This window comes from Tateyamaria sp. (genome assembly GCF_039940735.1).
GTDB lineage: Bacteria > Pseudomonadota > Alphaproteobacteria > Rhodobacterales > Rhodobacteraceae > Tateyamaria.
On the sequence record NZ_JBDVGB010000084.1, the window covers coordinates 55,437 to 110,607 of the forward strand.

General features: G+C 56.1%; 62 protein-coding genes (2 of these 62 only partly in view). 36 read left to right on the forward strand and 26 right to left on the reverse strand.

Annotated features, from left to right (window positions below; translation table 11 throughout):
* Window positions 1-41, forward strand: partial view of an acetyl-CoA carboxylase biotin carboxylase subunit gene (locus ABJF76_RS17225; RefSeq protein ID WP_413820938.1) — the 3' end only. 2,005 nt of this gene lie to the left of the window's left edge; the window shows 41 of its 2,046 coding nt (coding positions 2,006-2,046); the start codon falls outside the window, past its left edge; its stop codon occupies window positions 39-41.
* Complete coding sequence (locus tag ABJF76_RS17230; protein WP_413820939.1) at window positions 38-625, forward strand: hypothetical protein; 588 nt, start codon at window positions 38-40, stop codon at window positions 623-625. Before ABJF76_RS17225 ends, ABJF76_RS17230 begins: the two co-directional genes overlap by 4 nt.
* A 160-nt stretch (window positions 626-785) precedes the next feature.
* On the opposite strand, the gene ABJF76_RS17235 is transcribed toward ABJF76_RS17230, so the two are convergent.
* On the reverse strand, window positions 786-1,238 hold the full coding sequence (locus ABJF76_RS17235) for a DUF4174 domain-containing protein (protein WP_413820940.1): 453 nt from the start codon (window positions 1,236-1,238) through the stop codon (window positions 786-788).
* Between the two features lie 157 nt (window positions 1,239-1,395).
* On the opposite strand from ABJF76_RS17235, the gene ABJF76_RS17240 reads away from it, so the two are divergent.
* The 7 genes from ABJF76_RS17240 to ABJF76_RS17270 are packed head-to-tail and all read left to right on the forward strand — an operon-like array spanning window position 1,396 to window position 7,563.
* The gene (locus ABJF76_RS17240; RefSeq protein WP_413820941.1) at window positions 1,396-2,331 is read left to right on the forward strand and encodes a hypothetical protein; all 936 of its coding nucleotides are present in this window, start codon (window positions 1,396-1,398) and stop codon (window positions 2,329-2,331) included.
* Window positions 2,294-4,423 carry a methylmalonyl-CoA mutase gene (gene scpA, locus ABJF76_RS17245; RefSeq protein ID WP_413820942.1) on the forward strand — a complete coding sequence of 710 codons (2,130 nt, stop codon included), beginning with the start codon at window positions 2,294-2,296 and terminating at the stop codon, window positions 4,421-4,423. The genes ABJF76_RS17240 and scpA overlap by 38 nt, the downstream gene beginning before the upstream one ends.
* Window positions 4,420-5,025, forward strand: a complete 606-nt coding sequence (locus ABJF76_RS17250; protein ID WP_413820943.1) for a VOC family protein — start codon at window positions 4,420-4,422, stop codon at window positions 5,023-5,025. The genes scpA and ABJF76_RS17250 overlap by 4 nt, the downstream gene beginning before the upstream one ends.
* Window positions 5,022-5,483 carry an N-acetyltransferase family protein gene (locus ABJF76_RS17255; protein ID WP_413820944.1) on the forward strand — a complete coding sequence of 154 codons (462 nt, stop codon included), beginning with the start codon at window positions 5,022-5,024 and terminating at the stop codon, window positions 5,481-5,483. Before ABJF76_RS17250 ends, ABJF76_RS17255 begins: the two co-directional genes overlap by 4 nt.
* 51 nt (window positions 5,484-5,534) lie before the next feature.
* Window positions 5,535-6,215, forward strand: coding sequence for a TerB family tellurite resistance protein (locus ABJF76_RS17260; RefSeq protein ID WP_413820945.1), 681 nt, complete (start codon window positions 5,535-5,537; stop codon window positions 6,213-6,215).
* Entirely contained in the window at window positions 6,215-7,228 is a 1,014-nt protein-coding gene (locus tag ABJF76_RS17265; protein ID WP_413820946.1) for an endonuclease/exonuclease/phosphatase family protein, read from the forward strand. Before ABJF76_RS17260 ends, ABJF76_RS17265 begins: the two co-directional genes overlap by 1 nt.
* 5 nt (window positions 7,229-7,233) lie before the next feature.
* Window positions 7,234-7,563 carry a hypothetical protein gene (locus ABJF76_RS17270; protein ID WP_413820947.1) on the forward strand — a complete coding sequence of 110 codons (330 nt, stop codon included), beginning with the start codon at window positions 7,234-7,236 and terminating at the stop codon, window positions 7,561-7,563.
* Between the two features lie 9 nt (window positions 7,564-7,572).
* Here the strand turns inward: ABJF76_RS17270 and ABJF76_RS17275 are convergent, their stop codons facing one another.
* The 4 genes from ABJF76_RS17275 to ABJF76_RS17290 form a co-directional block, all read right to left on the reverse strand.
* The gene (locus ABJF76_RS17275) at window positions 7,573-9,129 is read right to left on the reverse strand and encodes a Ppx/GppA family phosphatase (RefSeq protein ID WP_413820948.1); all 1,557 of its coding nucleotides are present in this window, start codon (window positions 9,127-9,129) and stop codon (window positions 7,573-7,575) included.
* A gap of 155 nt (window positions 9,130-9,284) precedes the next feature.
* On the reverse strand, window positions 9,285-11,453 hold the full coding sequence (locus ABJF76_RS17280; protein WP_413820949.1) for an RNA degradosome polyphosphate kinase: 2,169 nt from the start codon (window positions 11,451-11,453) through the stop codon (window positions 9,285-9,287).
* Window positions 11,454-11,493: 40 nt separating this feature from the next.
* Window positions 11,494-12,177 (reverse strand): chromosomal replication initiator DnaA, encoded by a 684-nt coding sequence (locus ABJF76_RS17285; protein ID WP_413820950.1) that lies wholly within the window; start codon window positions 12,175-12,177, stop codon window positions 11,494-11,496.
* A 2-nt stretch (window positions 12,178-12,179) separates the two neighbouring features.
* Window positions 12,180-13,259 (reverse strand): AI-2E family transporter, encoded by a 1,080-nt coding sequence (locus ABJF76_RS17290; RefSeq protein ID WP_413820951.1) that lies wholly within the window; start codon window positions 13,257-13,259, stop codon window positions 12,180-12,182.
* 236 nt (window positions 13,260-13,495) lie between these two features.
* On the opposite strand from ABJF76_RS17290, the gene proS reads away from it, so the two are divergent.
* From proS to ABJF76_RS17325, 7 genes are all read left to right on the forward strand, one after another.
* Window positions 13,496-14,833: a proline--tRNA ligase gene (gene proS / locus ABJF76_RS17295; RefSeq protein WP_413820952.1), complete on the forward strand. Its 1,338-nt coding sequence runs from the start codon at window positions 13,496-13,498 to the stop codon at window positions 14,831-14,833.
* Window positions 14,834-14,838: 5 nt separating this feature from the next.
* Window positions 14,839-15,819, forward strand: a complete 981-nt coding sequence (locus ABJF76_RS17300; RefSeq protein WP_413820953.1) for a serine hydrolase — start codon at window positions 14,839-14,841, stop codon at window positions 15,817-15,819.
* Complete coding sequence (locus ABJF76_RS17305; protein ID WP_413820954.1) at window positions 15,816-16,322, forward strand: DUF2937 family protein; 507 nt, start codon at window positions 15,816-15,818, stop codon at window positions 16,320-16,322. Before ABJF76_RS17300 ends, ABJF76_RS17305 begins: the two co-directional genes overlap by 4 nt.
* Window positions 16,323-16,375: 53 nt before the next feature.
* Complete coding sequence (locus ABJF76_RS17310; protein WP_413820955.1) at window positions 16,376-17,662, forward strand: lipoprotein-releasing ABC transporter permease subunit; 1,287 nt, start codon at window positions 16,376-16,378, stop codon at window positions 17,660-17,662.
* Window positions 17,655-18,350, forward strand: a complete 696-nt coding sequence (locus tag ABJF76_RS17315) for an ABC transporter ATP-binding protein (RefSeq protein WP_413820956.1) — start codon at window positions 17,655-17,657, stop codon at window positions 18,348-18,350. Before ABJF76_RS17310 ends, ABJF76_RS17315 begins: the two co-directional genes overlap by 8 nt.
* Window positions 18,351-18,460: 110 nt before the next feature.
* The gene (locus tag ABJF76_RS17320) at window positions 18,461-20,065 is read left to right on the forward strand and encodes a calcium-binding protein (protein ID WP_413820957.1); all 1,605 of its coding nucleotides are present in this window, start codon (window positions 18,461-18,463) and stop codon (window positions 20,063-20,065) included.
* A gap of 60 nt (window positions 20,066-20,125) precedes the next feature.
* Window positions 20,126-21,112 (forward strand): Ldh family oxidoreductase, encoded by a 987-nt coding sequence (locus tag ABJF76_RS17325; RefSeq protein ID WP_413820958.1) that lies wholly within the window; start codon window positions 20,126-20,128, stop codon window positions 21,110-21,112.
* A 24-nt stretch (window positions 21,113-21,136) separates the two neighbouring features.
* Here ABJF76_RS17325 and ABJF76_RS17330 read toward each other — a convergent pair whose 3' ends face one another.
* Entirely contained in the window at window positions 21,137-21,571 is a 435-nt protein-coding gene (locus ABJF76_RS17330; RefSeq protein ID WP_413820959.1) for a DMT family transporter, read from the reverse strand.
* 64 nt (window positions 21,572-21,635) lie between these two features.
* Window positions 21,636-22,316, reverse strand: coding sequence for a hypothetical protein (locus tag ABJF76_RS17335; RefSeq protein WP_413820960.1), 681 nt, complete (start codon window positions 22,314-22,316; stop codon window positions 21,636-21,638).
* A 920-nt stretch (window positions 22,317-23,236) separates the two neighbouring features.
* Between ABJF76_RS17335 and ABJF76_RS17340 the strand changes: the two genes are divergently transcribed.
* Complete coding sequence (locus tag ABJF76_RS17340; protein WP_413820961.1) at window positions 23,237-23,563, forward strand: hypothetical protein; 327 nt, start codon at window positions 23,237-23,239, stop codon at window positions 23,561-23,563.
* A 151-nt stretch (window positions 23,564-23,714) separates the two neighbouring features.
* Here the strand turns inward: ABJF76_RS17340 and ABJF76_RS17345 are convergent, their stop codons facing one another.
* The 4 genes from ABJF76_RS17345 to ABJF76_RS17360 all read right to left on the reverse strand — a co-directional run bounded on the left by ABJF76_RS17345 (window position 23,715) and on the right by ABJF76_RS17360 (window position 28,706).
* Window positions 23,715-25,682: a DNA gyrase/topoisomerase IV subunit B gene (locus ABJF76_RS17345; RefSeq protein WP_413820962.1), complete on the reverse strand. Its 1,968-nt coding sequence runs from the start codon at window positions 25,680-25,682 to the stop codon at window positions 23,715-23,717.
* 118 nt (window positions 25,683-25,800) lie between these two features.
* Entirely contained in the window at window positions 25,801-26,457 is a 657-nt protein-coding gene (locus tag ABJF76_RS17350) for a hypothetical protein (protein ID WP_413820963.1), read from the reverse strand.
* An 84-nt stretch (window positions 26,458-26,541) separates the two neighbouring features.
* A complete protein-coding gene (locus ABJF76_RS17355; RefSeq protein ID WP_413821052.1) occupies window positions 26,542-27,405 on the reverse strand; it encodes an alpha/beta fold hydrolase in 864 nt (287 codons plus the stop codon).
* A complete protein-coding gene (locus ABJF76_RS17360) occupies window positions 27,405-28,706 on the reverse strand; it encodes an alpha/beta hydrolase family protein (protein WP_413820964.1) in 1,302 nt (433 codons plus the stop codon). Before ABJF76_RS17360 ends, ABJF76_RS17355 begins: the two co-directional genes overlap by 1 nt.
* Window positions 28,707-28,900: 194 nt before the next feature.
* Here ABJF76_RS17360 and ABJF76_RS17365 point away from each other — a divergent pair, with 194 nt between their 5' ends.
* From ABJF76_RS17365 to ABJF76_RS17380, 4 genes are all read left to right on the forward strand, one after another.
* Window positions 28,901-29,542 carry a DUF1007 family protein gene (locus ABJF76_RS17365; protein ID WP_413820965.1) on the forward strand — a complete coding sequence of 214 codons (642 nt, stop codon included), beginning with the start codon at window positions 28,901-28,903 and terminating at the stop codon, window positions 29,540-29,542.
* Window positions 29,530-30,414, forward strand: a complete 885-nt coding sequence (locus tag ABJF76_RS17370) for a nickel/cobalt transporter (protein ID WP_413820966.1) — start codon at window positions 29,530-29,532, stop codon at window positions 30,412-30,414. The genes ABJF76_RS17365 and ABJF76_RS17370 overlap by 13 nt, the downstream gene beginning before the upstream one ends.
* Before the next feature lie 87 nt (window positions 30,415-30,501).
* Window positions 30,502-31,881 (forward strand): MATE family efflux transporter, encoded by a 1,380-nt coding sequence (locus ABJF76_RS17375; protein ID WP_413820967.1) that lies wholly within the window; start codon window positions 30,502-30,504, stop codon window positions 31,879-31,881.
* 111 nt (window positions 31,882-31,992) lie between these two features.
* Window positions 31,993-32,388, forward strand: coding sequence for an MAPEG family protein (locus ABJF76_RS17380; RefSeq protein ID WP_413820968.1), 396 nt, complete (start codon window positions 31,993-31,995; stop codon window positions 32,386-32,388).
* 168 nt (window positions 32,389-32,556) lie between these two features.
* Here the strand turns inward: ABJF76_RS17380 and ABJF76_RS17385 are convergent, their stop codons facing one another.
* A complete protein-coding gene (locus ABJF76_RS17385; RefSeq protein WP_413820969.1) occupies window positions 32,557-32,961 on the reverse strand; it encodes a hypothetical protein in 405 nt (134 codons plus the stop codon).
* Between the two features lie 10 nt (window positions 32,962-32,971).
* Entirely contained in the window at window positions 32,972-34,174 is a 1,203-nt protein-coding gene (locus ABJF76_RS17390; RefSeq protein WP_413820970.1) for a pyridoxal phosphate-dependent aminotransferase, read from the reverse strand.
* A 117-nt stretch (window positions 34,175-34,291) separates the two neighbouring features.
* Between ABJF76_RS17390 and ABJF76_RS17395 the strand changes: the two genes are divergently transcribed.
* From ABJF76_RS17395 to ABJF76_RS17405, 3 genes are all read left to right on the forward strand, one after another.
* The gene (locus tag ABJF76_RS17395; protein ID WP_413820971.1) at window positions 34,292-34,693 is read left to right on the forward strand and encodes a helix-turn-helix domain-containing protein; all 402 of its coding nucleotides are present in this window, start codon (window positions 34,292-34,294) and stop codon (window positions 34,691-34,693) included.
* Window positions 34,686-34,949 (forward strand): succinate dehydrogenase assembly factor 2, encoded by a 264-nt coding sequence (locus tag ABJF76_RS17400; RefSeq protein WP_413820972.1) that lies wholly within the window; start codon window positions 34,686-34,688, stop codon window positions 34,947-34,949. Before ABJF76_RS17395 ends, ABJF76_RS17400 begins: the two co-directional genes overlap by 8 nt.
* 84 nt (window positions 34,950-35,033) lie before the next feature.
* Window positions 35,034-35,555 (forward strand): MarR family winged helix-turn-helix transcriptional regulator, encoded by a 522-nt coding sequence (locus tag ABJF76_RS17405; protein WP_413820973.1) that lies wholly within the window; start codon window positions 35,034-35,036, stop codon window positions 35,553-35,555.
* Here ABJF76_RS17405 and ABJF76_RS17410 read toward each other — a convergent pair.
* From ABJF76_RS17410 to ABJF76_RS17430, 5 genes are all read right to left on the reverse strand, one after another.
* A complete protein-coding gene (locus ABJF76_RS17410; RefSeq protein ID WP_413820974.1) occupies window positions 35,549-36,274 on the reverse strand; it encodes a DUF1194 domain-containing protein in 726 nt (241 codons plus the stop codon). The two genes, ABJF76_RS17405 and ABJF76_RS17410, sit on opposite strands and share 7 nt — an antisense overlap.
* A 17-nt stretch (window positions 36,275-36,291) precedes the next feature.
* The gene (locus ABJF76_RS17415; RefSeq protein ID WP_413820975.1) at window positions 36,292-36,996 is read right to left on the reverse strand and encodes a DUF1194 domain-containing protein; all 705 of its coding nucleotides are present in this window, start codon (window positions 36,994-36,996) and stop codon (window positions 36,292-36,294) included.
* Entirely contained in the window at window positions 36,990-37,418 is a 429-nt protein-coding gene (locus ABJF76_RS17420) for a VOC family protein (protein WP_413820976.1), read from the reverse strand. The genes ABJF76_RS17415 and ABJF76_RS17420 overlap by 7 nt, the downstream gene beginning before the upstream one ends.
* A 62-nt stretch (window positions 37,419-37,480) precedes the next feature.
* Window positions 37,481-38,842 carry a tetratricopeptide repeat protein gene (locus ABJF76_RS17425; RefSeq protein ID WP_413820977.1) on the reverse strand — a complete coding sequence of 454 codons (1,362 nt, stop codon included), beginning with the start codon at window positions 38,840-38,842 and terminating at the stop codon, window positions 37,481-37,483.
* Between the two features lies 1 nt (window position 38,843).
* Entirely contained in the window at window positions 38,844-39,752 is a 909-nt protein-coding gene (locus tag ABJF76_RS17430) for a hypothetical protein (RefSeq protein WP_413820978.1), read from the reverse strand.
* A 210-nt stretch (window positions 39,753-39,962) separates the two neighbouring features.
* Here ABJF76_RS17430 and thyX point away from each other — a divergent pair, with 210 nt between their 5' ends.
* Window positions 39,963-40,868 carry an FAD-dependent thymidylate synthase gene (gene thyX, locus ABJF76_RS17435; protein WP_413820979.1) on the forward strand — a complete coding sequence of 302 codons (906 nt, stop codon included), beginning with the start codon at window positions 39,963-39,965 and terminating at the stop codon, window positions 40,866-40,868.
* Window positions 40,865-41,359 (forward strand): hypothetical protein, encoded by a 495-nt coding sequence (locus tag ABJF76_RS17440; protein WP_413820980.1) that lies wholly within the window; start codon window positions 40,865-40,867, stop codon window positions 41,357-41,359. Before thyX ends, ABJF76_RS17440 begins: the two co-directional genes overlap by 4 nt.
* A gap of 1,053 nt (window positions 41,360-42,412) precedes the next feature.
* Here the strand turns inward: ABJF76_RS17440 and ABJF76_RS17445 are convergent.
* Complete coding sequence (locus ABJF76_RS17445; RefSeq protein WP_413820981.1) at window positions 42,413-42,667, reverse strand: hypothetical protein; 255 nt, start codon at window positions 42,665-42,667, stop codon at window positions 42,413-42,415.
* Window positions 42,668-42,841: 174 nt separating this feature from the next.
* On the opposite strand from ABJF76_RS17445, the gene ABJF76_RS17450 reads away from it, so the two are divergent.
* Entirely contained in the window at window positions 42,842-43,135 is a 294-nt protein-coding gene (locus ABJF76_RS17450; RefSeq protein ID WP_413820982.1) for a hypothetical protein, read from the forward strand.
* Between the two features lie 54 nt (window positions 43,136-43,189).
* Here ABJF76_RS17450 and ABJF76_RS17455 read toward each other — a convergent pair whose 3' ends face one another.
* Entirely contained in the window at window positions 43,190-43,396 is a 207-nt protein-coding gene (locus tag ABJF76_RS17455; RefSeq protein ID WP_413820983.1) for a cold-shock protein, read from the reverse strand.
* Between the two features lie 187 nt (window positions 43,397-43,583).
* Between ABJF76_RS17455 and ABJF76_RS17460 the strand changes: the two genes are divergently transcribed.
* Complete coding sequence (locus tag ABJF76_RS17460; protein ID WP_413820984.1) at window positions 43,584-43,901, forward strand: arsenate reductase family protein; 318 nt, start codon at window positions 43,584-43,586, stop codon at window positions 43,899-43,901.
* Here the strand turns inward: ABJF76_RS17460 and ABJF76_RS17465 are convergent.
* The 5 genes from ABJF76_RS17465 to thrS all read right to left on the reverse strand — a co-directional run bounded on the left by ABJF76_RS17465 (window position 43,898) and on the right by thrS (window position 48,572).
* Window positions 43,898-44,458, reverse strand: a complete 561-nt coding sequence (locus ABJF76_RS17465) for a DoxX family protein (RefSeq protein ID WP_413820985.1) — start codon at window positions 44,456-44,458, stop codon at window positions 43,898-43,900. The two genes, ABJF76_RS17460 and ABJF76_RS17465, sit on opposite strands and share 4 nt — an antisense overlap.
* Entirely contained in the window at window positions 44,455-45,237 is a 783-nt protein-coding gene (locus ABJF76_RS17470; protein ID WP_413820986.1) for a putative DNA-binding domain-containing protein, read from the reverse strand. Before ABJF76_RS17470 ends, ABJF76_RS17465 begins: the two co-directional genes overlap by 4 nt.
* Window positions 45,227-46,087: a DUF692 domain-containing protein gene (locus ABJF76_RS17475; RefSeq protein ID WP_413820987.1), complete on the reverse strand. Its 861-nt coding sequence runs from the start codon at window positions 46,085-46,087 to the stop codon at window positions 45,227-45,229. Before ABJF76_RS17475 ends, ABJF76_RS17470 begins: the two co-directional genes overlap by 11 nt.
* Before the next feature lie 67 nt (window positions 46,088-46,154).
* On the reverse strand, window positions 46,155-46,460 hold the full coding sequence (locus ABJF76_RS17480; RefSeq protein ID WP_413820988.1) for a DUF2282 domain-containing protein: 306 nt from the start codon (window positions 46,458-46,460) through the stop codon (window positions 46,155-46,157).
* A gap of 159 nt (window positions 46,461-46,619) precedes the next feature.
* Entirely contained in the window at window positions 46,620-48,572 is a 1,953-nt protein-coding gene (thrS, locus tag ABJF76_RS17485; RefSeq protein ID WP_413820989.1) for a threonine--tRNA ligase, read from the reverse strand.
* Window positions 48,573-48,852: 280 nt separating this feature from the next.
* On the opposite strand from thrS, the gene ABJF76_RS17490 reads away from it, so the two are divergent.
* Window positions 48,853-49,065: a hypothetical protein gene (locus tag ABJF76_RS17490; protein WP_413820990.1), complete on the forward strand. Its 213-nt coding sequence runs from the start codon at window positions 48,853-48,855 to the stop codon at window positions 49,063-49,065.
* Here ABJF76_RS17490 and ABJF76_RS17495 read toward each other — a convergent pair.
* Entirely contained in the window at window positions 49,050-49,526 is a 477-nt protein-coding gene (locus ABJF76_RS17495) for a GNAT family N-acetyltransferase (protein ID WP_413820991.1), read from the reverse strand. The genes ABJF76_RS17490 and ABJF76_RS17495 overlap by 16 nt on opposite strands.
* 267 nt (window positions 49,527-49,793) lie before the next feature.
* On the opposite strand from ABJF76_RS17495, the gene ABJF76_RS17500 reads away from it, so the two are divergent.
* From ABJF76_RS17500 to ABJF76_RS17530, 7 genes are all read left to right on the forward strand, one after another.
* On the forward strand, window positions 49,794-50,546 hold the full coding sequence (locus tag ABJF76_RS17500; RefSeq protein ID WP_413820992.1) for an alpha/beta fold hydrolase: 753 nt from the start codon (window positions 49,794-49,796) through the stop codon (window positions 50,544-50,546).
* Window positions 50,543-51,526, forward strand: a complete 984-nt coding sequence (locus ABJF76_RS17505; RefSeq protein WP_413820993.1) for an alpha/beta hydrolase — start codon at window positions 50,543-50,545, stop codon at window positions 51,524-51,526. Before ABJF76_RS17500 ends, ABJF76_RS17505 begins: the two co-directional genes overlap by 4 nt.
* Complete coding sequence (locus tag ABJF76_RS17510) at window positions 51,526-51,954, forward strand: VOC family protein (protein ID WP_413820994.1); 429 nt, start codon at window positions 51,526-51,528, stop codon at window positions 51,952-51,954. The genes ABJF76_RS17505 and ABJF76_RS17510 overlap by 1 nt, the downstream gene beginning before the upstream one ends.
* A 17-nt stretch (window positions 51,955-51,971) precedes the next feature.
* Entirely contained in the window at window positions 51,972-52,586 is a 615-nt protein-coding gene (locus ABJF76_RS17515) for a hypothetical protein (protein ID WP_413821053.1), read from the forward strand.
* Window positions 52,587-52,719: 133 nt separating this feature from the next.
* Window positions 52,720-53,760 carry a peptidoglycan-binding protein LysM gene (locus ABJF76_RS17520; protein ID WP_413820995.1) on the forward strand — a complete coding sequence of 347 codons (1,041 nt, stop codon included), beginning with the start codon at window positions 52,720-52,722 and terminating at the stop codon, window positions 53,758-53,760.
* Window positions 53,760-54,854, forward strand: a complete 1,095-nt coding sequence (locus tag ABJF76_RS17525; RefSeq protein WP_413820996.1) for an ABC transporter substrate-binding protein — start codon at window positions 53,760-53,762, stop codon at window positions 54,852-54,854. The genes ABJF76_RS17520 and ABJF76_RS17525 overlap by 1 nt, the downstream gene beginning before the upstream one ends.
* A 112-nt stretch (window positions 54,855-54,966) precedes the next feature.
* A protein-coding gene (locus tag ABJF76_RS17530; protein WP_413820997.1) for an alpha/beta fold hydrolase crosses the window boundary here: on the forward strand, window positions 54,967-55,171 show its 5' portion. Its footprint extends 506 nt past the window's final position; 205 of the gene's 711 nt are visible here — the first part of the coding sequence; it begins with the start codon at window positions 54,967-54,969; its stop codon lies beyond the right edge, outside the window.

A 55,171-nucleotide genomic window follows, 5' to 3' on the forward strand; every position in this document is an offset into this window, starting at 1 on the left:
ACAGTTTGGCTGTGGACGAAGTGATCCTAGAATTCGAATGATCACAGTCGGCGTCATATCTGGCTGGGTGTCAGCGATTGATCCCCGTGTCTGGCAGGCCGTTCTGGCCGGCCTGTTCGTGGCCGTCGGGTGGATCGTGAACGGGGCACAAAACCGACGCGAAGCCACAAGGCTGCGCCGCGAACAGCGCGAAGATGTGCAACGCGCCTTGGTGGCCGAAATCAAACACTATCTAGATGTGTTGGAAGGCGAAGATTTGAATGCCGCATGGGAGGCGATGCAGCCGCGGATCGAAGCCGGTTATGTGCCGTTTTTACCGACTGAGGATAACGATATGGTGTTTCAATCTGTGTTGCCCACCATCCACATTCTGCCCAAAACGGTGATTGATCCGGTGGTTAAATACTACTCGCAGCTCAAGGCGATTGACGCACAGATCGCGGATTCACGGCTTGATGCTTTTGTGACGGGTACAGACGAAGACAGCCGCCGCCGTCGCGAGATTTCGTATTTTCAGTATTTGCAGATGAAACAACGCGCCAAAACCTATGCGGTTCAGGCTTTACGCGAAATGGGTGTCGCGCCGGGGGTTAATAGCCCGGGCTTGGCCCATTCCGGCCAGTGATAGGAGTAGAGCGCTTGGTTGCTTCAGCCATATCAAGTCCTGTTGGTGGCGAACGACCTGCGCCGTTCCATTCGCTTACAAATATAGGCCACCGCACGGCGTCGCGCAAGGACCAAGCCCGCTGTAGCGCAGGCGAACTAAGGACAGGTAAACGCGCCACTCAGTTGTCTTGGAGCGTGCGCCGCTCGTGGATTTCACGCTGCCGTATCGGCATTTTGTCGATGGTACGGGTCAATTCGCGCACATCCCACGGGAAAGGCTTGCGCAATTTAACTTCTCCGTCCTTGCCGATCAGCACCATCATAAAGCCACGTGGGCGCAATTTGGTGCGCAGGGCGGTTTGTAAAGATGGGTCCGTGTCGGTCAGTACAAGGATATCGCGTTCGACCAATTCATCGATGCGCGCCTCTAGATATTCGATCTGTAGGCCGAAATTTGGATCGTTTGGGCTGTCGGCAAATATGACGACAAGACGGTTTTCCCAGACAAATTGGCTTAAATCGTCAACTTCACCTTCGATGAATATGGGCGAAGCCGCGTCATCGTTGCCTTGTGCCGCAGCCAAAGAACCGCCCAAAAGCCCTGCAAGAACAATGGGTAATATCTGTTTCATGTGCTCTCCTGTTGCACACAATGTAGAGGTTTTTTCCCTGATTGCGACGGGGTGTCGTATCAATTTTAGCTTTAATCGCTCTGCAAGGCTCTTTGTGGCAGGTTTCCCTATGCGGCTTACGTTTGTGACGCTCGCAACGCCATTCAAAGGGGCAGGGATGAAAGTTATTTTACATATCGGTGCGCATCGGACCGGGACCACCAGCCTCCAAGCTTATATGCGACGCAACGCGAATGAATTGGGCGATCTTGGTGTCGGGTTTTGGGGACCGAAACACACCCGTAAAGGGCTGTTTTCTGGGATCCAACCGATGCAGGGACAGGGCCTGAATGCTGCACGTCGTGCGCGCGGGCGTATCATGTTGCAGCTGGAAACTGCGGCGCAAAATGGGGTCAAGACCCTGTTGGTCAGCGACGAAAATCTGATGGGATCGGTGCGATCGAACTTGCGAACAGGGCAGTTGTACCCGGATGTTGGTGCGCGTTTGGCGCGCTACATCTGTGGTTTTGATGGCGCGGTTGATAAGGTGGTAATGTCTGTACGCAGTTTGGATCGGTACTGGTCGTCGGCGATTGCGTTTGGGGTTGGGCGTGGCCACAATCTTCCGACGCCTAGACGCCGAAACGCGATTGCAGGCGATACCCGCTCGTGGCGGGATGTGATCGCTGATGTGTCCTGTGCCGCGCCCAAGTCCAAGATCGAAGTGATCCCATTTGAGGTCGTAGCAGGTCGTGTCGACAGTCTGGCAGCCGTTTGCGTCGAACACGGTGTTCCGCGCGATGGTGCCCGGGATTGGCTGAACCGGGCCCCTGATGCAGCACATCTGCGCAACTTGTTAATTCAACGCGGTGACGACGCAGGTGATGTGCCGGATGTGCAAGAACGCTGGAACCCGTTTGACCCCGCTGCGTGCGCTGCAATGCGCGAAACATATGCTGACGACATGCACTGGCTTGTGGCCGGGGCAAACGGTTTGGCAACCCTGACAGAAAAATTGGACCCGACACGCGTGAGGCAAAACTTACCACACGGTCTACGAAACAGAGGACAAGGACATGACAAGCAAGAAAGACGCGTGGCGCACCCTCGCTGAAGGCGAATTACGCGGCAAACCAGTCGAGGGCCTGACCTGGAAAACGCTCGAGGGCATCGACGTCGCCCCGGTCTATACCAAAGACGACCTTTCGGATGTGTCACACCTTGGCAGCATTCCCGGAGAGGCACCCTTTACCCGCGGCGTAAAGGCGACGATGTATGCGGGACGGCCTTGGACCATTCGCCAATATGCGGGGTTTTCAACGGCAGAAGAATCCAACGCTTTTTACCGCCGTGCATTGGATGCAGGTCAGCAAGGTGTGTCCGTCGCCTTTGATCTGGCGACCCACCGTGGCTACGACAGCGACCATGATCGCGTGCAGGGGGATGTCGGTAAGGCCGGTGTCGCGATCGATTCCGTTGAGGATATGAAAATCCTGTTCGACGGCATCCCATTGGAAAAAGTCAGCGTTTCCATGACGATGAACGGCGCAGTTATTCCAATTCTTGCCAGTTTTATCGTCGCAGGCGAAGAACAAGGGGTCGCGCGATCAACGCTCTCGGGCACCATTCAGAACGATATTCTCAAGGAATTTATGGTCCGCAACACCTACATCTACCCGCCCGAACCGTCGATGCGGATCATTGCGGACATTATTGCCTATACCTCTGCTGAAATGCCGAAATTCAACTCGATCAGCATTTCGGGCTACCACATGCAAGAAGCAGGCGCGAATTTGGTGCAAGAGCTTGCGTTCACCCTTGCTGATGGGCGTGAATATGTGCGCGCGGCCATTGCGCGTGGCATGGATGTGGATGCTTTTGCGGGGCGGCTGAGCTTCTTTTTCGCCATCGGCATGAACTTTTTCATGGAGGCATCAAAACTGCGCGCCGCGCGTCTGCTATGGCACCGCATCATGTCAGAGTTCGAACCCAAGAACCCCAAATCCTCGATGCTGCGCACCCATTGTCAGACTTCAGGCGTCAGCCTGCAAGAACAAGACCCCTATAACAACGTGGTGCGCACTGCCTATGAAGCGATGGCCGCTGTGCTGGGGGGCACGCAATCACTTCACACGAACTCCTTCGACGAAGCCATTGCATTGCCTACACAATTTTCCAGCCGTATCGCACGCAATACCCAGTTAATTCTGCAAAACGAAACCGGCGTGACAAATGTGGTCGACCCTCTTGCCGGGTCTTATTACGTCGAAAAGCTGACCCATGATTTGGCCGAAGCCGCATGGGCACTGATCGAAGAGGTCGAAGAGATGGGTGGCATGACCAAGGCGGTCGCGTCCGGCATGCCCAAGCTGCGCATCGAAGAAGCCGCCGCCACCCGCCAAGCGTTGATCGACAAGGGCGACGAGGTGATCGTAGGCGTCAATAAATTCCGCCTCGACAAAGAAGACCCAATCGACATTCGCGACATCGACAACGCCGCTGTGCGCGACAGTCAGATTGCGCGTCTTAACTCTATTCGCGCCGATCGGGACGACGCGGCATGCACCGCAGCCCTCAATGCCTTGACAGACGGAGCCAAAAACGACGGTAATCTACTTGAGTTGGCAGTGGAAGCCGCCCGCGCCCGCGCCACAGTCGGAGAAATCAGCATGGCCATGGAAGCCGTATTTGGACGTCACCGCGCCGAAGTCAAAACGCTGGCCGGTGTGTATGGCGCGGCCTACGAAGGTGATGCAGGTTTCGCCGCCATCCAAACATCAGTCGAAGAATTTGCCGAAGCGGAAGGCCGCCGCCCGCGCATGCTGGTCGTGAAGATGGGGCAGGACGGGCATGATCGCGGGGCCAAGGTCATCGCCACCGCCTTTGCTGACATCGGTTTTGACGTCGATGTTGGGCCGTTGTTCCAGACCCCCGCCGAGGCCGCGCAGGATGCCGTGGACAACGATGTGCATGTCATTGGCATTTCGTCGCAAGCGGCGGGCCACAAGACTTTGGCACCTCAACTTGTGCAGGCGTTAAAGGATGCTGGTGCCGAAGATATCATCGTCATCTGCGGGGGCGTGATCCCGCAGCAAGATTATCAGTTCCTTTATGATGCAGGGGTCAAAGCGATCTTTGGGCCCGGCACCAATATTCCGACCGCCGCGCAGGATATCCTGACCATTTTGAATGAGGCCCGCCCATGATCCTTGACCATCTTGTTGTTGGCGCCACAACCTTGGCCGAGGCTCAGGCCTATATCGAAGACAGGCTTGGCGTTGCGATGCAGCCGGGTGGACAACACGCGATTTTCCACACGCACAATACGTTGTTGGGATTGGACGACGGCCTGTATTTGGAAGCCATCGCGCCCGATCCCGACGCGCCCGTCCCCGTGCGTCCTCGGTGGTATGATCTGGACCGGTTTAGCGGACCTGCGCGACTGTCAAATTGGGCCGCGTCCGTTCAAGATATGGAAAGCAAGCTTGCCCAGATGCCGCAGGGATGCGGCGCGGCGGTTGACGTTGCGCGCGGCGATTTGCGCTGGCGCATGGCTGTGTCACCAGATGGAACAACCCCGTTTGACAACTTGTGGCCTGCGTTGATTTCATGGCCGAAGGGCATGCATCCGGCTGCACGGCTGACCCCGACAGGTCTGCGCTTAACGCGCTTTACGCTGATTCATCCCGACGCTGCGTTGGCCGCGACACTCGCGGAACATATCGTGGATCCGCGCATTTCGGTCGAGGTCGGACCAGTCGCAATGCAGGCCGAATTTGACACACCACATGGCCCACGCGTCCTATGATCGGTGCGGCCACAGCTGATGATGCCGATTGGATCACGAGTCTTTGGAATGAGGTCATCGCAGATACGTTTGTCACCTTCACAACTGAACCCAAATCCCAGACCGCCATCGCAGAAATGATCGCAACTCGCCCCGTTCTGGTGTTGCCCGATGCGATGGGCTTTGCCACCTATGGCCCGTTTCGCGCGGGTCCGGGATACGCGGCAACGATCGAACACACGATTTTGCTGTCGCCAAGGGCGCAAGGGCAGGGGCATGGTCGCACACTGTTGACCGCTTTGATGAACACGGCACGGGGCGAACAAAAACACATCATGGTCGCAGGGATCAGCGGTGCAAACCCCGGTGCCATCGCCTTTCACGCAGCTCTTGGATTTCAACAGGTTGCGCAGATGCCTGAGGTCGGGCGTAAGGGCGGGCAATGGCTTGACCTGATCTTGATGCAAAAGCAGCTTTAAACTTTATCTAGGCCCTAACATACGCCAGCCTTCCGCGATAAGCTGAGGCTTATGTCACTTTGGACCCGCATATCCGACGCAATCGCTGCCTTGTCCGCAGGTGAAGGGCTGGCGGCCATTTTTGACCAATTGCGCACGCCGCCCGAACGCAGTGTGGCCTTTGCGATTGCCGTCATCGGACTTGGCGCGAAAATGGCCAAAGCGGACGGTCAAGTCACCCGAGACGAAGTCACCGCCTTTCGCGATGTGTTTCACATCGCCGCCAAAGACGAAGCTGGCGCGGCGCGCGTTTTCAACTTGGCGCGCACGGATGTTGCGGGCTTTCAGGACTATGCGACCCGCATTCACACAATGTTTGCCGATCAACCCGATATGCTAACGGACCTGATGGAAGGCCTGTTTCACATCGCCATGGCGGACGGGTTTTACCACCCGAACGAAGATGCGTTTCTGGAACAGGTGGCGCATATCTTCAACATTCCCGACATCGAGTTCCGCGCCCTGCGCGCACGGTTTGTGCCTGATGCGGTTCCCGATCCGTATTCGGTTTTGGGCGTAACGCCGGATATGGCTTTGGAAGATATGCGCGTGATCTGGCGCAAATTGGTGCGCGAAAATCACCCCGATGCGATGATGGCGCGCGGCGTGCCCGAAGAAGCGGTGCGATTGGCAGAAAGGCGCATGATCGACATCAATCGCGCGTGGGAAGACATCAGAAGCGCCAAAACCTGATGCGCATCGCGACCTACAACATCGAATGGATGAACAGCCTGTTTGACGAGGACGGCGCGCTTTTGAACGATGACGGTTGGTCGGGGCGACACGGGGTGACGCGTTCGGATCAGATTGCGGCGCTTACGCGGGTGTTTCGCGCCATGGACGCCGATGCGATCATGATCATTGAGGCCCCGGATCAAGGGCGCAATCGCAATACCGTTGCCGCCCTTGAAACGTTCGCGGTTCATGCTGGATTGCGCGCGCGCCGCGCCGTCATCGGTTTTGCCAATAACACCCAACAGGAAATTGCGCTGCTTTATGATCCCGATCAGATCAGTGCCCGACACGACCCTCAAAATCACGATACGGCACCAAGCTTTGATCAAACGTTCTCCATTGATCTGGACATTGATGCGACCGAGGATCAAGTGGTGTTTTCCAAACCTCCGCTGGAATTGTTGATCGAAACCAAAGGGCGCGCGCAGCTGCGCATGATCGGGGCGCATCTAAAGTCCAAAGCGCCATTCGGAGCGACAACGCGTGATGAGGTCTTGCGCATTTCCATCGCCAACCGGCGCAAGCAACTGGCGCAGGCCATTTGGTTGCGGGCGCGTATTCAAAGGCATCTGGACGAGGGCGCGGCGCTGATGGTCATGGGCGATCTCAATGACGGGCCCGGCCTTGATGAATACGAAAACCTGTTTGGCCGATCCTCGGTTGAAATCATTTTAGGGCAAGGCGATCAGGCACTGCTTGATCCGCACGCCCGCCAAGGTTTGCAGCGCCGATTGGGCGCAACGCCCACCACATCGCGCTTTTGGATTCGGCAGGAAAAACGGTTTTTACAAGCGCTGCTTGACTACATCATGGTGTCACCTGATTTGGCCGCACGCGATCCACGCTGGCGCATCTGGCATCCTTTGGACGATCCAGAGTGCTGGGCGGATGGGGCTTTGCGGGATGCGTTGGTCGCGGCGTCGGATCATTTCCCAGTTACCTTGGATATCGATCTGGATAGTCCCATATAAAAGTCATGAAAAAGCTAATATTGATCGCGACCCTTGGCCTTTCTACCCCAGCGCTTGCGCAAGAACAGGCGGGCGACGGTCTGTCTTTGATGGAACGGGGCGCGCAGATTTTGCTTGAGGGGCTCATGCGCGAAATGGAACCGGCGCTGGATGACGTGCAAGGCTGGGTCGAAGAATTCGGCCCCGCCCTACGCGGGCTTTTGGACGAGGTGGAGGATTGGAGCAACTACGCGGCGCCCGAGATGCTCGAAAACGGAGACATCATCATTCGCCGCAAACCCACCGTGGATAAAGACCACCCAGCACCAGATGAAAACGGCCAGATTGATCTGTAAGGCGGATGTTTATCCGCCTTGACGCTTGCGTTGTTTGACAACCACCTTGGCTTGAAGCGAGCTTGCCAGCGAATTCAGCCGCGCCTCGGCCACTTCGCCAAACAACGGCATGGCGTCTTTGCTTAGGTGTAATTCCAGTAATTTCTTCTTGGGAAACCAGCGAAACGCGCCAATATTGGCATCATCGTTCATCCAAAGCATCGCGCCAAAGCGCATCGCTTTGCCCAAAATTTCTGCATCATCGCGGGTCTTTTCGTCGACCAAATCATACAGATTTTCGAAATGCGTACCCTCGCGCTTGTTCGTATATCGATGCAGCAAGGCCAGCCCCAAAAAGATGCGCTCGGAATGTTTCAGACCGCCCAGATTGGCGCGGGTGGCATTGTCAAAGCAAACTTCGGCCCGGTAATCGGGATGGGCGCGCCAACTGACATCGTGCAACAGACAGGCCGCTTTAATCAGGCGCTTGTGCGCGAAAGGGGCTGATTTGAAAATCGGTTCGATAAATTCATAAAGCAGACGGCCAAAGCCCGGCATGCGGGCATCCTTTGCCTCTGCAAAGCGGCAGGCTTCGACCAATGGGTCACGGTCGCGCAGACGTTGAGGCATTTGTTCATAAAGCATGCCTTCGCGGATGCCATAGCTTGAAACGGCAATATCCTGAGGTTTGAAACTTTTGATCAATCGCACCAACACCTCGGCGGCCATCGGCACCAGGGCCATCCGGGTAGAGGAAATGCCGCACTCGGCCCGCAATTCGTCGTGGTTTGGATGGGCTGCGATAAATTTCGCCGTCTGGCGCACCGCTTTTGGGGTCATGCGGTACTCGTGCAAAACATGCAGGGGATAGCCGCGTCGAAACATGTCGACCCGCGCGATGGCGCGCCACGACCCACCCACCAAAAACAGACGGTCGCGTTGGGTGCCCATCGTTTCTTCGAGGCGCGCGATGGCGGCCTTGATATGCACTTGGCGCCCCTTTTTGCCGCCCTTGATGGCTTGCAGTTTTAGTGGACCAAGGTCTGATGTCTCGCGCCGCCCCACGATGCCGCCTGAAATTTCTGCCAATTCCATGGACGAGCCACCAATGTCGCAGACAAGGCCATAAGACCCCGGCCAGCCAAGCAACACCCCTTGGGCCGAAAGCCGCGCTTCTTCGCGGCCGTCGATGATGCGTACAACCAACCCGGTGTCGCGTAAGACATCGGCGCAAAAATCCGGCCCATCACTGGCATCACGGACCGCAGCCGTCGCTACGACGGTAAGGTCGGACAGGCCCATACCTTGGGCCAGCCGTTGGAACCGGCACAGGGCGTTCAGTGCGCGCACGCGCCCTTGCGGGTTCAGGTGACCTGTGTCGGACAGGCTTGCACCTAGGGCACACATGATTTTTTCGTTGTAAAAATAGGCGGGACTGCGTGCAGCCCCGTCAAACACCACCAATCGGACTGAGTTTGATCCGACGTCGACCACACCGACACGGGCCAATGCGCGGGCAGAGGGGTCCTCAAACAGGGGGCGGCCAAAAAGCCCTCCGTCCTGATGCGGTTCGACCAAAGCGTTCATGAAGCCCCCGTGGTGCTTTTGACTTGGAACAGTGATGGACCAGAGGGCGGGCGGGGTCAATGTGCGGGGGATTGCAAAGCTGTGTGCATTTGGTCGGTCGGCGGCACTGTTTCGGCGCTGCCGAAATGCGCCCGCCCACCGACCCAAGTGACGCTTTAGTCTTCTGTATGGGTCAGTTTTGGCACATCTGACGCCCCGGCTGACCCCCGCCCTGAAAGCGATGGGTTTTCCATGAAAAAGCGGTGGCAATTGAAGGCGAAGGTTCCTGCGGCCAGTTTTGGACGTGTGAAGGTGCCGTCGGGCGCCATAACCCAGCTTTGCGCCACGTCCGCAAGGTTTGCAGCCATGACTTGGCTTACGATTTGGGCTTTGACCGTTGCATTTTCGATCTCGACCAGGGTTTCCACCCGGCGGTTTAGGTTGCGCCCCATCCAATCGGCGCTTGAGATGAACACGCGCGCTTTTTTGGATTGCACGCCGTGTCCGTTGCCAAAGCAGACAATGCGCGAGTGTTCGAGGAAGCGACCCACGATGGATTTCACGCGAATGTTGTCCGAGAATCCTTTGATACCCGGGCGTAATCCGCAGATGCCGCGGATCACGAGGCTGATTTTTACACCTGCTTGTCCCGCCGCATAAAGCGCGTCGATGACCTCGGCGTCCACAATCGAGTTCATTTTGGCCCAGATTTCGGCCGGTTTGCCTTTGCGTGCGTGTTCTGCTTCGGCGGCGATCATTTCCAACAATCGCGCCTTGAGCGTTGAGGGAGAAATCGCGAGGTTGTCCAGCCCCTCGGGCGGGGCATACCCGGACAGATAGTTGAACACTTTGGTTGCGTCGCGTCCCAGCTTGGCATCGCAGGTAAACAGCGACACATCGGTATAAATACGCGCTGTGATTGGGTGATAGTTGCCGGTGCCATAGTGAGTGTACGTGACCAGCTGCTTGCCTTCGCGTCGCACCACGGTTGAGATTTTTGCGTGCGTTTTCAGATCGATAAATCCATACACCACATGTGCGCCTGCCCGTTCCAATCGCCGGGATTGGCGGATGTTTGCGGCCTCGTCAAAGCGCGCTTTGAGTTCGACCAAAGCGGTGACGGATTTGCCGTCTTCAGCGGCTTCGCACAGGGCTTCAACGATGGGCGATTTTTTCGACGTGCGATAAAGCGTTTGTTTGATCGCAACGACGTTCGGATCCCGTGCGGCTTGTTGTAAAAACTGCACCACAGTGTCGAAGGTTTCGTAGGGGTGATGCAGCAGCATGTCCTTTTGGCGAATGGCGGACAGCATGTCGCCGTCAAAATCGGTGACCCGTTCGGGCATACGCGGCTTAAAACTGGGCCAAAGCAAGTCAGGGCGATCATCCAGCACCAGTGCGTTCAGATCAGCCAGCCCGATCATGCCATGCACTTCGACCACTTCGGCATCATTCACGCCGAGTTCTTCCATGATCACGGCTTTTAACGCTTTGGGTGCGCCGGCAGAATGGGTCAGACGCACGACTTCGCCGCGCTTACGCCGCTTCAGCGCGACTTCGAATTCGCGCACCAAGTCTTCGGCCTCGTCTTCGACTTCGAGATCGCTGTCGCGCAACACGCGAAATTCAAAGTGGTTTTTTAGCTTATAGCCGGGGAACAGGCTGGGGATGTGCAACACCAGCAGCGCCTCAAGCGGCAAGAACCGCTGACCCGGGCCGGGCAGGGCGATAAACCGGTCGATCTGTGCCGGGATTGGCAACAAAGCCTGAAGCGAGCGTTTGTCCGCAATCCGTTCCATTTGCAGCGCCAGCGCGTAGCCAGAGTTTGGGATGAAAGGAAATGGGTGGGCGGGGTCAATCGCCAGCGGAGACAATACGGCAAAGACTTCGTCCAAAAACACGTCGGCCAGATGCTTGATGTCGTCTTCGGTCAACTCGTCGGCCGTCAGAACGTTGATTCCTGCGTCTTCCATCGCCTTGAGCAAGTCGGACAGAACACGTTGCTGTTGCATCAGCAGTTTGCGTGCGTTTTCATCGATCATCACCAATTGTTCGGCGGGCGAAAGCCCATCGGCGGCAGGTGTGGTATTGCCCGCAATTGCCAGTTCGCGCAGGCCGGCCACACGCACAGTGAAAAATTCGTCTAAGTTTCCGGCGGAAATCGACAAAAACCGCAGGCGTTCCAGCAGCGGCACGCGGGGGTTTTCGGCCTCTTCCAACACACGCCAATTGAATCCCAGCCAGCTGAGTTCACGGTTAAAAAACCGTCCGGGTCCGTCGAGATCTAGATCAGGCAGATCGACCGGTTCGGGAAAGGGCGAGGCAAGAAAATCGGCGTTTGTCATGGCGGGTGTATGGCGATCACATATGAAATTTAAGTGACGCTTATCCCTCAGGGGTGGAGTGGTTGTCCAGCACTGTGCTTGCAAGGTTGCGTGTGACGGGTTTTTTGCGCGCAAGGCTGGCACCGTCAAGGGCGGCCACAACGCGGCGTGCGGCATCAAAACTGCGTTCGATCCGGGCAAGAAGATAAGGGATCACGTCGGCAGGTGGCGTTAGTTGTCGGTCGTTGAACAGTTTGACCAGTACGGCGGCCAACAGCGCGTCATCTGGCGCGTCTAGGTTGGCGTGGCCTGCGGCGTCGATGCGGCTTTGTAGGTCGGGCAGGGACATGCCCCAATGGGCAGGCGCTTGGGTCCCTGTCATCAGCAGCGGCAGGCCTGCGTCTTGCAACAGGTTATGCAGGTGGAACAATGCGGTTTGCGCCGGTTGATCGGCGCGGATCAAAGGCACGTCTTCGATGGCCACGGGGGTTTGCGCAAGGGTTTCGATTTGATCATTGCGCAGGTCTTGTGCGGGAATGATTTTGGCGTTGGTTTCGGTGGCCCAAACATGGGTCAGGTGGGTTTTGCCCGCCCCAGTTGCCCCGCTAAGCACCAGTTTTTGCGTAGGCCATCTGCGCCATCCATCCACCATTGCAAGTGCGACCGCGTTGCAGGGCGACACCATAAAATCGCCACGTCCAAGGGCTGCGCGGGCAGGTAAGTCTAGGCCCAGTTGGGTGGCCATGATTAGTCCTCGGCCTTTGGGTCGGCGCTATCGGACAGGCCAGTGTAAAGCAGGCTGAGTTGATATTGCCCGATCAAGAAACGCACAAGAACGCCAAGGGATGCCGCCATTGGCACGGCCACCAGCATCCCTACAAAGCCAAAGATCGCGCCGAACACTGTCAAAGACAGGATCAGCCAAACAGGGTGCAGGCCGACGCTTTCGCCCACAAGTTTGGGGGTCAAAATATTGCCCTCTGCCACTTGCCCAACCATAAAGATCACGGCAACCGCGATGATCCAGCCCCATTCCCCCCAGAACTGAAACAGGGCCAGCCCAATCGCCAATGCGCCGCCCACCAATGCGCCGACATAGGGGATGAAGGTCAGCAAACCGGCGACAAAGCCAACGACTAGCCCGAATTGCAGGCCAACACTCATCAACGCGATGGCGTAATAGGTGCCAAGGATTAGGCAGACTGTGCCCATGCCGCGGATAAAACCGGCGAGCGTTTGATCGATTTCTTTGGCCAAGCAGCGGATCACGGGCGCATGATCGCGCGGCAAAAGCTGATCAACACGGGCCACCATGCGGTCCCAATCCAGCAGCATGTAAACTGCAACAACAGGCACGATCACAAACAGCACAACGATGTTCAGCAAGCTTGCCGCCGAGGTCAGCGCAGAGTTCAGCAATGCACCACCGCGTTCTGAAATTGTTTGACCCAGCCCGTTAAGGTATTGACGCACGTTCGAGCTTTCGTCTTGTAGGCTGGGGAAGCGTTCAGACAAGAAGGTGCTGATATTACGGGCTATTTCCGGCGCTGCCTTGAACAGTTGCACGGCCTGTTCGATCAGGTTTGGAATGATCAGCAAGACAAACAGAACAAAAATCACGATGGCGGTGACGGTGATGATACCTGTGGCGGCACCGCGGCTTAACCCGTGTGCCTCAAGCCAATCCGCGACGGGATCAAGGAAATAGGCGATCGCAGCCCCGAGGAAAAAGGGCAACAACTGATCGCCCAGTGCAAAGAGCAGCAGGAAAAAGATGGCCGCGGCTGCGCCCCAATACTTGAACTGTTCGCGCACTGGCAGGGCCATGGTCGCCTCGTTTTGTTGGTCGTTGATCAACAAATGGGGGGTTTTGTGTGTACCTGCAAGGGGTTTGCGCGGCCAAGGTGTGACCAAAAGGAGCCCTGACGCGCACGCCATTTGTTTTGGGGCTTTGCCCCGGTGGCTGTGTCTGGCGATGCCGTCCCATTTGGCCAAAGAAGGGGCGTTGCGAGTGTGTCGCCTTTGCCCTAATCAGGTCGCGACAATTCTGGGAGTGTTTTGCCATGCGCATGAGCCGTTATTTTCTGCCCGTTCTGAAAGAAAACCCAAGCGAGGCGCAGATCGTCAGCCACCGCTTGATGTTGCGGGCTGGCATGATCAAGCAATCGAGTGCTGGGATTTATTCGTGGTTGCCGCTGGGCTTTAAGGTGCTGCGCAAGATCGAAGATATCGTGCACGAAGAACAGCAGCGCGCAGGTCACATGCCCATGCTGATGCCCACCATTCAATCTGCCGACCTGTGGCGTGAAAGCGGGCGTTATGACGCTTATGGCGACGAAATGTTGCGCATCAAGGACCGGGGCGGGCGCGATATGTTGTTCACTCCAACAGCCGAAGAGATGATCACCGACATCTTCCGCGCCCACGTAGGCAGCTACAAAGACCTGCCTTTGACTATGTATCAAATTCAGTGGAAATTTCGCGACGAAATTCGCCCGCGCTTTGGTGTCATGCGTGGTCGCGAGTTCTTTATGAAAGACGGCTATAACTTTGACCTCACCAAAGAGGACGCGCTGCACGCCTATAACCGCCATTTGGTCAGCTATCTACGCACCTATGAACGTATGGGTTTACAAGCCATTCCGATGCGCGCGGATTCTGGGCCCATTGGCGGTGATGACACGCACGAGTTTCTGGTTTTGGCTGAAACGGGCGAATCCGAGGTGTTTTACGACAGCGCAGTGACCGACCTAAGCTTTGGCGATCGTGACATCGATTATGACGATCACGCGCAATGCGCGGCTGTGATGCAGGAATTCACCAATCTGTACGCCCGCACCGATGAAACCCACGACGCGGCCCTGTTCGACCAAGTCCCAGAAGAACGCCGCCGTGTGGCGCGCGGCATCGAAGTGGGGCAGATTTTCTATTTCGGCACCAAGTATTCCGAAACAATGAAGGCCACCGTCCAAGGCCCCGATGGCAAGCCCGTCCCTGTGCACATGGGCAGCCATGGCATCGGTGTGTCGCGTCTGTTGGGTGCCATCATCGAGGCAAGTCATGACGACAAGGGCATCATTTGGCCCGAAGGTGTCACGCCCTATCACTGCGGTATTGTGAACCTAAAGCAAGGTGACGACGAAGCCGACGCCGCTTGCGAAGCGCTTTATACCAGCTTGAAATTGCTGGGTCTTGAACCGTTGTATGACGATCGCAAAGAACGCGCCGGGGGCAAGTTTGCAACGATGGACTTGATCGGGTTGCCTTGGCGCATCACGGTTGGGCCGCGTGGGCTTAAGAACGGTGTCGTCGAATTAACCTCGCGCCGCACAGGCGAAAGCGAAGAACTGGCACCCGAAGAAGCGATCAAGCGCGTCGCGGAGATTTACGCAGGGGTGTGATTTCGATGCGGCTTGCGATTGCGTTAGCGCTGCTGTTTGGGCTGGCCCTCCCGGCCACGGCACAAGAACTGCGCACGCAACTCAATGCGGTGGGGCTTAAGTCTGCCTATGATGACTGGCTGGTCGCCCAAAGCACGACTGGCACCTTGGGCATGGGCACCCGGTTGGACGATGGGCGCTGGGTTGCGCTGCGAGAATCTGAGTCAGACGCGGTTCAAATGGGCGAATTGGCCAGTGTCAGCAAATCTGTCACGGCGGCTTGTGCGTTGCAGTTGGTTGAGGGGGGGCAGCTTGAATGGTCCACGCGCCTGCCAGCCCTTTTGGGCACGGCCCCTGATGTTACAATTGCTGAATTGGTCACCCATACGTCCGGACTTGGCCCGGATTCGACGCAAGCCACAATGCCAAGCTGGCTGGGCCGCACCACGGATTCCACTACGCATTTCAGTGATCATGTGCTGAACGCCGTCAACGCGCGTGACGCGCAACAAGGCACCCGTGGGGCGTACCATTACAACAATGAAAACTACGCACTGCTTGGGCTTGCGATCGAGGCCGCAAGTGCCAGCCTCTATTGGGAAACGTGCAAAGCTGCGCTTGATCTGAGCGACGGCATATCGCCAAGCCCGCGCGCGGGTGCATTTCAGCCTTGGGGCGGGTTGCAGGCGCACCCCGACGCCTATGTTTCGTTTCTTGAAACGCATTTTGGTCCCAACAGCATCATTGGTGCGGACCCGTTCGCTTTGCCCCATGTCGAGATCGCAGAAGGTGTTTACTATGGTTTGGGCATGGTGTTCCGCCGTTTTGGCGACAGTTATAATTTCTGGCATTTCGGCGCGCTGTGTTTTCCGGGGCAGATGAATGCGGGCAGTTACGCCGTACTGTGGGAAGGCGAGGTTGGTGCTTTGGCGCTTTATGATGCATGTGTGGATTGGCCTGCGATGGGCGCCCTTGACGGGGCCTTGACGCGGGCGGTGTACCCGTGATCCTGCGCGCCGTTGCTTTGGCGGGTGGATTGCTGGGCGGGGCGACCGCATCCCAGTTCCCTGAATTTTCGCAACAATATACCCAACGTTTGGGCGGAGCTGTTGATGCACTGAGCGAGGTCGTCGCTGATTTCGATACCTCGGCGGCAAGTGCGGATTTGACGCGGGATGAAGCACTGGCGCAGATGCAGGGCACGGCCTTTTTGGACAGTCGTCGCGCTGACATGACACGGACCTTCACGCGCTATGACGGGCTGCGGGCCGATTTGGACATTTTGGAAAGTGCAGGACCGTTTATGCGGGCCTATCACGCCACGCGGCTTAGTGATCGCGAGGTGGCGCGCGCCGCGTTGACAGCGTTTGAACCAGCAGTGCCGATCAATTTAGCCGGTATAATCTTTGCAGGGACTGGTTTTTTTGCGGGATTGATAGCTGTCTGGATCTTCTTCAAAGCGCTGCTTTGGCCCCTGCGGCGCAGGCGCAGACCCGCTGCCGGGGCTTGACCTAACGGCTTGCGCCCGCCACTTGTGAATAAAACCCCGAGCAGGAGCCGCAAATGGCCCAAACCACAGCCCCCTTTGCCCCGTTTGAATGGATGATCGCGTGGCGTTATTTGCGCGCGCGCCGCGCCGAGGGCGGGGTCAGCACCATGACCTGGATCAGCCTTATTGGGATCACGTTGGCGGTGTTTGCATTAATTGCGACGCTGTCTGTGCGCTCGGGCTTTCGGGCGGAATTTGTCGACACGATCTTGGGGGCGAACGCCCATGTCACCGTCTATAACATCGGCGAAGTGACTGAAACGGGCGCGATTGATCGCACTATCAAAGACTACGAAGCCAAAGCCGCCGCGTTGCGCGATCTGCCGGGGGTGGTGCGGACTGCGCCTGTGGTGCGCGGGCAGGTGATGGCCAACTTGCGCAGCCGTAATGCAGGTGTGCAGGTCTATGGCATGTCCGCTGCGGACCTTGCTGGCTTGCCTCGGATCGCTGATCCGGCAACGTCCCAAGGCGACATCGCGCGCTATGGTGCAGGCATCGCAATTGGGTCGGGTGTGGCGCAGGAATTGGGCGCGCAGGTAGGGGACCGCATCAAGCTGATTTCACCCAACGGGGTGCGCACTGCCTTTGGCACAAGCCCGCGTATTAACGCCTACGAAGTGACGTATATCTTTTCGGCCGGGCGTTACGATATTGACCGCGTGCGCGCCTATCTGCCGCTGGCTGAGGCGCAGACGTTTTTCAACCGCGAAGGCGCTGTGGATGAGATCGAAGTGATGGTGGACGACCCCGAAGCGGTGGATAGCTACGCCTCTGCCCTGTTAGAAACGGGCGGTGATCGTGCGCAGATTTGGTCTTGGCGTGATGCGTCGGGTGGATTTTTGCGCGCCTTGGAGGTCGAGGACAATGTCATGTTCATTATCTTAAGCATCCTCGTGCTGATTGCGGCGATGAACATTGTGTCGGGTTTGATCATGTTGGTGAAAAACAAGGGGCGCGATATCGGGATTTTGCGCACGATGGGTTTGACCGAAGGGTCGATCCTGCGTGTATTTTTTATCTGCGGTGCGTTCACGGGCATTATCGGCACGGCCATGGGCGTCGTGCTGGGCTGTCTGTTTGCGATCTACATCGATCCGCTGTTCTCATTCGTGAACTATGTGATGGGCGGCGGCGTTTGGGATCCGTCAATTCGGGGTATCTATGCGTTGCCTGCGCAGTTGAACCTATCGGACGTTTTAAGCGCGGTGGCCTTGTCGCTGGGGTTGTCCTTTGTGGTTACTATTTTTCCGGCCCGGCGCGCGGCGCGGATGAACCCGGTGGAGGCGCTGCGTTATGAGTGATCCGTCACACGATCCGATCTTGGCGCTGGCTAACATCACCAAGACCTATAACGCAGGCAAACCCAATCAAGTTGAAGTACTTCGCGGGGTCGATTTAAGCGTGGCACCGGGCGAAATTGTCGCCCTTGTGGCCCCATCTGGTGCCGGTAAGTCGACCTTGCTACATATTGCCGGGTTACTTGACACACCCGACACAGGCAGCGTCACCCTTGCCGGGCAAAATCTAACCGGGCAATCGGATCGCAAACGTACAATGGCGCGTCGTGCGGATGTTGGGTTTATCTATCAGTTCCATCATTTGTTGCCGGAATTTTCTGCACTTGAAAATATCGTGCTACCGCAACTTAGCAACGGCACCCCCAAAAACGAAGCGACGGCGCGCGCCCGGATGCTGTTGGAACGTGTCGGGGTGGCCTCTCGGGCCTCTCATCGTCCTGCCGCTTTGTCTGGGGGTGAACAACAACGTGTCGCGTTTTGTCGCGCTTTGGCGAATGCGCCGCGATTGTTGCTGGCGGACGAGCCGACAGGGAACCTTGATCCGGCCACATCCGATCAGGTGTTTGGGGCGTTGATGGCGCTGGTGCGCGATACAGGTCTGTCGGCATTGATCGCGACGCACAATCTGGAACTCGCGGCGCGCATGGATCGGACGCTACGATTGGATGCAGGGCAACTTAGCGACAAGTAACTGAGGGTTGTGCTATATTTAGAAACACTGTGTTTTCAACGTTGACGTGTTAATGACCCGTTAACCATGTTACCCGTGCTAGATTATAACCTCTTTCAGGAGTATTTCTTGTGTCGCCGATTCTTGCTTTGTTGTTGCTGTCCGTTCTTCCACTTGTTGGTGCGCTTGAAGGAGACTCAGATTCCGCTGGTTCTGCCGATGATGTGGACGACACCGACGATATGGTTGGCGGTGATGACACTGACGACATGGACGCGGACGATGACACGGATGCGGACGACGACACGGATGCGGGCGACGACACGGACGCTGACGGCGACACGGACGCTGACGACGACGCGGATGCGGACGACGACGGTGATGATGATACAGATGAGCCGGATCCGGCAGCAGGGGAAGTGATCGACGGTCAAGACGACTTAGATGACGATTTGGCCGGCACCGATTTGAATGACACGCTTAATGGTCTTGGCGGGAATGATACCCTGGACGGCGGTATCGGTGACGATGAGTTGAATGGAGGCGATGGTGACGACCTTCTTGAAGGGTTCAACGGGAATGACCGGGTCGTCGGTGGCTTGGGTGCGGACATCCTTCAGGGCAATGTTGGCGATGATCAACTCTTTGGGGGTTTTGGCGCAGACACTTTGGGTGGAGGCGCTGGCAATGATAGCGTGGTGGGCGGTGCCGGCAGTGATGAACTGAGCGGTTCCGTCGGCGACGACACACTCGATGGTGGTGCTTCGGGCAATCCCTTTGACGATGCCGCCGATACACTGGTGGGCGGTGTAGGTGCTGACTTGTTGTTCCTTTCTGACGGTGATCTGGGCACGGGTGGCGAAGACGCCGATACGTTCCAACTGGGCGCTGGCGAAGTCGGGGCAGTGGTCATTACTGATTTTGACGCGGAAGAAGATATGTTGGCAATCGAACAAACGTCCGATGTGCCGGTGACCGTTGCAAGTCAAGAAGCGACGGATGACGGTCTGCTGATTACATTTAGCAGCGGTGCAAGCGTGTTGTTGCAGGGTGTTGAAGAGGAACTGCCGGAAGACGAGATTACCTTCATCGAAGTCGACGATGCTGAAGATGAAACTGGCGACGAGACCGACGACGAAACTGGCGACGACGCCGAAGATGACACAACTGATGCCGAAGTGCCCGTAAACACGGTCGACGGAACAAGTGATGACGATGTTGTTGATCCACCTCTGGCTGGATCGGCGATCTTGGCCGATTTGGTTGACGGCAATGACAGTGCGACCGGCGGTGATCAGAACGACACGTTGATCGGTGGACTTGGGGCCGATACGCTTGCGGGTGCCGAAGGCGATGACATGCTGTTCTCGACCTCAACGACGCCGGATGACGGTTCAGATACCGATGTTGACAGTCTAAGCGGTGGTTTGGGCGATGACGTGTTGGTTCTGGGTACAAACGATGTTGCGAACGGCGGTGAAGGTGCTGATATCTTTGCATTGCGCGAAGATGCGACCGACGTGGTCACAGTCGAAGACTTTGATGCCGCGTCTGATGTGATTGTCGTCGAAGCGAGCAACCCTGACGATGTAACAGTTGCTGGTCAGACCACCTCGGCCGATGGGGTTCTGATTAACCTTTCAACGGGGACCAACATCTTGTTGTCGGGCCTGACGACGCCAATTGACGTCTCTTTGATCCGCATCGAAGCACCGGGTACATCAACCGCCGCTTGACGGAACCCACAAGGTTTGGTCTGACTGGTCTTCGCGGCCTTCGCCGCGAGGAAGACGATGATGGCAACTGTAACTCTGGCTGAAATTGAACGCACGGTTCAGGCTGCATTGATGCGCCACGGGGCAGGGGCCTTTGCCGCCGCCGAAGTGGCCCGCGCTGTGGCGCGTGCCGAAGCCACAGGCAACCGCATTTGCGGCCTTTATTATCTGGAAAGTTACTGCGCGCAGCTGAAATCAGGCCGCGTGCAAGGTGACGTGGTACCTGTCGTGACGGCTGTGCGGCCCGGCGCAATTCAGGTGGATGCACTGATGGGATTTGCGCAACCTGCGTTTGCCTATGGTTTGACCCCAGCATTGGATGCAGCACGCCGATTTGGGGTGGCAACATTGGCCGTGGGCCATGCGCACACTTGTACGTCGCTGGGCTATTTCACCGAACAGATTGCGCAAGCCGGATTGATCGCCATTGGAATGACCAATGCCTCGCCGATTGTTGCACCTCCGGGCGGCAAGTCGCGTATGATCGGCACCAATCCGATCGCCTTTGCCGTTCCGGACGGGCAGGGTGGTTTGGCGATGCAGTTCGATCAATCCACGACAACCGTGGCCTTAGGTAAGATCACCATGGCCAAAGCCGCCGGAGAAACCATTCCCGAAGGCTGGGCCTTGGATGCAGATGGTCAACCCACCACCGACCCGACGGCCGCGTTGACGGGGTCCTTGGTGTCGATGGGGGGCTATAAAGGCTGGGGCTTTGGGCTGATGGCCGAGCTTTTGGCCGCTGGCATGACCGGAGGAGTGCTGAGCCGCGATGTGAAGCCGTTGAAAGCACCTGACGGGCCGCCACATGATTTGGGTCAGTTCTATATTTTGATCAATCCAAGCACGTCGGATGCTTTTGTGGATCGCTTAACGGCTTTGACGGCTCTTGTGGAAACCGATGATGGCGGGCGGATACCAGGGCAAAACCGTGTGATTCATGACCCTGCGGATGTGGATGTTACGGCATGGGCACAGGCCCAAACCCTTGCAGGATTTGCAGAATAACGGAGAGCAAGTGGCGCGGCCAGGTTAGGCCTGCTGTGTAAGCCACACGCCTGTGGCCATCAAAGCAATGCCGCCGATCCTTGCCGCGGACAAAGTTGTGACCTGCGCGCCGAACAACCCAAAATGGTCGATCGCAGCCGCGCTGATCAGTTGCCCCAGAAGCACAAAAAACACGGCATTCCCAACACCGAAATGTGGCGCGATATAGGTGATCGAGATGACGTAGAACGCGATAAGAACGCCGCCGAGCAGTAGGTGTTTTGGCGCTTCTGCAATGCGGCTTAATCCTTGTGCGCCTGTGGCTGCGAATACGATCAACGCCGACGCCAGCGCCACCACAAAAAGCACCACGGCCGCAGTGGCTGGGCTGCCCAATCGCCCGCCAAGTGCTGCATTCAACGTGGCAAGAATTGGGATGCCGATCCCGGCCAGCAACATGATGATTGCGTAATGTGGCATTGGCTGTCCTTTCTTTCTGGCCAAAGGCGGACGACACGTCCGCCTTACGTTGTGCCGCGTTGTTTTAACCGCAGATGCCGTTGACCTCGACACCGTCCCACGGCAGGCGCACGTCTGATTGGCGCGACTGGGGCAGGGCGGCCACTGGCATGGCTTGTGCGATCAAAGAGTGTAGGCGCTGCGTCCGTGGCGCTTGCGGTGCCAGTGCACGGCAGCACACGAACTCTTCGACGATCGAACCTTGCTGTTCGAAGCCAAAGTCTGAAAACCGACGCTCTTCGTCGATGTTAAATAGATAGGGGTCATCGCTGAACGTATGTTCAGTGGCTGCCTTTAGCGGAGAATACCCCGTCACTTTTCGGTTCTGCCACTGCCACACGTGGGTCAGTTCATGGGCCAGCAACATGGCCGCGATTAGGTTAATTTCCTGTGGGTAGTCGGCAACGTAGTCCTCAAGGTACCAGTCTTTGTCGAATAAGACATGGTTCCACAGCGCGACCGCGGCCGGCTTGGCGGTTACGATTTCGTCTTTGGCGGGGGGCAGGATCAGTTCACGGCAGGTGGTACGTGGCCGCGCTTTGCGTCGGAACGTGACGGCACGCGTCGGTGCACCGTTCACAAGGCGCGCGCGTTTGGTATCAAGCGCGTCCCCATGGATGGTGGCGGAAAAGGCGATCTCTGCTTCGGTCAGCGGGCGACCACAGCTGACCAGTACAGAAAGGATAAGAAAAGCGCGAAGGATCATAGGTACAGTAGGCGGCGAATTGTAGCGGGGATCAAGGTGAAAAGCTGTTTAGCTTTTGTAAATAAAAAGTGGGTGCGCACCATGGGTGCAGCTAACCGTTGAATGTGTCTTGCTATGGTTCGTATGGCGTTGAGTTTGGAGTAGGCACGGGTAGGTATTCATTGAATACGCATGCGTACGGTTTTGTGCCTCGGTAAACTCCTCGTCGCGCATCCGTGAGCAGAGGTGATGGCGCAGGGGCTATCTGGATCGATTTTTCATGCCTAACTTGATTGCATGAACGCAGAGGCATTCTTTGCGGCACGCACCGCAGGCCTTCTTTTAAACAGGTTAGGTCTGCCTGGAAAGGAACTGACAGATGGAAAAAGTTATCATCCCAACCGTTTTTGGATTTGCAAGCATGATGGGCCTTTGGGCCGTGGTCGGCGCAGTCGTTTAACGACGTGTGATGAATCTTGCGTACGATGACGTATGGAGGGTTTGAGCGCTGTGGCAGTCAGGTGTACCTTGTGTCCCCCTAATGGCGCCTTCCTGCCGCCGCTGTAAGGCCTTGAAGATGCCTGGATCTGGTAAATATGCGTTAACTTATTACGGCGCATATTAACGACAACCCGAAGACAGGATCTCTTCGGGTTGTTTTTGAAAAGTTGTCAGATTTTACAGGCAGTTATTAAGGTATCAGTAGAGAGTAATGGCGAGGGTGTAGTGCCCTCGCTATTTTTTTAAGCGTAAATAAATATTTGCGCTTGTTGATTGGGTGCTACAGCGCGTTCTAGCCTGCTTTTTTGTTGGTCGCGAAAACTCGGAAATTCAACCCGAAATACACTTCATTGACTTGACGCCAATGCGCAACAGCCAATAGTAGATATGGGCCGTTTCAATGTAGAAACGTTGTCATTTTTTATGGTGGGATTACTGAAATGATTGCAAATAAACAGTTTAGCGCTTGCATGTTGGCATTTCTTTTGGCGTCTGGTTGCGTGTCGCCGGAAGTTGTCACGACCCGTTCGGTCGACGATGGCAATTTGAGCTGTGAAGATATCCAAGCGCAATTGGTTCAGTTGGAAGAGATTAAAGTTGAAGCCGAAAAGGGGCGCACTGCGTCTGGCGAAAATATCGCGGCGGCTATTCTGTTTTGGCCTGCCGTGATCGGCAATGCGACCAATGCAAAACAAGCGATCGAAGCGGCTAACGCACGTAATGACGTTTTGGTTGCCTTGGCTGAAAAGAAACGCTGTAGGTTCTAAAATGCGGCTGCCCGTCTATAGGGCAGCCGAACACTGCGCGACTTTAAGGTGTTGGACTAACGGTGCTTTGGAGGTATTCGGCTTAACGCATTTGTCGAAATATTTTTGCGCCTTTTAGGCGATCATTCTCTGATACGCCTTGATGTCGACTTTAAACATCCAATTCCTCAACAAACCGCGCATTTTCTTGAATGTACTGATACCGCATCTCGGGCTTCTTCCCCATTAACCGCTCGACCAGATCGCCTGTTTCGCCGGGTTCGTCATCATCAACAGTCACGCGGATCAGTTTGCGTGTGGCGGGATTCATCGTGGTGTCTTTCAAATCCTTGGCGTCCATTTCCCCAAGACCTTTGAATCGCGACAGATCAATACGACCTTTGCCGCCAATCCCTTTTTCCAACCACATGTCCTTTTCCGCCTCGTCAATGCAGTAGACCCGTTTGGCCCCTTGCGTGATCCGAAACAGGGGCGGGCATGCCAGATATAAATGCCCCGCGTCGATCATCGGCCGCATCTGAGTAAAGAAGAACGTCATCAACAACGCCGCAATATGCGCGCCGTCCACATCCGCATCCGTCATGATGATCACCTTGTCATAGCGCAGGTCATCAACGTTGAATTTAGCGCCCAAACCAACACCTAGCGCTTGGGTCAAGTCCGAAATCTCGGCATTCGACCCCAACTTGCTAGAGGCCGCGCCCAACACGTTTAGGATTTTGCCGCGCAGGGGCAGCAAGGCTTGCGTCTTGCGGTCACGGGCCATTTTGGCAGACCCACCCGCGCTGTCGCCCTCGACGATGAACAATTCGGTGCCTTCGCGCGCCTTGTTGGAACAGTCCGTCAGCTTGCCGGGCAGGCGCAGCTTTTGCGTGGCCGTCTTGCGCGAGGTTTCTTTTTCTTGGCGACGGCGCAGGCGTTCTTCGGCGCGCAGTACCAGAAAATCAAGGATCGCGCCCGCGGATTTGGTATCGGCGGCCAACCAGTTGTCAAAGTGGTCGCGTACGGAGTTTTCGACCATGCGTTGGGCATCAACTGTGGCCAGCCGGTCTTTGGTTTGGCCGACAAATTCCGGTTCGCGGATAAAACAGGATACAAGCGCGCCCGCGCCGGTGATCAGGTCGTCGCGGGTGATGGTGCTGGCTTTGCGGTTGTTCACCAACTCGCCATAGGCCTTGATGCCCTTCAGGATGGCCGACCAAAACCCGGCTTCGTGTGTGCCGCCTTCGGGGGTTGGGACGGTGTTACAATAGGATTGGATAAAGCCGTCGCGCGCGGGCGTCCAATTGATGGCCCATTCGACTTTGCCGGGCACTTTGAATTTCTCAAAACTGACGCTGCCGGCAAAGGGTGCTTCGGAATAAGTGGTGGCCCCTGACATGACTTCGTTCAGATAATCGGCCAATCCGCCGGGAAAGTGGAATGTGGCTTCTTGCGGAGTTTCACCGTCGTTGATGGCGGTTTTCCAACGGATTTCGACGCCCGAAAACAGGTACGCCTTTGAACGGGCCATTTTGAACAGCCGCGCGGGTTTAAGTTTGAGCGAGCCAAAGATGTCTGCGTCAGGGTGAAAGGTGACGGCCGTGCCGCGCCGGTTGGGGGCAGCGCCGACTTTTTCCAATGGCCCTTGGGGCAGGCCACGCGAAAATTCCATGGCGTAAAGTTCGCGGTTGCGGGCGACTTCGACGCGCAGATGATCAGACAAGGCATTCACGACGGAACTGCCAACGCCGTGCAAACCGCCCGATGTCTCATAGGAATCGCCCGAAAATTTGCCACCTGCGTTCAACGTACAAAAGATGATCTCAAGCGCGGACTTACTGGGGTCTTTGGGATGGGGATCGGTCGGAATGCCGCGCCCGTTGTCGCGCACAGAAACGTGGCCGTTTTCGTGCAGTTCGACCTCGATCCATGTGGCGTGGCCCGCGACGGCTTCGTCCATGGAGTTGTCGATGATTTCCGCCACCATATGGTGCAACGCGCGGTCGTCCTTGCCGCCGATGTACATGCCCGGGCGCAGCCGGACGTGCTCCATATCCTCAAGCACCTGAATAGAGGAGGCATCATAGTCGGACGTCTTCTTTTTTGAAGGTTCATCCGCATTCAACAGGTCATTCATGGCAGCTGCTCTTTTGTTGGTTGGGCGCAGTATGCCAGAGGGCGCGAGGTGGGGAAAGAGTAAGGCGCATCATTGATGCGCCTTACCACGGTCCTGCATCACAGAACCTTAAGGTAGGTTATTCCGGCCACATTTTTCCTAATTTCCCCAAGGCTTGCTGTTCAGCGACCATGGTGCGGTAGTGTTTCATTTTGTGATCAAAACGTAAAAAGGCGCGTGTACCACCGCTGTGAACATGGCCCATATGTCCGAAGGATGCAGGCAAATCACAGACCCTGTCATCCCGTCTGTTTAGGCACAGACACAGATCGTGATGATCATGCCCAGTTGCACTGCGCAACGGGCGCGGTGCGGCAAATGCAATGCCGGGCACGCCCCAATTGCGCACCAAAATTTGTGTCGCAGCGGCCCCCAACGAATGTCCAACGATGAACTTTGGTTTATACCCGCGTTCATCGATCCAATCGGCTATCCCTTTGGCGTGTTTCAGAAAACCTTGATGCCACACGGCCCCTTGGTCGGTTTCGGTGTCCGTATCGTTCAGCCGATACTTTTTGCCGCCAAAATTCAGAACACGCAGATTGAACATTAAGTAATCCGATACCGAATTCGACCCTGGGATCAAAAGGATGTCTTGCTTGAGGTATATCGCCTGTACATGGTTTTCGTCGAAATATTCACGCACATGCGGCTTCAGGCCACGGCTTTTCTTCATGTAATAGGCGGACGAAATCATCTGTGCTGCAAGGGCAATATCGTATTTATATAGGGGCATAATTGGCCTTTCTTCAATCGGTTCATTAATTATGTTGGCAACTATGGCGTGTGTTTGTGCTTGTGTGAAGAGCGGGCGAGTGGCCTAGGTCAGCCAGTTCTTGATGATTGCGGCAATCTTGTCGGGTGTTTGATGCATGACCCAATGATCTGCGTGGGGAACGCTGACGCGGGTTAAGTCAGGTGCGAATGCTTCCAACCCCTCGTGAGACACAGGCAACAGGGCGGTGTCACCTTCACCCCAAATCAGCAGGTGTGGGCAGTGCACGCGCAGCCTATCCAAAGGCAAGTCAGGCATAGGTACAGGCACCCCCGGATCGGCCACGATCAACGGCGAAGCACGATACCAGTTGATCATGCCCCGCAGCCCCGATTGACGCCAAATCGCCTTTTGCGCGTCCAACACGTCGCCCTGTAGCCAGCTCATATCCATATGCGCTGAAAACAGTTGCATTAACCGTGCGAAATCGTCCTTCGCCAACACATCTTCGGACCCATCGCCGCGCAACGCATTGATGTACTGAGAGGCGCGCGATTGCGCCCCGCCTGCTGCCATAGCGCGTTGAAAGGGCACGGGGTGGACGCCATTTGCGATGATAAGGTGGCTGACCAGATCAGGCCGCGATGTGGCCAACCCATAGGCCACCGAAGCACCCCAATCGTGGCCGATGACGATGACAGGCCCGTCGTCGCCAATCAGTTGTACGATATCGCCAACCAAGTTTTTCATGGAATATGCGCCAACATCGTAAGGCGCAAAACTTGCGCCATAACCACGTTGATCTGGTGCGATACAATGAAAACGATTTGCCAACCGTTTTGCCAGCGCATCCCACGCGCCGCCGTATTCGGGAAACCCGTGTAACATTAACACTTTAGGCAGGCCTGGTGCCCCCCATTCACGTACCGTAAAATCATGCCCACCCAAAGAACGGGTGGACAGTCGCATCATTCGCCCGCAGCCTTGGTTTCGAACTGCAAGCCCTTTGCGGTGCGCGGCGAAAAGCCTTTCCAATACGTGTGGATGTCGGTTGGTTTGTCGTCGTCATCTAGATCGACAATGCCGTCAGCAGATTTAGGGACCAACTCCATAAATGACGACGCTTCGGTATCGCCCTTCAGATGCACGTTCATAAAGGCCGTCGCGAAATGCTGGGCAATATTGTTCATGCGCACAGTATCCCAGACCGGATCGGCATAGTGTTCAAAGGCAGAAAACCCCAATGTTTCGGAGGGCGCCCATGCCTCGGCCGGGGCGGGCATCGGGGCGGCGGCGTTGTGGTTGGCATATTCAAAGGTCAGCAAATGTCGGTCGATCCCGACCGCGCTATCAAACACGCCACGCATCGCGCCATAAACAGACACGTCATCGTCACTACCGGCCATCATCATCAAAGGCACACGCAGACCTGACAGCCCGTCGGCGTCCCAAAATCCTGCATTATTGCCCCATGGGCCAATGGCGATGATCGCTTTGATGCGTGCGTCCATCAACGCTTCGTGGGTGTCAGAACCCGCTAAATGCTGCGCCAATAATCCGTTGGGCGTGCCCCATGTCAGCTCGGTTGAGGCTTGCGTGACGCCGGCCCCGCCAAAGATCAAAGCGCCGTACCCGCCCATGGAATACCCAATGACGCCCGTGTTGTTGGCATCGACGATCGCGCCCAAAGGACCGTCCATTGCGGCCATGTAATCCACGACGGCTGCTTGATCGAGTGGGCGGTTTAGCAAGGTCGATCCAAACGCAGCCTGATCGGAATAGGTGCTGTCCGTGTGATCAATAGAAACGGTGATATAGCCCTTAGAGGCAAGGTTTTCGCCCAAATGGCTCATCAGGTAGCGGTTGCCCGGATAACCGTGGCTGATCACAATAAGTGGAAAGGTCTCGCCCTCTGCCGGGGTCGCATCGCGTGCAGCACTGCCCGTCAATTCGATCTGCGTTTCCCCATCGCGCAGGATCGCTTGGTAGGTGCCGTTTTGCACTGTGCCGATGGCCGCCGGATACCAAACTTCAAGCACGAGCGGGCGGTTGTAACGCGGCACATCTGCGCCATCGATGTTCAAGACATCAACGCTGTCGGGGATGGCCATGGACATGGTTTGCACGCCAACGGGATAATCCCCATAGGCCGCAAGCGCCGGGGCGTCTGGGCGGATCTGGTCAATAGGGTTGGCGAACGCTGTTCCGGTCGCACCCAACGTGGCCATACCAGCAGCAGCGGTGATGAGGGCGGATTTGCGTGATGTCATGCGCTTTCCTTTGTAGATGAAGCCCGTGGTTAATTTTGGCGCGGCGTCGTTCACCTGCTTCTATCACGTTACTGTGACAGACACGCCGCGCTGATCAAGGCTTAACACTGATGTGATGGGCTGTACCACGCTCAGATCGCCAATTTCCAGAACACGGGGTTGAGCCGGACAAGGTGCGCGGCTACATCTAAACAATGTTGAACACTTTGTTGCGCCCCGGCCTGCTGGCCTTTGGTCTTTGTGTTGCCCCAACTCTTGGTGCCGCGCATCCTCATGTCTTTATCGAAACTGCGGTGCGCGCAGTGGTCGACGAAGATGGCACATTTAAAGGGGTCGAGGTCACTTGGACCTATGACGACTTTTATTCCTTGCTGCTTTTTGCGGACATGAAGTTGGACAGTGATGCCGACGGAAGCCTAAGACCGGATGAGCTGGCACAGCTCGAAGGTTTCGATTTGAATTGGGTCGAAGGCTATGAGGGCGACAGCTATGCGCTTCGAAACGGCGTTCCGCTGACACTTGGTGCGCCACAATCGCGCGGGGTGAACGTTGAGAATGGCCGCATCATTTCTTCCCATTTCCGCGCCGCTGACGCACCGGCTTCTGGTGTGGTGATCAAGATCTACGATCCAACGTTTTATACGGCCTACGAAATCGTCGGACAGGTTGAGGTCGACGGGCCATGTACGGCATCGGTTGAACCGGCAAATCTGGACGAAGCCTATAGCTATGTCGAAGAACTGCTTTATGCCACGCCGGCGAGCCAAGCGCAGGATGAGTTCCCCGAAGTGGGCGACCGTTTTGCAGATACTGTGATGTTGTCATGCCAGTCGTAAAATGGGGCATACTGCTGGTCGGCGTTTTGGTGCTGGTCTGGCTGTTTGGTTTTGGTGGGATGAGCGACATTTCCGTTTGGGCCGCAGCGCAACAACGCGAGGCGCAAAATGCGCTGGCCCAAGGTTTGCGGGCCGTGCGTGCGGGTGAGCCGGGCGCATGGGCGACCTTGATGGGGCTGTGCGCGGCCTATGGGTTTTTCCATGCGGCGGGTCCGGGCCACGGCAAATTGGTGATCGGCGGGTATGGCGCGGCAGCGCGCGTCACGGCATTGCGGCTTTCGGGGTTAGCGTTGGCGTCTTCTTTGGCACAGGCCGTGGCAGCGATTTTACTGGTCAGTGTCGGTGCCTTTCTGCTTGACCTAACCCGGGACCAAATGACTGACACCGCTGATAAAATCCTTGCGCCTGCCAGCTATATCGCCATCGCGATGGTCGGTGCGTGGTTGGTTATCCGGGGCATCAGACGCTCGGCGTCAGCTGCGGCGCATCCGGTGGACGAACACGGGCATTGCCACAGCTGCGGTCATGCCCACGGGCCAAGCGTAGATCAGGCGGCCTCCGTCGCATCTTTTCGTGATGCGGTGGCGATTGTGTTGTCGATCGCAATCCGCCCCTGCACAGGCGCGGTGTTTTTGTTGATCTTGTGCTTTGCCCTTGGCATCCCATGGGCGGGCGTTGCTGGCGCGTTGGTGATGGGGCTGGGCACGGCGAGTGTGACGATGCTTGTGGCCTTGGCCGTGGTCGGCACGCGCAGCACGGCCCTGTCGGGCATGAGCGGATCCGGTGCGGTGCGCGCAATGGCAATGATTGAGGTCGTCGCCGGTGGTTTGGTGGCATTGGTGGCCATCAGTCTGGCTTTGCCGCTGCTTTAGCGGAGGGCCGGTGTGCGCCACCCTTTTAGGCGGGCGTTCATCACGAGGCTTCCCACAAGCGAAAAGCAGGCGTAAGGGGGATGGGTTATGTCCATTTCCCAAATGTCATATTCCGGCCATGTCCGCGCGGTGGGTATCCTTGGTTTGCCCCTGATTGGTGGGCACCTTGGGCAAATCGCCATCGGTGTTACCGACACAATCATGCTTGGCCGGTATGGCGTAAACGAATTGGCCGCAATGACGGCGGCTGGGTCGTGGTTCTTTTTGCTGTTCTTGATGGGGTCGGGCTTTGCTTGGGCTGTCATGCCCATGGTCGCATCCTTTCATGCCGAGGGGGACGAAATCGCCCTGCGCCGCGCCACGCGCATGGGTCTGTGGCTTAGTCTTGGGTTTGCCATTGCGGCCATGCCCCTGATGATCTGGTCCGAGGCAATTTTGCTCGCCCTTGGGCAGACCGAACAAGTCGCGCGCGATGGGGCGATCTATTTGCGGATCGCGGGATGGGGGATCATCCCGGCGCTGATCGTGATGACCTTCAAAAGCTATCTGGCCGCACTTGAGCGCACACAAGTGGTGCTTTGGATCACGCTGGCGGCTGCGCTGGCCAATGTGCTTGCGAATTACGCGTTCATCTTTGGCAACTGGGGCGCGCCCGAGATGGGGATCGCCGGGGCCGCGTTGGCTTCGCTAATCACGCAAGTGGTATCGCTGATCGGTATCGTGGTTTACGCGCTTTGGGCTCTGCCAGAGCACAGCATCCTCGTGCGCCTATGGCGTCCGGACTTCGAAATGCTGGGGAAAGTATTCCGATTGGGTTGGCCCATTGGTCTGACCTCGCTTAGCGAAGTGGGTCTGTTTGCGAGCACCGCGATGATGATGGGCTGGCTGGGCACCGTGCCATTGGCCGCCCACGGGATCGCACTGCAACTGTCCGCGATCACCTTTATGGTGCATTTGGGGCTGGGTAATGTGGCGACGATCCGAGCAGGCAACGCCTATGGGCGCCACGATTTGGATCATATGAAGCGCGGTGGACGGGCAGTCATTGTTCTTAGCCTTGCTATGGCAATCGCCACAATGGTCGTCTTTATAACTATGCCCCGGCCGTTGATCGCCATCTTTATCGATGCCGGTCAAGAGGCGCGGGCCGAAGTCATGGCCATCGGTGTCGTGCTTATCGGATTGGCCGCTTTGTTCCAATTGGTGGACGGGGCGCAAGTGGTGGCTTTGGGACTGCTGCGCGGTATTCAAGACACGAAAGTGCCGATGGTGCTGGCTGGCGTGTCATATTGGCTGATCGGGATGCCTGCGTCTTATGGGCTTGGCTTTGTGCTAGGCTGGGAAGGCGTCGGGGTCTGGCTTGGCCTTGTTTTGGGGCTGACGTGCGCCGGAGTGGCCTTGATGTTTCGTTTTTGGTGGGTCTGTGTGCCGCGTCTTGAGCAGGACAGGCACGAACCCTCCCGTTAGGGGGCGTCGTTTCGTACTGACAATATGTGGCATGACGCGATTTGCGCCACTTTCGGTCCTTTCGAACTGTTGATAAGCGTTGCGGGACCAACAACGGATAAAGGACATTTGATGGAACTTGTTGAACTTATTGCCCTATTGGCACTGCTACAATTCCTTGGTTTCGGCGTTTTGACTGGACGCGCGCGCGGGGCTGCTGGGATAAAAGCACCTGCGATATCAGGTGATGAAGGTTTTGAGCGCATGTACCGTGTGCAAATGAATACCATAGAAATGTTGATCGCCTTTTTGCCCGCGTTGTTTCTGGCGGCGAAGTACTGGCCGGCGCCGCTGATCGCGGTATTGGGTCTGGCTTACCTGATTGGGCGGCTCATGTACTGGCGTGCGTATGTCTCTGACCCGTCCACGCGCGGTTTGGGATTTATGATTTCTTTTGCCCCTGTCGCGATACTTATCCTGATTGGGATCATTGGGGCCGTGCTGACATTGCTTGGTCTTAAAGGCTAATCAAAGTGCCCGTTGCCCCCGAGGTTCACTTGGGGGCAGCGCTGCAACTGAACCCTTTGGCCGCCCGCGGGGGGCGCTTAGCTTTCAGGTTTTGTGACCAAAGATGGCGCGCACATATGCAGGTCTTGCGTCTTAAAGGTACAAAGGAAGACTTCGCTTTAGAAAGCCCTACTTTTTACCCATCAAACGATCGGCCTTTTTGCGCACAAGCACAGAACGCAGATCGTGCATCGCCAACAACAACGCGTCTGTCACCAGCTCTAATTGTTCGTCCGTGGCCTTTGATTGTGTCCACTGCGTGGTGATGTTCAGGTAATCCACCGCGCGATGGATATCGTCGATATCACGATGCGCCAGAACAGCGCTGCGTTCTTTCATCCACTGCTGAATACGCGTCAGATCCGCCTGTGACAGTGTGCGGTCGCCGTGCGGTTTGATCTCTCCGTTACGGATGTTGACGACCGCAATTTGGTCCATTTCGATCCGACGTTGGCGATTTTCAGTGTCCACCCGGAATACGGCTGCGCCATTTTCGCGCACACGAAAGTAGTATTCCGGCAGTTCGGTACCCATAAATCCCTCGTTACACCAGGCCCGCGCAGAACGTTTGAATGCGTTTACAGGCTTCTGTTAAGGCGTCGTCCGAAGTAGCGTAGCTGACGCGAAAGTTTGGCGAAACCCCGAAAGCTGCGCCAAAAACAACGGCAACGCCGGCATCTTCCAGCAAGGCAGTGGCGAATATTTCGTCATTTTCGATTTTGACACCGTTCGGAGTCGTCTTGCCAATTAACCCTTTGATCGAGGGATAGACATAAAACGCGCCCTCGGGCACGGGGCATTCCATGCCCTCAATCGCGTTCAGCATTTCGACCACAATATTACGGCGGCGTACAAATTTCTCGTTGTTGGGCACAAGGAAATCCTGCGGCCCGTTCAACGCTTCGACGGCGGCCCATTGGCTGATGGAACAGGGGTTGGATGTGGATTGGGATTGGACCTTACGCATCGCTTTGATCAGCATCTCGGGCCCGGCGGCATAACCAATGCGCCAGCCGGTCATGGCATAGGCCTTGCTAACCCCATTCACAGTAAGCGTGCGATCATAAAGGCCCGGCTCGACCTCGGCTGGGGTGCAGAATTTGAAACCGTCATAGGCAAGGTGTTCGTACATATCATCCGTCAGCACCCAGACGTGGGGGTGGCGCATCAGCACGTCTGTCAACGCCTTGAGTTCCTCGCGGTCATAACCTGCGCCTGTTGGATTGGAGGGCGAGTTAAAGATCAGCCATTTGGTTTTCGGCGTGATCGCCGCCTCAAGCTGTTCGGCCGTCATTTTGAACGCGGACTCAATGCCACAAGGGACGGTGACCGGCGTGCCGCCTGCCAGCAGCACCATGTCAGGATAGCTCACCCAATAGGGTGCGGGCACAATCACCTCGTCACCGGGGTTCATCGTTGCGATCAACGCGTTGTAAAGCACCTGCTTGCCGCCCGTGCCTACGGTCACCTGCGCCGCGGTGTAATCCAACCCGTTGTCGCGCTTGAGCTTGGCAACGATGGCTTGTTTCAGCTCAGCAATACCATCCACAGCCGTGTATTTCGTCTTGCCCAATGCGATAGCGACCACAGCAGCGTCCTTGATCGACTGCGGGGTGTCGAAATCCGGCTCGCCCGCGCCCAAACCGATGACATCATGCCCGGCGGCTTTTAAATCTGCCGCCTTGTTGGTCACAGCAATCGTCGGAGACGGTTTGACGCGGTCGAGAGTGGCGGAAAGGAATGTCATTTTGGCTTTGGCCTCGCTAAAAGGGTGTGCGTCCGTCATATGCGTGACAGATTGCGCGGGCAAGCAGAACACAGTGCCCCGCCGCGCATTAGGGTGCGCAAAACAGGAGAATAACCCATGGATGATGCAACAGACTGGTACGGAACCGACGCTGCGACCTTTGGGGACCGTGTCGCGGCAGCACGCGAAGCGGCGGGCATGACGCAAAAGCAGCTGTCCAAACGCTTGGGCATACGTGTGGCCACCCTGCGCGCATGGGAAGAAGACCTAAGCGAGCCGCGCGCCAACCGTCTGTCGATGATGGCGGGTTTGATGAATGTTTCGATGATGTGGTTGATCAATGGCGAAGGCGAGGGGCTAAGTGGCCCTGTGGATACAGCCGACGCCGTGACGGATCAGACTCGTGATATTCTGACGGAATTGCGCGAAATGCGCGCCGATATGTTGGCGCGCGCCGAACAAATGGCGCGCCTAGAAAAACGCCTGCGGGCCACATTGGAGCGCTCTGCCCATGAGTGAAGAAATACGCGAACACCGCCTGAAACGGCTTCAGATGCGTTCGATGCGACGCGGTATCAAGGAAATGGACTTGATCCTAAGCGCCTATGCAGAGGCAAATTTAGGTGCCATGGATGATGCGGCGCTGGATAATTACGACGCGCTTTTGAACGAAAATGACCAGGATTTAATCCGTTGGGTGACCGGGGTTGAACCAACGCCTGCGCCGTTTGAAACGCTTATCTCCCGTATTTCGCAGACGTTTCAGGGCCAATAATCCAGTTAATTTGGCGTTTAACTGAATATTTCCGAATCATGGTCATCTTCTGGTCCCGAGCAGAAACGCAATCGGAGACAACGGATGAGCATTCAGGAACCCATTGGCCAGCCATCCGGGCAGGCCAACCTACCACGTAACGACGCCAGTTTTATGATTGGCTATCTCGAAGCGTTATCCTTGGTCGAACGGCTGCACCGGTTGTTGCTGGATGTGATCAAGGACGAATTTGAACGCGTCGGCGTGCTGGAAATCAACGCGGTTCAGGCCCTGTTGTTGTTCAATATTGGCGACAACGAGGTGACGGCAGGCGAACTTAAAAGCCGCGGTTATTATCAAGGGTCCAACGTCAGCTACAATCTGAAAAAGCTGGTTGAAATGGGTTACATGCACCACCAACGCTGCGAGATTGATCGCCGTTCAGTCCGGGTCAAGCTGACCGAAAAGGGGCGTCACATCCGGGATGTGATTTCAGAACTGTTCCTGCGTCACGCGGACGGTCTGCAAGCCAAGGGCGTGCTTGGGCCCGAGGGGATTGTGGACATAACCGCGTCGCTGAAACGGATGGAACGCTATTGGACGGACCAAATCCGCTACATCTACTGATCAGTTCGGGGCGCCGGGGCGATTGGTTGCGCTGGGGCTTGTCCCAAAATCAAGGTCTCAAGCTCGCGTTCCAACTTTCGGGTCATGGCTGCGGCGTAATCATCAAATCCTAACGCCGTTTCAACAAAACTGTCGGGTCCGACAACAACATTGGCCTGGAAGTAAGCGGAAAGATTCGAAATCTCAGTCTCGCGAATGTCGCCAATGGATGGATTGTCGGCGCCAATAACAAGGGCATTTACCGTAATGCCGGTGGGTAGGATTTCTGCCTTCACATCCAATGGGCGCGGCCCCAAGTTCGACTTACCATCCCCCGACAGATCAAGAGTTCGTTTCCAGCAGTCTGAACGCTGGTTCAGGTGCGCCACCCCTTGACGCATGGCCAAACCCAACGCGGTTCCAGGGGTCGCTTCTCGCCGTTTAAGGCCGCGCAACTGATCAATAATCCCGTTCAGTGCCAACGGTCCGGTTACCGATGTCCACGGCACGACCACCGCAGGATCTTCGGGGCCGCTCCATTCATAGACAAGCAGATGCACGGGCGTGTTCGGCATAATCATCAACGCCTGACGCACCTTCGGGCTGTCGAGAGCGGATGCGAGGCCATGCATTTGCAGTTTGTATTCGCGCGCATCGACGGACCCCGAAACATCCAATCCCAACGCCAGTGCTTGACGGCAGTTGGCGTGTGCTGCGCTACACAAGGCAACAAATGCCATCGCCCAAAATGCCCCCTTCATCCCGCGTTCCGTTCTTTACTTGGCACGGCACCCAGCACCGGTGGCGTCAACTCGCGTTCTAATTTGCGGCGCATCGCGCGTTCGTAGTCTTCGAAACCCTGTGCCACTTCCATAAACGCGCCGGGGCCGTGCAAAACCTCTTCCCGAAAGAACTCGATCAGCATGGTTTCGGACGTGAATTCACCAGCATTGACGACCAGCCCGTTCACGGTGATCTCGTCGAAATCAAATTCGCGGTACGCCAAAAGTGGCCCGAACCCTTCGTTGTTCTGACCGTCGCCTGCCATGTCGATGGTCTGATGCAAGCAGCGCGGACCGCGCGCCAACATTTCAGAACCGAACGCCAAAGCGTGGCCCATCGCAGTAGGGAATTCGTTGTGACTGCGCTTGCTTGCGGCAATCGTTTCTGCGGCCTCGAGTAAAGCAGCAGGGCTATCAATCAGCGTCCAATCCAGAACGATTTCTTGATTATAGCGCCCGGACCATTCGTAAACCCCCAATGCCACAGGGGAATCGACGGCGAAAAATGCGGCTTGTACTTCCGGAGACGTCAGGGCGGACACCAATCCGCCCCGTTGCAACTGATCTTCTGTCGGATCGACCGAAGACGACACGTCCAGCGCCAACAGCAAAGCCAATCGGCACGCCGCGGCCGGTGAGGCCGCAACGCAGGCGGCCAGAATGGCCGCAGTCCTTACCAAGACCCGGTGTTTTCCATGCTTGCCCACGGTTCAGCTGGAGGCAGGTCGTCACCTTCTTGCAGCAATTCAATCGAAATGTTGTCAGGTGAGCGCACAAAAGCCATATGCCCATCGCGCGGAGGACGGTTGATGGTCACGCCGTTGTCCATCAGCAGCTGGCACGTTTCATAAATGTTGTCGACACGATACGCGAGGTGGCCAAAATGACGCCCATCGCTTGGTAAACCTTCGTCACCATCCCAGTTATAGGTCAGTTCGATCGGACAGTCCGGTTGTCCCGGAGGCGCCATGAAAATAAGGGAAAACCGCCCTTTTTCACTGTCCATGCGACGCGTCTCTTCCAGCCCAAGCAGCTTGTAAAACGCCATCGAAGCGTCAAGGTCTTTGACCCGAACCATGGTGTGTAGATATGTGAGCGGCATGTTCGTCTCCTGTTGTGATCCCTTGCGCGAACCTAACACAAAATGGGCCAACCTCCAGCTTGCTAATAGGTGGAGCGGAAGGACAAACTGAGTTGCGTTGTCTGCTTATCAAAACGGGGTACATTTGAGAAAACGCGATCCCGGCGCAATTCCAACACTGGGGCAAAGCCATAGACGCCAAGCCCGGGTAGGGTGGCCGTTGCGCTCAAGCCAAGGGCATTGTCATCGCGTGGATCAGGGCCAAATAACGCGTTGTCGAAAGTTGAATTCCGTAAGTCCACACCCAGACTGATGTGGGCTGTCATGACTGGTTTGGAAAAAGAATATTGCGCGCTTAATCGGACCGAGTCATGTGCCACCGCCGAACTGTCGCTGTTTGTGTCGGCATAGGATAAATGTAAATTCAGACGATCCGCACTGGCGCGCGTATGGAACCAGTCCACCGACGCCCGATAGGTGTTTGAGGACCGAATTGGGCGGTCGCGACGGTCCAAGTCTTCGATCTCGAACCCTAAGCGCACCGTATTTCGCTCATTCACAGGCACGGTATACCCGCCGCGGGCGCGTAACCCATCTTGGGATCTGCCGCCCCCGTGCCAGTCAAAGAACGCACCGAAGCTTAGGTCATAAACCCCTTTGGTCTTGCTATCGGGATTGCGGAATTTGTGTGCCCATTCCACCGTTACACGGTCGAAAGAAAAATCGCGATTTTCAATGTCGGGGTCGATTTCATTTGCTTCGCTGTCAAGATCCACGCGCCGCCCGTCATACGAAAAGCGTAATTCACTTTGTCGTTTAACTGTGGCCGGAAAACGGTATCTAGCCGTCGCCCCAAAGACGTATTCAATGCCTGAAATGGGTTGTGCTGTGGGATCGCGAAAGACGTTGCCGCCGATGACGATCTCATCGGACGTAGGTGCGTCATTGGCATTGTTTGTTGGCGTGACCGAGCCGCGGAAGGAAAAAGCCCACGGATTGCGCGAACGTACATATCCATAGTCGCGTCGGACCAAGGCTTTGGCGACCTCATTGGGTGCAGTTTGGCCCGCGCGGCGCAGCCAAAACTGCGCGCGGGTGTGTTGACCGTCACTGGCCAATGCTTCTGCCATGACCCGGGCGGTCAGATGTTTATGTGTTTTCGTCTGAGATAAGGCAAACCCTTGGCGCGCATCCTTAATCGCCTGTTTTGTGTCCCCCAAAGTACGATGGGTCCGAGACAAAGCGATATAGATTTCGGGGTCGTCTGCGCGGTGTTTGGCCAATTCCGCCAGAATGGCAAGCGCAGCCTTGGACTGGCCTTGGTTGGCCAAGCCTACGGCCAACTTCTTTGCCGTTGCGATATCTATTTCTGTGCCACTAGGAAGGGCCGGCAGGGCGCTCAGCAGCGCGATACTTGCTGCCAACCACCAGCGAGAGGATCGCATACTAGCCGCCGTTGACCACAATAAAGGTTCCCGTTTCACGCACAGTGTCATCGGGTTCGCCATCCGTTGTTGATCCTTCGATCACAATGATACCGGCAATCTCTTCGCCGTTAGGGCCCGCAAAAATACCCTGCCATTCGCCGGTACCAAGCGCCTGGCCGTCTTCAATTGTTGTCGCTTGGGCAGCCTCGATCGTAGCATTTTCGAAATCAATCCCAGTCGTTGTTAGGGAGATGAAGTCATTCAGATCGCCTAGTGACGCTCCGTTGGCATCAAATAGTTCGCGGTTAACGACGACGCCGGTCACAGCGCCATCATTGTCGAAGTCCAGAATATCAGCTGTCAGAATGGTTTCGCCCGTGACAAAGGTCACGTCATTTGACCCGCCGTTGATGGTGCCGATACGGACTGCGGCGTAATCACCAGTAAACGTATAGCTCGCGGGACGTGCGTTAGGCACGCCGGCGCTACCCGTCCGTTCGGCAATCAGACCACCTGTGCCGGGGGTTACGAAATCTCCGGTGCCAACAGCCGCCACTTGGGCCAATTCACTGCGACGAAAGACAGCGAAATAATTCAGTTCGCCTTCCGTCCCCAAAACCGGGCTCTCATAACGCTCAAACCCATTGGGCAATGTGCCGGTGCGGGTATAGGCCCCACCAGTGGAATCGACATTGTCAAAAGGTATGTTGTTGATAACTAACGTGTCGTCTGTTGGATCTGCAGGCGTCCCGTTGTCGGAAAAAACCAACCCGTTGCCTGTTAATTCTTCGTTCGACTCTGATGCGTCAATGACGTTTGTGGGTGACACAGCATCGTCTGTGCCGTCATCACCATCATCAAAGGGGTTGCCACCACTACATGCCGCAACGCCAAGTGCGAGCACGCAAACTGCTGCTGTTCTTTTCATGCCTGTAAAACCTTTTGCGGTTTATTTTATCTGCCTCATTGAGGGACAGACTCTGCCTCAATCCCCCAAAAGTCAACGAATTCCTAAGGATTCCGACACGTTGCGCGGTTGCACCGTTGCTAAAAAACGACCCCCATATGGTGGTTCACGTATCGCTTTCCACAAGATAAAGTGAACGCCTGATAGATTCTGTGGATAAAGGACGCCCCCATGCCGCTCGAGCCCGAACAGCTTGCCGAAATCGAAGACCTGCGCAGCCATCCACAGCCCACTTTGCGCGCCACGGTGCCGGGAATGGAGGCACATTTGTACCACGCGCGCCCCGTGCTCGATCACGGCTTTGTCCGGGTTATTGACTACATGGGTGACGATTCAGCGATCTGTCAGGCCGCGCGCGTGTCTTATGGCAAAGGCACCAAGTCGGTGCAAAACGACGAAGGTCTGATCCGCTATCTCATGCGCCACTGGCATTCGACCCCGTTCGAGATGTGCGAAATCAAACTACACGTTAAATTGCCCGTCTTTGTGGCGCGCCAATGGATCAGGCACCGCACCGCCAACGTAAACGAATATTCCGCGCGCTATTCGATATTGGATCGCGAATTCTACATCCCGCAACCCGACGCGCTGAACGCTCAATCTGTGGTCAACAATCAGGGCCGGGGTGCCGTGCTGGAAGGGGCCGAGGCCGAACGTGTTCTTGAAATCCTAAAGGCGGACAGCAACCGCGCTTATGACAATTACGAATCCATGATCTCGGACGAGGGGCAGCAGGGGCTGGCCCGCGAACTGGCCCGCATGAACTTGCCCGCCAACATCTATACGCAGTGGTATTGGAAAGTGGATTTGCACAACCTGTTCCATTTCCTGCGCCTGCGTGCCGACGCCCACGCCCAGTACGAAATCCGCGTCTATGCCGATGCGATCTGCGAGATGGTCAAAGACTGGGTGCCCGCCGCCTATGCCGCGTTCGAAGATTACCGTTTGGGTGGCGCGACAATGTCAGGCAAGGCGCTCGATTGCGTGCGCCGGATGGTGAAGGGCGAAGAGGTAACGCAAGAGACGTCTGGGATGAGTAAAGGGGAATGGCGGGAGTTTATGGGGGTTATTGGGTGAGTGGCTTACCGTCTCAGGCTTTTGACGTCGCTTATCAACAATTACGTGGGCAGAAAGAAGATTTGCGTACGATAAGGAATCAAGCGATTTTTTCAGCAACTATAACTGGCCTTGTAGCAACAATCTTTTCGTCAATTCTTGTGTCAGCCGCTCCCGATACTCTTTTCCATGACGCCATTTTATTTGGCATGAGTTTAGAGGCGTTAATTGTTTATTCTTTAGTCTTTGCATCTCTGGGGCTTGCTATAAAGACAATTATTGGGTGGGAAGAAGTGCGATTTGAATTGAATCCCGGTTATTGGCTGCATGCGTACGATTTTCGCAAAGCGGAGAATGATTTGGAGCAGAAAGTTCAAGCTGAAATGGCTGATGAAGCTATCAAAAACCTTATTGCCAATGAAGCAGTGATTGACACGGCTAAATCTAATTTGTTTTATAGCCTCATATTGGCATTTCTGCAGGTGCCTGCGTGGCTATATTTCTTATATTAGGAGAGAATTTTGATGGCTGAAAAAGACGAGGCACCCGCAGCTCCTCCAAAGTCGATTCCTACTCGAAGATCCGGGGCCAATGACGATGGTCCTAAGCCGAGACTTTAAATAAATTTGTGAGACTAAAGCGGGTTTGTAAGGTGTAAGATAGGGGATTTGGTGAAACCCAGCACGGAATCAAGGCCGCAGGCCGCCGTGCCAGCGCCGATCCGCCCCCCGGGGCGGCGCTATTTCAACGTGATCACTATCGTCTAATCCACACACCAAAGCCGCCACCATAAATCGCAATCCAGATAGTTAGAATGCGCCACCCCGCGGCTCGGCGCTGGTACGGCTCTGTATCAGCGCCTCAGGGCTCCGCCCGTTGGCACCTCAATTGATCCCCCGGATCAATTGCCGGGCTTCGCCCGGTCCGGTGCCAACCCCACCCGGGGCGGCGCTTCTTCAACGTCACCACTATCGCCCAAACCACACGCCAAAGCCGCCACCATAAATCGCAATACGGATAGTTAGAATGCGCCGCCCCGCGGCTCGGCGCTGGTACGGCTCTGTATCAGCGCCTCAGGGCTCCGCCCGTTGGCACCTCAATTGATCCCCCGGATCAATTGCCAGGCTGCGCCCGGACCGGTGCCAACCCCACCCGGGGCGGCGCTTCTTCAACGTCGCCACTATCGCCCAAACCACACGCCAAAGCCGCCACCAGAAATCACAATACAGATAGTTAGAATGCGCCACCCCGCGGCTCGGCGCTGGAACGGCTCCACATCAGCGCCCGGGGCTCCGCCCGTGATTGCCTCAAACGATCCCCCGGATCGTTTGTCGCTGTGCGAACCGGCACTCACCCCCACGGCTCGGCGCTGTCCCGGCTTGCGCGTTACGCTTGGCCCGGGGCTCCGCCCGTGACCCACTCAAACCATCGTCCGGATGGTTTGCCGCTGCGCGGACCGTGGATCACCCCCACGCGCATCGGTGTTGTTACGGGTTGTGATAGACGTCCGAGGCTCGTTTGCGACCCACCGGGTGCCCCGCAACCTTCCTAAAGAGGTCGCTGAATCAAAACTCCGACACCTGCGCCTTTGCGCGCGTGCGCAAGGATGCAACAAGTTCTGAGTTCTCTTTTTCCCAAATTTTCCAGCGCGCGTATCCTTCGATCTGTGCGGCGGGACCATCAAGGTCATCGGCAAAGTGGGTTTTGATCTGGTGATAATGCCCCATGCAGTTCGCCCATTGCTGAGGCGAGGGGAACTGCGTCTCGGCGCTTACGTCACAGGTATAATACAAAGCCAAAAGGCGAATCAGGTCTGTCATGCGTATCCTCCGTCGTGGATGAAGGGTGTGTTTCCAGATTAGACACAAATGAAACAGATCGAAGTAAATCTTGCGTTAACAGGCGCTAATACGCAAAATTTCTGGACTTAAAGGCCTCTGAACGGCAGTGTGCGCGCATATATGTCGTGGTTAATTAGAAAAACGAGGGAAGATATGCGTTTCACACAGGTCATCGTCGCCGCTGCCACCGTCACTTTGATAAGTGCCGTCCCGTCATTGGCGCAACAGAAAGTCTATCCGTTCAAGAGCAGTCACAACTATTGCCCAACCGGCTTGCAGCCCGTGACAATCAACGGCGAAGTCTGCTGTGGCGTGCCGACCGAAACCATGAGCTATCAGCATGTCATGTCGCATCCCGTCGCGGTCAAGAAACGGCACGTCCGCAGAGTCCGTCACGTGCGTCGCGCGGATTGCCCAATCGGCACCAAAGGGTGCACATTCGATTAATTCAAACGATGCGCAGCGCAGGGCAAAATGTCCTGCGCCGCTGTGTCAGTTGACTTAAATCAGCTTTAGATCGCCGGCCATTTGCCGCCCATCGCGCCCTTCCAGCATTTCGAAGTCGACCTTTTGGTCGTCCGCCAGCCCGGTCAAACCTGACCTCTCGACCGCCGAAATGTGAACAAATACATCTTTTCCGCCGTCATCTGGGGCGATAAATCCGTAACCTTTTGTGGTGTTGAACCACTTCACGGTGCCAGTTGGCATAATCCGTGCCTCCTTTTGCCTTGTACTATAACCCGCAGGTTGCGGGGCCTTTGAAAACGCATGCGCATGGGCGTGCCACTTGTGTGCGTATCATGTAAAATGATTGCGCAACTGTGGAAAAAATCAAGGTGGTTGCGGGCAAAACCCCTAAATGCTGCATAAATCTACGAAAAAGTGAGTGATGGTTATGGAAATATACGGATTGAAAACCTGCGATACTTGCAGGAAGGCGGTCAAAGCGCTGCCTGCGGCGCGTTTTGTTGATGTGCGTGCAGAGGGTGTTCCAAGCACTGTGATGGCGGCGGCCCGTACTCAATTTGGCGATGCGCTTGTGAACACCCGTTCGACCACATGGCGTGGGTTGTCCGAAGATGAGCGGGCGCAATCAGCTGTCGTTTTGCTGGCCGATCACCCGACGCTAATGAAGCGTCCGCTGATTGTTGCGGGCGATACGATGTACCTAGGATGGACGAAGGACGTACAAAGCGATCTTGGCGTTTCTTAACTGTGCGTTCTTGGGGCAAAAATCCGATCGATTGAAAACGGCCCTGCGCCCTTGATGGCAAGAACGAGCAGCAAAAAGATCCACAGCATGCGCGTGTCGACGAGTTCGGGCAGGTTGTTGAACAACGATCCCAGCGCAATGCTGTGCCCAACAACATCCGTGAAGGTCTGTACCAAAACAAAGCCGATCATGCCGATGGCCGATAGGCGTGTGAACAGACCTAAGATTAGGAAAACAGGCAAAAGAAATTCGGCCCACGTGCCGATGACTGCAAGGACCCAGTAGATCGATGGCATTGCTGTTTCATCATATCCAGCCGTTTCAAAGGCTTTTGGGAACATCTGTACAAAGGCGCTGGAGGCGTCAGGTGTAAGCGCCAAAGGCACTTTGATCGACAAAAGTGGGATTTCGAAGCTCGAGATTTTGGTGCCGATCGAATTGTTGAAGTAAAAGAAAAACACGGCCAAAAAGACGATCCGTGCGACGGTGGGCAGCAACCAGTCGTCCCTGTCAAAGGGCGCAAAAAGGGCGGCTTGCAAACGGGTCAAGGCAGTCATTTTTGTTCCTTTGGCGTATTCAAGTTCGCGACACTGTTCGTCTGGATCAATAGGGTTAACATTCTACCAAAATCGAAATCCGGATTGTGGGTGCAGGCCTCTTCTTGTGCCGCAACAAGAGGTTTACCGGTCATCACAGCGGCAATCCACGCAGCCTGATCCAAAGAAAGGGCATGCGGTTTTGGGTCAAATTCCGCGCGCGTGATCAGTACAGATTGGGCGGCGGCGCGGGGTTTGTCTGCACCAACCTGCGTGTTGAAACGCCAAATATCAAAGAGCGGCCAATCTGAGGGCACCAGTTCAATCGAAACAGCTAGGTTGAGCGTCGAATTCATCAACACTTCTGGCGCGATTACGGCGAGTTTTGTCGCGTCAAAGGGCGCTGTGTCGGCGGCGTGGTAAGATCGCCGCATAGCCAGTTCCAAACGCGCGACATCCGGTAAATAAGCAATATGGCTAAGTGGGGAAAACTGCGTCAAAAAAACCGGCAATTCAGCGCCATAGTGCATCATTAAGGGGGACGTTGGCGGATGCGCGCGGACAAAAAGGCGTACCAATTGGTCAAAATTTTGCGCGCCCAACAGCTTGTGAAGGATAGGAAAAGCCGCCTGCATTGCTTGGATCAAAGCAACTGTGACGTTGTTGCGGTACACATCAAATCGTTTTTGTGCCGGACGCCCCGCCCCATCTTGCAGTCCGGCGGGGGCGGGCGCTTTGGGGTCAAGCAGGGCGGCACGAAATGCACGTTGTCGGGCAGGTATCGTCGTTTTAATTCGCAACCAAAACATCCAGTGCTTGGGCCGCACGGGTGGCTTCGCTTCGCAATGTGGGCCAGTCGGGGACGTTGTTGTCCCATTCCACAAGAATTGGCGCCGGGCCGATCTTGGCCAAAGCGTGATCAAGTAAGTCCCAAACGGGAGGGGCGGTAATTGTACCGTGGCTGTCTATCAACAACGGCGCACCGTATTCGTCACTGTCTTCGGCATGCCCGCCGACATGGATTTCCCCGACGGCCGAAAGGGGGTAGGCATCCAAATAACCTTTGGGGGTGTAATCCAAATTGGTGGCTGAAATGAACACATTGTTCACGTCTAGCAAAAGACCACAGCCCGTGCGGCGCACCAATTCAGTCAGAAAATCTGTTTCCGACCACGTGCTGGTATCAAAGGCGAGGTAGCTTGAGGGGTTTTCCAGCAGCATTTGTCGCCCCAGCACGTCTTGCACTTGATCGATATGATCCGCCACGTAAGTGAGCGTTTCATCCGTATAGGGCAGGGGCAGTAGATCATCCATGAATTCGGCGCCATGTGTTGACCATGCTAAATGCTCAGAGAAACTGGATGGTTGCAACCAGTCGATCAGCGTCTTTAAGCCCGCCAAGTGATCGGCGTCCAATGTGCCTTGTCCGCCAATAGACAGGCCAACGCCGTGCACCGAAATCGCAAATTCATCGCGCAAAACGCGCATTTGTGCGTGTGGGCGACCGCCATCGCCCATGTAGTTTTCAGCGTGGATTTCCAGCCATTTGACTGGGCCAGGATCGGCGCGTAAGTCGTTGAAATGCTGCGGCTTGTAACCGACACCGGGTGCTGTGGGCAGGGGGCGGTTCGGCAAAGTCGCATCCAGCATGTTATGGTCTTTCTGGTGGTTGACTGGCGCGTGCTCGGCGACGAATACCAAACGAGTCTAAGTGAACTTACACAGGCAGGTCGCGGTCCAATTCAAGAAGTGATCCCGTTCTTTGTGTACCATCCGCCATGGCGGGCAGTTCGATTTCGGCGCAGGTGCCTGCGTTGACCAATGTCCAAGCGTTGCCCTGATAATCTGTGACCGAGGTTCCTGCGCAAGTGGTGCCGGGACCGGCGGCACAATCGTTTTCCCCGGCCAGCGACACGCCATAGCACTTTTCCTTACCAGCGGCTTGGGCTTGGGTTGTGGATTGTGCTGCCAACGCAGCAGCGACAGCGCCGGCGATTGCAGCAGTTTTCATAGCGTTTGACATCTTGTGGCTCCCTTTTGGGGTCGGTTGTGAAACTTTATGCCCTAAACGTAAGGGAGCGCGCACATTTAGCGCCACTCACAGAGGCGTGGGTCACACAGCCGTGACGAGACGTCAGAAAGTAGGCCGATTTCGTTAACAAATCGGCCTACAAACTGCGTTTTACGCGTCGCGAAGGTCGGGCGGCGTCGCGTTTGTTGCAAGATCGCGCACCACATCATCCAAGGCTTGAACGCTGGTTTGCTTTTCACCAAGGCGTCTGACCGACAGCGTCCGGTCTTCGACCTCACGCGCGCCAACTGCTAGAATGACAGGCACTTTGCCCACCGAATGTTCGCGGACTTTATAGTTGATCTTTTCGTTGCGCAGATCAGCCTCGGCGCGAATGCCTTTGGCGCGCAGCTGTTCGACCACATCATGCACATAGTCGTTCGCATCCGAGATGATCGAAGCCACAACCACCTGACGCGGGGCCAGCCAGAAGGGCAGCTTGCCTGCGTGTTCTTCGATCAGAATGCCGATGAATCGCTCAAAGCTGCCCAAGGTGGCGCGGTGCAACATATAGGGGCGGTGTTTGCCGCCATCTGCCCCAACATAGGACGCATCCAAGCGGTCGGGCAGGTTGGGATCAACCTGCAAGGTGCCGCACTGCCATTCGCGCCCAATTGCGTCTGTCAGTGTGAATTCCAACTTGGGGCCGTAAAACGCGCCTTCGCCGGGCAACAATTCATACTCATAACCCGCCGCATTACAGGCATCGCCCAGTGCTTTTTCGACACGGTCCCAGCTTTCTTCGGACCCGATCCGCTTTTCGGGGCGGGTGGACAGCTTGATCGTCCAATCATTGAACCCAAGATCGGCATAGACCGAGGCAAGGAAGTTGATGAACTTGGCGGTTTCATCGACAATTTGATCTTCTGTACAGAAGATATGCCCGTCATCTTGGGTAAAACCACGCACCCGCATGATGCCGTGCAACGCGCCCGATGGTTCATACCGGTTGCACGACCCGAATTCGGCCATGCGCAGGGGCAGGTCGCGATAAGACTTCATGCCGGTGTTAAAAATTTGCACGTGGCAGGGGCAGTTCATGGGCTTAAGCGCGTTGACAGTTTTTTCGCGCGCATGTTCCTCGTCCACTTCGACGATAAACATGTGGTCTTGATAGTTCTGCCAGTGGCCGGAATCTTCCCACAGTTTGCGGTTGACGACTTGGGGTGTGTTCACCTCGACATAGCCGTCCGCATGCTGTTTGCGGCGCATATAGTCTTGCAGTTGGGTGTAGATGCTCCAGCCGTTGGGATGCCAGAAAATCTGGCCGGGGGCTTCTTCTTGCATGTGGAACAGGTCCATTTCGCGGCCCAACTTGCGGTGGTCGCGTTTGGCAGCTTCCTCAAGCATGTTCAGATGCGCGCGTAGTTTTTCCTTGCCAGTAAAGGCCACGCCATAAATGCGTTGTAACATTGCGCGGTCGCTGTCGCCGCGCCAATAGGCACCGGCGATGGACATCAGCTTGAAACTGTCGCCCGGTACTTGGCCGGTGTGTTGCAAGTGGGGGCCACGGCACAGGTCTTGCCAGTCGCCATGCCAATACATGCGCAGCGGCTCGTCTCCGGGGATGCCTTCGATCAGCTCGACTTTATAAGGCTCATTGCGATCCTCATAGTACTTGATCGCGACATCACGTGCCCACACTTCGGTGCGCACGGGCTCACGCTTGTTGATGATCTCGCGCATTTTCTTTTCGATGGCACCAAGATCTTCGGGGGTGAAGGATTCGGCACGTTCAAAGTCGTAATACCAACCGTCCTTGATCACAGGGCCGATGGTGACCTTTGTGTCGGGCCAGATTTCTTGCACCGCGCGCGCCATGATGTGGGCTAGATCGTGACGGACCAGTTCGTTGGCTTGATCTTCGTCGGCCATGGTGTGAATGGCGATCTTGGCGTCGGCGTTGATCGGCCATTGCAGGTCCCAATGTTCGCCGTCCACAGTGGCGCTGATCGCCTTTTTGAACAGCGACTTCGAAATGCTCTCGGCCACGCCAGCAGGGGTGATACCCGCATCATATTCGCGTGCATTGCCATCAGGGAAAGTTAAAGAAATAGGGGCCATATCGGCTCTCCTCGTCAGTTTGGCGCCCACGGAACGCCCGGTTGCGGGTTATATGTGTGTCAGGGCATGTGGCAGTGCATGAGCGCGTCGTCAAGGACCCCAAGATCAGCAATGCCGTGCTGTTGTCATTTTTGTCCACATCTTGCTGTTTACCAACGGGCAGGAAAAGCGACTCTTGACGGGCGGTTTGCGACGTTTTGGGGTGGACCTTGGGGGCGAAATGCCTATTTTACGACTCAAGTTCACTATCGGAAACTTTTGATCCTACGAGGAACGCGCAGTGCCTAAGTACAATACAAATTTTGAACTGAACATCCAAGAGCTTGATTTGATCGAAGCTGCGTTGCGCCGGTCCAAATTGGCACAAACGCAAGACGATCTCAAACCCAGCGACGCAGATGATGAGGCGCGCCAAATTCACAATCTGCTTGGCAAGCTGCACAATCAAAAGACGTTCTACCGCCCCAGCAAAGGCACCTACGTCGGCGGCTGATCCGGCCCCTCCAGTTTCATTGCAAACCGCGGGGCGTTACGGGTGCGGCGTATAAATCCGCGCGACTCGTAAAACGATGCGGCCCTATGGTTGCCCCGGGCGGTGCCGACGGTCAGAAAACTGCACCCAAGCGCGTTTGCCTGAGCGCGGCAGGCCTCGATCAGCTTTGATCCCACACCTTGGCCGCGCGCACTGGCCTGGATGAACAGGTGGTGCAAATCCATACCCCGCCGTCCGAATTGCAACTGCCCAAGCGGGAAGAGCGCAGCATACCCCAATAGGTCAGTTTGCACGGCTTCGGCTACAATCACGGTACACCACGGCTGCGCACCCAACATGTCGCGCTGTAAGTCATGCAAGTTTAACTGTGGCTCATCGTCATTAAAGCGCGCCAAATCAGAAATCATTTCAATCAGCTGAGGCAGATCATCAGCTGTGACAAAGCGGGTGTGAACGGTCATTTTCTGTCTCCTTACGCGAACCAGAGAGACAAAGAATGACCCGCTGGAGCGCGGGCATTTGGGGGTGTCAGGGGGTAGACATCACAACGGCGCGCAGGAATATGCGGGCCAAATAATACGACGTGATGTGCGATTTTATCATGGAAGTAACGGTGGAGCAGGCCGGCGAATAGGTCAAGGCTTTGCACGATTCTTTAGCCACTAGGATGGACAGTGCGTTCGACGCGGCACATGATCGCGCGGACAAAAACCGGGAAAGGGGACACCGTGGCCGCGCACGCATATCTTGAGACACCGCAGGGGCGCCGCCTTGCTTATCACCACACGAAAGGTGCCGGGCCGACGGTCGTGTTTTTGGGTGGGTTAAAGTCGGACATGCAAGGCACCAAGGCCATCCACCTTGAGGCATGGTGCGCCGCACAAGGCCGTGCGTTTCTGCGGTTCGACTATTCTGGCCACGGTGACAGTTCTGGCACCTTCGAGGAAGGTTGCATCGGGGATTGGGCCGAAGACACGGCGGCGGCGCTTGGGTCTTTGACCACTGGCAAGCTGATCGTCGTGGGCAGCTCGATGGGGGGCTGGCAGGCGTTGCTTTTTGCGCGGGCCTTTGCAGATCGCGTCGCGGGCCTTGTTACCATTGCCGCGGCACCCGATTTTACCGAAGACGGTTATGCGGCGTCGTTCAGCGATGCGCAGTGGGTCACGTTGGAACGAGACGGGCAGGTTGAAATGCCTTCGGATTATATGGAGCCGTACATCATTACCAAACGGCTGATCGAAGATGGGCGGCGCAATTTGGTGTTACGCGATCCTTTGGCATTGCCCTTCCGCGTGCGTTGCTTGCAAGGCACAGCGGATAGCGCCGTTAGCACCGAAACCGCCGTGCGATTGCTGAACCATGCAGGCAGTCCTGACATGCGCCTGTTGCTTGTTAAGGACGCAGATCACCGGTTTTCTGATGGGCCTTGCCTTGGGTTGATTGAACAGGCCGTCAACGAAGTTCTAGACGCAAGCGTGTGAAAAGGCTTGGTAAAGGGATATTATATCTGTTCGTTGGCTTTGCTGTCGCCATCGGCGCGTTGTGGATGTTTGGTCCATATGAGGATGCAACACTTACCCCGCACAACATTACTGTTACGGCTGATCTGGACGCCTATTTTGCGACAGTCGAAGCTGCGTATGACGACATCACGCCGGGCGTGGAAAAGCGCGTCATCTGGGCGGATGAGCCGGGTGCACAAACCGATTGGGCGATCCTTTATGTGCACGGCTTTTCTGCAACCTCGCAAGAAATCCGACCCGTGCCCGACTTGTTGGCTGACGCGCTGGGCGCAAATCTGATCTACACGCGTCTGCAAGGGCATGGGCGCAACGGCGACGCACTTGCAACAGGTACAGTGCAAGGCTGGGCTACTGATCTGGACGAAGGCCTGCAAGCCGCACGCATCGCCGGGCGCAAGGTGTTGATCTTGGCGACGTCAACGGGTGCCACGCTGGTGGCCGCCAAAGCGCAAGACACTGATATGATGCGGGACGTCGCTGGGTTGATCTTTGTCTCGCCCAACTTTGGGGTCAACACGCCTGTGGCACGGCTGCTCAGTTGGCCTGCTGCGCGCTATTGGTTGCCCTCACTAGCCGGGGCACAACGCAGTTTCGAACCTGCCAATGCGGATCACGCGACCTATTGGACAACCTCTTATCCCAGCGTTGCAATGCTGCCGATGGCGGCACTTATCGACGCGGCTGTGGCGCAGGATGCCAGTGCACAAACCCTGCCTGCGCTGTTTTGGTTTTCCAACGAAGACAACGTCGTACGCCCCGATATTGCTACAGATATTGCCAACCGTTGGGGCGGGCCAAGCAAGGTTGTGAACCCGGTCATGGGGTCAATGGATGACCCCAGTTCGCACGTAATCGCAGGCGACATCCTGTCACCCGGTCAAACTAAAACCGCCTTTGAGGGTATGCTGGCATGGGCGCACGAATTAAGGGGGCAATGATGGAACAACGGATATCTTTGATCACGCTAGGCACGCGCGATATGGCGGCCCAAGGCGCGTTCTATGAAAGCCTTGGTTGGGCGCGGGTGGACAGCCCGGACGGGGTTATTGCCTTTGACCTGATTGGACAAACGTTGGGGCTTTACCCGCTAGAGGCCTTGGCCAAAGACATTGGCGTTGCGGTGTCTGATCTTGGGCATGGAGCATCAACTTTGGGCTACAACGTGCGGGAAAAGCACGAAGTTGGCGCACTTCTTGATCGTGCCGCTGCATCTGGTGGGCGGATTTTAAAACCGGCCGAGGATGTGTTTTGGGGCGGACACAGCGGATACTTCGCTGATCCCGAAGGGCACATCTGGGAAGTGTCTTGGAACCCGTTTTCGCCATTGGGTTCGGACGGCACATTCCAATGGAACGGCGCGGAATAATGCGCAAACCCGCCAGCATGTGGAGCCTTGAGACATTGGGCCGCGTGCGTTTGTCGAAACATTTTTACATGCGCGATTTCCTGTATTCTGAAATCGGGAATTTTCATGAAATCAACAACATACCGGACGATCCTGATTTGGCTATCGCCCATGGTCGGCGCCTATGTACGGACTTGCTGGACCCGCTTGAGGAAACCTTTGGGCGGTTGGCCATCCGGTCGGGGTATCGGTCTCGGGCGTTGAACCAATACGGCAACGACAACAAACTGAACTGCGCACGTAACGACAATCCGATGGAATGCCATATCTGGGATTGGGGCACAGGGGATGCGGCCATCGCAGGCACGTCACTGGCGATCCCGTGGTTCACAGACCAATACGAACACGGGCGCGACTGGCGCGACCTAGCCTGGTGGATACACGACCATTTACCCTATTCTGCGATGTGGTTTTTCCCCAAACTGTGCGCATTCAATCTGGATTGGCGTCCCATTCCGCGCCGCACGATCAGCAGCTATATCGCGCCAAAAGGGCTATTGCTGCGCGCAGGGGACGACCCGGCCGAGGACCTTGAAACGCGGCAACGCCGATACAGCGATTTTCCGCCGTTTCGCGGCATCAACTTGCCCTAAGACGTCTGATGCACGGCGAATTGTCCACACGATGTGGGTTAGGCGTTGACGTGGCCCTACAAGATGATGAATTTTGGCGGGTATGACCGTGTTAGGCAATGCATCAATAAAACGCTCACTATGTGCGGCAACGATGGCGCTGTTCGGCGCAGGCGGTGCTTTGGCTTGTGGTGGCATCTATACGGTGCAGTTGGATGACACTTTGTCCGAAATCGCGGACCGACTGTACAAGGATGTGAAAGTTCTGCCCATCCTGCACCGCGACAATCGCGCTGTGGTGGGGGATGATCCGGATGAATTACGCCCCGGGTCAAAATTGAACTTGCCGTGCATTGATGGGCGACCCATTGGGCTGGACGTGGCGATCGACGCGACAAATCCGTCCCCGGCGCAAGTTTCGGTTCCGCAAAGCACAGAACGCTCAGAAGACGTTGGGGTTATCAATCTGGTCACCGCCGGGGACTTTACGCCGTTTACGGACCGCACGCTGGCGCAGGGGGGGATGATCACAGAAATGGTCAGCCTCGCTATTGGGCAAGCAGGGCGAACCGAAAATTTTCGCATCAATTGGATCAACGACCGTACTGCACATCTGGATCCATTGATGCGCGAGGGGATGATGGATTTGGCCTTTCCGTCGTACCGTCCCGATTGTGCGACGTTGCGGGCTGATCCTTTGTGTCAGGAATTCTTGTTTTCCGACCCGATGTTTGAACTTTTGACGCTGTTGTTTGTGAACAAACGTCAACCCATCCCTTTTTCGCAAGATATTGATGTCGAGGGTAAAACACTGTGCCGCCCCGAGGGCTTTTCAATTGCCGACTTGGACCGGGCAGACCGGCGCTGGATCAGCGAAAAAAAGATTACCTTGGTTCAGCCTTTGGCGGTCCAAGACTGCTTTGCGATGTTGGCGGCGGGTGACGTCGACGGGGTTGCCATCAATGAATTCACCGGGCGTGCGGCGGTACGCGACCTTGACTTGACGGAACAGGTCGAGGCCCTAGAAGGGCGCCCTTTGGCGATCGAAACCTTGCATGCGCTGATTCACAAATCACACCCGCGCGCGACGGAATTGCTGGAACTGATCAACTCTGGCCTCGCAGACATTCGGAAAACGGGCGAATATCAACGGGTAATCGATCGGCATCTGCCGCAGTTTTGGTCTAGCCTGTGATGGGCGGTCTTTCTAAATATACCGGGGGGATAGCGACCATTTTTGCATTGGGATGGGCGGGTAACGCGCTGGCCTGTCAACCAACAGTCACGGTGCAAAGTGGCGACAATCTGTTTTCGATTGCCGAAGAACAGCTTGGCGACATGTCGCAATGGTCCGCCATTTTCTACGCAAACCCCGAAGTGCAAGGCGGCAGCCTGTTGGATATTGACCCAGGCACGGTGCTGCGTATTCCGTGTCCCGGCGCAGCTGATCACGCGCCTATCCCAACGCCACAACCTGTTGCTGAACCTGAACCTGAACCGAAACCAGAACCGCCAATCGTAGCCCGGCAACCTGCAGTGGCGGCCAAGGAATCGGATGTGGATGTGCGACTTTTGGCGCGTTCCAATTATCCGCCGTTTGCAGACCAGACATGGCCCGAACAAGGGATGTTAAGCGAGTTGGTGCAGGCAATTTTTTCCGAAACTCCTGACCCGGTGACACATGCAGTAAGTTGGGAGGACGACTGGTCGCGCCAACTTTTCCCAATGCTGGATGACAAAGAATTTGATTTGGGCTTTCCATGGTTTAAGCCGGATTGTGACTATGATCCCTCCAACCGCTTGTGCACGCATTTCCACTTTTCAGATCCCTTGATTGATGTGGTGATTTTGCTGTTTGCACGCTCTGATACGACGTTGCCATTCGAGGTAGACAGTGACCTACATGGCCGTAGGCTGTGCCGCCCTGCGGGTCATTTCACGCATGATCTGGACCGGCCGGATCGTTTGTGGCTAACGCGTGGGTTGATCACATTGGTGCAACCGCTAAAGCCCGAAGATTGCTTTAACATGCTTATGGCAGGCGAGGTCGATGCTGTAACCCTGAACGAATTTTTGGGGGTGCAAAAGATGTTTGAGCTGGGGCTTACAGAAATGGTGACTCCACTAGAGCGCCCTGTGTCGGTCGAGGGGCTGCATGCCGTAATTTCCAAGACGCATTGGCGCGGCACGACACATCTTTATCGCTTTAACGCGGGCTTGGCCAAGCTGCGCCAAAGCGCGCGTTACAACGAGATCGTCAGCCGTCACTTGGCGCAGTTTTGGGATTAAATCAAAAGCTAGGTTTTGCGGCCAAGTATGGGTTGCCGCGACGTGCGTGGCGGGCCATTGTAGCGCAAAATTAATGGCAGGCGGGACATGTTGAAAATGACGGGGCACTGGCATGGCTGAGCCACTTGTTTTCCTTCCGGGAATGATGTGCGATGCGCGCCTGTTTGGCCCGCAAATAGCAGAGCTGTCTTCGGAATTTTCCGTTATGTTGTCGCCAGTTACCCGTGGTGATCGCATAGAAGAGATCGCCAGCGGTTTGCTGGACGAGCTGCCGCAACGGTTTGCTTTGGCAGGGCTGTCGATGGGGGGCATCGTGG

Excerpts from the sequence above, each read along its gene's own strand:
- ABJF76_RS17515 (WP_413821053.1), top strand. The coding sequence starts at position 51,972 with ATGTGGAGCCTTGAGACATTGGGCCGCGTGCGTTTGTCGAAACATTTT.
- ABJF76_RS17480 (WP_413820988.1), bottom strand. The coding sequence starts at position 46,460 with ATGTCAAACGCTATGAAAACTGCTGCAATCGCCGGCGCTGTCGCTGCT.
- thrS (WP_413820989.1), bottom strand. The coding sequence starts at position 48,572 with ATGGCCCCTATTTCTTTAACTTTCCCTGATGGCAATGCACGCGAATAT.
- ABJF76_RS17380 (WP_413820968.1), top strand. The coding sequence starts at position 31,993 with ATGGAACTTGTTGAACTTATTGCCCTATTGGCACTGCTACAATTCCTT.
- ABJF76_RS17255 (WP_413820944.1), top strand. The coding sequence starts at position 5,022 with ATGATCGGTGCGGCCACAGCTGATGATGCCGATTGGATCACGAGTCTT.
- ABJF76_RS17330 (WP_413820959.1), bottom strand. The coding sequence starts at position 21,571 with ATGCCACATTACGCAATCATCATGTTGCTGGCCGGGATCGGCATCCCA.
- ABJF76_RS17455 (WP_413820983.1), bottom strand. The coding sequence starts at position 43,396 with ATGCCAACTGGCACCGTGAAGTGGTTCAACACCACAAAAGGTTACGGA.
- ABJF76_RS17400 (WP_413820972.1), top strand. The coding sequence starts at position 34,686 with ATGAGTGAAGAAATACGCGAACACCGCCTGAAACGGCTTCAGATGCGT.
- ABJF76_RS17350 (WP_413820963.1), bottom strand. The coding sequence starts at position 26,457 with ATGCCCCTATATAAATACGATATTGCCCTTGCAGCACAGATGATTTCG.
- ABJF76_RS17520 (WP_413820995.1), top strand. The coding sequence starts at position 52,720 with ATGGCGCTGTTCGGCGCAGGCGGTGCTTTGGCTTGTGGTGGCATCTAT.
- ABJF76_RS17265 (WP_413820946.1), top strand. The coding sequence starts at position 6,215 with ATGCGCATCGCGACCTACAACATCGAATGGATGAACAGCCTGTTTGAC.
- ABJF76_RS17240 (WP_413820941.1), top strand. The coding sequence starts at position 1,396 with ATGAAAGTTATTTTACATATCGGTGCGCATCGGACCGGGACCACCAGC.
- ABJF76_RS17250 (WP_413820943.1), top strand. The coding sequence starts at position 4,420 with ATGATCCTTGACCATCTTGTTGTTGGCGCCACAACCTTGGCCGAGGCT.
- ABJF76_RS17460 (WP_413820984.1), top strand. The coding sequence starts at position 43,584 with ATGGAAATATACGGATTGAAAACCTGCGATACTTGCAGGAAGGCGGTC.
- ABJF76_RS17420 (WP_413820976.1), bottom strand. The coding sequence starts at position 37,418 with ATGCCGCTCACATATCTACACACCATGGTTCGGGTCAAAGACCTTGAC.
- ABJF76_RS17370 (WP_413820966.1), top strand. The coding sequence starts at position 29,530 with ATGCCAGTCGTAAAATGGGGCATACTGCTGGTCGGCGTTTTGGTGCTG.
- ABJF76_RS17495 (WP_413820991.1), bottom strand. The coding sequence starts at position 49,526 with ATGACCGTTCACACCCGCTTTGTCACAGCTGATGATCTGCCTCAGCTG.
- ABJF76_RS17360 (WP_413820964.1), bottom strand. The coding sequence starts at position 28,706 with ATGACATCACGCAAATCCGCCCTCATCACCGCTGCTGCTGGTATGGCC.
- ABJF76_RS17410 (WP_413820974.1), bottom strand. The coding sequence starts at position 36,274 with ATGGCATTTGTTGCCTTGTGTAGCGCAGCACACGCCAACTGCCGTCAA.
- ABJF76_RS17465 (WP_413820985.1), bottom strand. The coding sequence starts at position 44,458 with ATGACTGCCTTGACCCGTTTGCAAGCCGCCCTTTTTGCGCCCTTTGAC.
- ABJF76_RS17270 (WP_413820947.1), top strand. The coding sequence starts at position 7,234 with ATGAAAAAGCTAATATTGATCGCGACCCTTGGCCTTTCTACCCCAGCG.
- ABJF76_RS17235 (WP_413820940.1), bottom strand. The coding sequence starts at position 1,238 with ATGAAACAGATATTACCCATTGTTCTTGCAGGGCTTTTGGGCGGTTCT.
- ABJF76_RS17365 (WP_413820965.1), top strand. The coding sequence starts at position 28,901 with ATGTTGAACACTTTGTTGCGCCCCGGCCTGCTGGCCTTTGGTCTTTGT.
- ABJF76_RS17525 (WP_413820996.1), top strand. The coding sequence starts at position 53,760 with ATGGGCGGTCTTTCTAAATATACCGGGGGGATAGCGACCATTTTTGCA.
- scpA (WP_413820942.1), top strand. The coding sequence starts at position 2,294 with ATGACAAGCAAGAAAGACGCGTGGCGCACCCTCGCTGAAGGCGAATTA.
- ABJF76_RS17510 (WP_413820994.1), top strand. The coding sequence starts at position 51,526 with ATGGAACAACGGATATCTTTGATCACGCTAGGCACGCGCGATATGGCG.
- ABJF76_RS17275 (WP_413820948.1), bottom strand. The coding sequence starts at position 9,129 with ATGAACGCTTTGGTCGAACCGCATCAGGACGGAGGGCTTTTTGGCCGC.
- proS (WP_413820952.1), top strand. The coding sequence starts at position 13,496 with ATGCGCATGAGCCGTTATTTTCTGCCCGTTCTGAAAGAAAACCCAAGC.
- ABJF76_RS17430 (WP_413820978.1), bottom strand. The coding sequence starts at position 39,752 with ATGAAAAGAACAGCAGCAGTTTGCGTGCTCGCACTTGGCGTTGCGGCA.
- ABJF76_RS17355 (WP_413821052.1), bottom strand. The coding sequence starts at position 27,405 with ATGCGACTGTCCACCCGTTCTTTGGGTGGGCATGATTTTACGGTACGT.
- ABJF76_RS17310 (WP_413820955.1), top strand. The coding sequence starts at position 16,376 with ATGGCCCAAACCACAGCCCCCTTTGCCCCGTTTGAATGGATGATCGCG.
- ABJF76_RS17325 (WP_413820958.1), top strand. The coding sequence starts at position 20,126 with ATGGCAACTGTAACTCTGGCTGAAATTGAACGCACGGTTCAGGCTGCA.
- ABJF76_RS17260 (WP_413820945.1), top strand. The coding sequence starts at position 5,535 with ATGTCACTTTGGACCCGCATATCCGACGCAATCGCTGCCTTGTCCGCA.
- ABJF76_RS17375 (WP_413820967.1), top strand. The coding sequence starts at position 30,502 with ATGTCCATTTCCCAAATGTCATATTCCGGCCATGTCCGCGCGGTGGGT.
- ABJF76_RS17450 (WP_413820982.1), top strand. The coding sequence starts at position 42,842 with ATGCGTTTCACACAGGTCATCGTCGCCGCTGCCACCGTCACTTTGATA.
- ABJF76_RS17315 (WP_413820956.1), top strand. The coding sequence starts at position 17,655 with ATGAGTGATCCGTCACACGATCCGATCTTGGCGCTGGCTAACATCACC.
- ABJF76_RS17285 (WP_413820950.1), bottom strand. The coding sequence starts at position 12,177 with ATGGCCACCCAACTGGGCCTAGACTTACCTGCCCGCGCAGCCCTTGGA.
- ABJF76_RS17340 (WP_413820961.1), top strand. The coding sequence starts at position 23,237 with ATGATTGCAAATAAACAGTTTAGCGCTTGCATGTTGGCATTTCTTTTG.
- ABJF76_RS17335 (WP_413820960.1), bottom strand. The coding sequence starts at position 22,316 with ATGATCCTTCGCGCTTTTCTTATCCTTTCTGTACTGGTCAGCTGTGGT.
- ABJF76_RS17390 (WP_413820970.1), bottom strand. The coding sequence starts at position 34,174 with ATGACATTCCTTTCCGCCACTCTCGACCGCGTCAAACCGTCTCCGACG.
- ABJF76_RS17475 (WP_413820987.1), bottom strand. The coding sequence starts at position 46,087 with ATGCTGGATGCGACTTTGCCGAACCGCCCCCTGCCCACAGCACCCGGT.
- ABJF76_RS17230 (WP_413820939.1), top strand. The coding sequence starts at position 38 with ATGATCACAGTCGGCGTCATATCTGGCTGGGTGTCAGCGATTGATCCC.
- ABJF76_RS17425 (WP_413820977.1), bottom strand. The coding sequence starts at position 38,842 with ATGCGATCCTCTCGCTGGTGGTTGGCAGCAAGTATCGCGCTGCTGAGC.
- ABJF76_RS17300 (WP_413820953.1), top strand. The coding sequence starts at position 14,839 with ATGCGGCTTGCGATTGCGTTAGCGCTGCTGTTTGGGCTGGCCCTCCCG.
- ABJF76_RS17345 (WP_413820962.1), bottom strand. The coding sequence starts at position 25,682 with ATGAATGACCTGTTGAATGCGGATGAACCTTCAAAAAAGAAGACGTCC.
- ABJF76_RS17445 (WP_413820981.1), bottom strand. The coding sequence starts at position 42,667 with ATGACAGACCTGATTCGCCTTTTGGCTTTGTATTATACCTGTGACGTA.
- ABJF76_RS17405 (WP_413820973.1), top strand. The coding sequence starts at position 35,034 with ATGAGCATTCAGGAACCCATTGGCCAGCCATCCGGGCAGGCCAACCTA.
- ABJF76_RS17385 (WP_413820969.1), bottom strand. The coding sequence starts at position 32,961 with ATGGGTACCGAACTGCCGGAATACTACTTTCGTGTGCGCGAAAATGGC.
- thyX (WP_413820979.1), top strand. The coding sequence starts at position 39,963 with ATGCCGCTCGAGCCCGAACAGCTTGCCGAAATCGAAGACCTGCGCAGC.
- ABJF76_RS17290 (WP_413820951.1), bottom strand. The coding sequence starts at position 13,259 with ATGGCCCTGCCAGTGCGCGAACAGTTCAAGTATTGGGGCGCAGCCGCG.
- ABJF76_RS17395 (WP_413820971.1), top strand. The coding sequence starts at position 34,292 with ATGGATGATGCAACAGACTGGTACGGAACCGACGCTGCGACCTTTGGG.
- ABJF76_RS17280 (WP_413820949.1), bottom strand. The coding sequence starts at position 11,453 with ATGACAAACGCCGATTTTCTTGCCTCGCCCTTTCCCGAACCGGTCGAT.